The sequence below is a fragment of the Aureibaculum koreense genome (genome assembly GCF_034296135.1).
Classification (GTDB): domain Bacteria; phylum Bacteroidota; class Bacteroidia; order Flavobacteriales; family Flavobacteriaceae; genus Aureibaculum.
On the sequence record NZ_JAXKVV010000005.1, the window covers coordinates 1 to 57,671 of the forward strand.

The following is a 57,671-nucleotide window of genomic DNA, read 5'->3' on the forward strand; positions in this document are numbered from 1 at the left end:
CTACAAGATAAAATTACTGAGATGGTAAACCAACTAACTCCTGAACTTATAAAATCTATCACCAGTTATCAATTATACACTAAAACATTTTTTGAGTATTTTTAAATCAGAAATGGTATTACTGTAAATAAAAAAGAGGTCTTTTAAAGCCTCTTTAATTTGAATTTTTTTAAAAGTGTAAATTATTGTTTTGGAATTGCCATTTCGGTATATCCCTCAGGAATGGTCATATCAAATTTACTATCATCTACGCTTTCTTCTTTAATTTCGGTGGTTTCAATTGTAATATCCATTGCCATTCCCCCTTGATTCATAGATACAACCATATATAAAGGAAACCCTTTTAATTTACCTCCCAACATGGATGCGTATTGCTCTTGAGCTAAAATCTTATCGGTAACGAACATTTTCATTTTAAGTTCTTGTCCATTTTGTTTGGTAACTACGTCATAACCTTTGCACTCATATCCAACCACGGTTTTGGTTTCTCCATTAGCGGTTACAGAAACATTTTTCAATTCCTCATCAGACTTTTCAGTAGTTTGCTTTAAGAATTTTTTACCCAACATCGGGTTTTCCATTAACATGAGAAACTCTTTAGCATCTTGGTCAACTATAGAAATTTGAGTTCCTGTCATTTGATTACTTTGCTCAGTACGTGCTTTATTTCCTTTAAAATGAGTAGTTGCACTAATATCGCCTATCATAGCAAAAGATGCATTAACCTGCTCATTGTCAGAAGACATGGTGACTTTATTTGTCATTACACCCTCTTTAATTTCTTTTTGAGCAATAACACTCATACTCATAGTTACAAGTAAGACTAAGATTATTTTTTTCATGTTTTTCATTTTGTTTGTGTTTTTAAATCCGCCAATTGGCAGACAAGTTTTTTGTAAATATATAAAAAAGACTGTTCTTAAACATAAGCAGCCCTTATTAGTTGCAAACCCACCCGGCTACTACGTCACCTCCCCTTAAAAAAGAGGAGGATTTAGAGGTAGTTATAATTCTAATAAACCGTTGGTTTTGCTAACCGCTTCAGCACTAGACTTCATTTTTTCCTTTTCAGCATCCGATAGATCGATCTTTACAATTTCTTCGATACCATCTTTACCTAATAGTACGGGAACTCCTATACAAATGTCATTCAGGCCGTATTCGCCACTAAGCATAGTAGAACAAGGAAACATTTTTTTCTGATCGCAAGCTATGGCATGTACCAAACTAGATACCGCTGCTCCTGGAGCGTACCAGGCGGAAGTACCCAATAATTTTGTTAAGGTAGCACCACCAACTTTAGTATCTTCAGCAACTTGATTTAACCTCTCTTCAGATAAAAATTTACTAACAGGCACACTATTACGCGTAGCTAAGCTGGTTAAAGGAATCATACCCGTATCTGAGTGGCCGCCCAGCACCATACCGTCTATATCAGAAATAGGGGCTTCTAATGCTTCCGCCAGTCTGTATTTAAAACGAGCGGAATCCAATGCCCCGCCCATACCTATAATCCTGTTTTTTGGCAAGTTGGTTGTTTTATGAACTAAATACGTCATTGTATCCATAGGATTGGAAACCACAATAATAATGGTATTTGGAGAGTGCTCTATCAAACTTGCTGAAACCGTTTTTACGATTCCAGCATTAATACCTATTAGTTCCTCACGCGTCATTCCTGGTTTTCTAGGAATACCTGATGTGATTACACAAACGTGGCTTCCGGCGGTTTTTGAATAATTCCCTGTTGAACCCACAATTTTTGTGTCAAATCCGTTTAACGAAGCGGTTTGCATTAAATCCATGGCTTTACCTTCGGCATAACCTTCTTTAATGTCTAATACTACAACTTCTGATGCAAAGTTTTTAATGGCAATGTATTCAGCACAGCTTGCACCAACAGCTCCTGCACCTACAATAGTTACTTTCATGTGTTTGTTTTTATATGTCAATATTTGCGTAAACCGCGTTTTTTTCAATAAATTCTCTACGAGGTGGCACTTCATCTCCCATAAGCATTGAGAACACTCTGTCCGCTTCACCGCCATTGTCTATGGTTACTTTACGCATGGTTCTAAAAGCAGGGTCCATAGTTGTGTCCCATAATTGCTCGGCATTCATCTCACCTAGACCTTTATAGCGTTGTATGGTGCCGCCATCAAATTTTTTAAGCAATTCATCACGCTCTTTATCAGACCAGGCATATTCTTTTTTAGCACCTTTTTTAACCAAATATAATGGTGGTGCCGCAATAAATATATAACCTTCTTCAATCAACTCTCTCATGTATCTAAAAAAGAAAGTTAAAATTAATGTTGCAATGTGGCTACCATCTACATCGGCATCACACATAATAACTATTTTATGATAACGTAACTTTTCAAGATTTAGAGCCTTGCTGTCTTCTTCGGTACCAATAGTTACACCCAAAGCGGTGTACATATTTCTGATTTCCTCATTTTCAAAAACTTTGTGCTGCATGGCCTTTTCAACATTCAAAATTTTACCACGAAGCGGTAAAATGGCTTGAAAATTCCTATCTCTTCCCGCTTTAGCGGTACCGCCCGCAGAATCTCCCTCGACCAAGAACAATTCGCATTTTTCCGGATCTGTCCAAGCACAGTCCGATAGTTTGCCTGGCAATCCTCCACCGGACATTACCGTTTTGCGTTGCACCATTTCACGTGCTTTTTTTGCGGCATGACGTGCTTGAGCGGCTAAAATTACCTTTTGAACGATTGTTTTTGCATCATTGGGGTTTTCTTCCAAATAATCGGTCAACATCTCAGAAACGGCTTGGCTAACTGCTGAGGTAACGTCTCGGTTGCCTAATTTGGTTTTGGTTTGCCCCTCAAATTGTGGTTCGGCTACTTTTACCGAAATAATTGCTGTCAATCCTTCGCGAAAATCATCACCTGCAATTTCGAATTTTAATTTATCGAGCATACCGGTAGAGTCGGCGTATTTTTTCAGGGTATGTGTCAATCCTCTTCTAAAACCAGATAAATGTGTACCGCCCTCGTGTGTGTTGATATTATTTACGTACGAATGTAAATTTTCATTGTAGGAAGTATTGTAAACCATGGCTACTTCTACTGGAATACCTGATTTCTCACTTTCCATTGAAATAACATCAGAAGTTAATTGCTCTCTGTTTCCGTCAAGATATTTGATAAATTCGGGCAATCCTATCTCACTGTAAAATTCATCATGAATAAATTCGCCTTTCTCGTCCTTATTTCTTTTGTCCGTAATTGATAGTCTTATCTTTTTATTAAGGAAAGACAATTCTCTTAATCTGGTTGACAAAGTTTCGTAATTAAAATCTATGTCGGCTTGAAAAACGGTATCATCCGCTAAAAAAGTAACCACCGTTCCTCTTTCGGTTGTTTCGCCAACAGCTTTTACAGGATAAGATGCTTTACCGCGTTCATATTCCTGTTCGTATATTTTACCGTCGCGATAAACAGTAGCTTTTAAATGCGAAGAAAGTGCATTTACAACTGAAACACCAACACCGTGCAAACCACCGGAAACTTTATAAGAATCTTTGTCGAATTTACCGCCTGCACCAATCTTGGTCATTACCACTTGTAAAGCAGAAACACCTTCTTTTTTATGGATATCTACGGGGATACCACGACCATTGTCTTTTACAGTAACAGAATTGTCTTCATTGATAATGATACTTATAGCGTCACAATGCCCGGCCATAGCCTCATCTATAGAGTTATCGACTACCTCATAAACCAAGTGGTGCAAACCTCTAATACCAACATCCCCAATATACATTGAAGGACGTTTTCTAACGTGTTCCATCCCTTCCAAGGCTTGGATGCTATCCGCTGAGTAATTCTGTTTTTTAGCTTCTTCGCTCATATTTTTATGTCTCTTTTTTAAGTATTTTCAAAAACATACAAATATAAGAAAACACGCCCGGTTGAGCGTGTTTTCAATGTCGTTAAATAACGTAAGTTATTAACAAATTCTCTACAATAGAGAGGTATTTAAATTTAGAGTGTTTTATTGTTTTGCATAATGGATTCATTTAGAAAAAGAAACAGCTTAATGTGTAGTAATATATTAAGCTGTTTCAATTAAAAGCAATCAACCCAATTTGCTCTGTTTTTAGTTTAGTGTTTTTTGATACACCAAATGTAATAAGAGAATCTAAAGAGAATCTAAAGTTTTTGTTAGAAATATAAAAAAATTAAAAAGCACCAATTAAACTTTTTGGAATTATGGTCTTTAGATCGTCTTTCTTTAACAATTTACCTTTGGTATCAAATACGAATTTAACTTTGGCATTCTGATTGGCAATGGTTACATAAAATAAGTCTTTTTCGTTTTTCATTATGATGGTTTTTAATTTGCGTTAAATGTACTGTCGGATTCTAAAGATACTCTAAAGATAATGAGCGTGTTAGAAGTTTAACATTTAATTAAGAGACCCGCTGTAAAAGGTTAAATTATAACTTGATCATCATAAATTATTTTAAAATCAAAAAAAAAACGCTCAGAAACGAACGTGTTTTTTCTATTGACTCAAATAATACTTAAAGAAAAGAAACAGCTTAACTTGTAGATTTTGTTAAGCTGTTCCAGTTAAAAGCAATCAACCCAATTTGCTTTGTTTATTCTTTTACTAAAGTTCGTTTTCTTTTTGTTTGATAACTTTACCTTCAGCATCAAAAAGAACTTTTATGTTAGCATCTTCTTTAGATAAAACCACCCAATAAACTTCTTGTTCATCTTTTGTAGTTTTATAAGCCTTGTCAGCAGAATAATCAGCAAAGTCAGCAGCTAAAGCGGCAGTTACAGCTTCTGGTAATTCACTTACCTGAATTTCTACTTTTTCTTCTTGTTGAGCTACGGCTTCTACAACTGTTTCTTCAACTTCTTGTGCAAAAGTAGCAGTGCTTACTAAACTCATTACTGCGAACGCTACTAGGAAACTTAATTTTCTCATGATTTTGTGTTTTTAAATTAATTAATATTTAGTTTTGTTTGTTTTTGTTGGGTCAAATGTAGGGGCAGATTCTAAAGATATTCTTAAGATAAAGTGAAGTTTTTTACTTTAACATTTAATTGTGATTTGTCTTCTTGTCAATACAATTGAGAACAAAGATTTATTGGTCGGGAGTCTTACAGATATTAATTTTCTTCAGAATGTATCTCATTACCAAAACTTACACTAAGTGTGTGCAATTTATCTTCACAGTAATAATTGAGCTGCCATTGATTAACATCACAAATCTGTTTTATAATTGCCAAACCTAAACCTAGGGAATCTTTACGAGTACTTTGTTTTTTAAAACGGTTAAAAAGATCTTCAGGATTTCCTTTTAACGGTTCTCCAGTGTTACTAAAGATGAGTTGCTCTTCTGTGTATATAATAGAAATAATTCCATCATTTATATTATGTTTAATGGCATTGCTCAATAAGTTTGAAATTAGCGTATCTGCTAAAATGGTGTTGGTAGAAATTATATGATCTGATAAATTTTTGTTTACAGTAATGTTTTTATTGAGGATAAAATCTTCATAGTTTTCCAATTGTTTTTCGATCAAATTTAGAAATGACACTTCTTCCTTAGTACTATATTGCTGGTTTTCAACTTTTGCCAATAACAATAAGGTTTTGTTTAATTTAGATAGTCGTTTGCCAGCTTGGTAAATGGATTGCAATTGTTCCGATTGCTCCTTATTAATATTGTCCGATTGTAATAGCAATTCAATTTTTGATTGCATAATTGCCAATGGTGTCTGCATTTCGTGCGAAGCATTTTCTGAAAACTCTTTTAAACTACTAAAATCCGATTGTAGTTTTTGAGTAAGGTTTTGTATGGAATTATTAAGTTCTTTAAATTCATCTATATTTGAATTTTCCAACTCAATAGCCTCTTGATCTTGCACAGAGAAATTTTTAAGTCTATCTATGTTGGTATAAAAAGGATGCCATAATTTTTTGGAGATTTGCGTGTTTAAAATCCACAACCCAATTAACAAGAGTAAAATAATTATAAATGAAGACAACACTATTACCCAGATAAAATCTTGGTTTCTGACCAATGAATTTCTGGCAACAATTTTGTATCTGGCATCGTGCAGGGTTTCATAGGCGGTAAGTTGCCGGTATTTTTCAAATTCGTCAACACCCTCACCTTCAATGTTTCTAAGAATTAAAGTATCCTTAAATATTATGGTGTCATTAGGATATTTTTTTTGTTCTGCTTCATTGAGTTCTCTCGGTTCTTCAAATATAGTTAGCGGATAGCCATATTTTATTCTTTTGGAGATTACTTCTTTACTGTAACGCAGTTGTTCGTCCAACCTATTATTCATAACGGTTGTTAGTACAAAGATAAGCATACCAGCAGATACAATGAATATAACAATAGATAGCCAGAGGTAAGTTCTACTTGTTCTTTCTATTAGTTTCATGCGTTATTTTTATTTATCCCTTAAGTGAAGTGTGTGTTAAATTACTTTAACGTGTCTGTAAATTTATAACCTAGGCCGTACATGGTCTGTAAGTAATTATTACCACCTAATTTATTTATTTTTTTTCTTAAATTTCCCATGTGGGTATAAATAAAATCGTAGCTGTCCGCCATTTCAATATCATCTCCCCAAAGATGTTCCGCAATAGATTCTTTAGTAAGTACTTTATTCTTGTTGGTAATAAAATAGAGCAGCAAATTAAATTCTTTTTTAGTCAGTTCGACAGGTTTTCCGTGTACTGTTACCTCTTTTGAACTAGGATCTACCCTAATCTCATTGAATTCAATAAATTCATCACCGTCAAAATTTCTACGTCTAATTAACGAATTTATCCTTGAGTTTAATTCGGCCAAATGAAAGGGTTTGGTAATATAATCATCAGCACCGAGGTCTAGCCCTTTCAATTTATCATCTAATGAATCTTTGGCAGATACAATTAACACACCGGTTTTAGATGATTGTTCTTTCACTAGTTTTAATAGGTCAATACCACTTCCATCAGGCAATGTGATATCTAGGATTATAATATCATATTTAAAACTTACAATTTTATCTTCTGCGTCAAAAAAGGATGTAGCTTTTTCGCAGATAAAATCTTCGTTTTTAAGATAACTTGCCATTGAGTCTAATAATTCAACCTCGTCTTCTACAATTAATATTTTCATTTTATAAAATTTAGAGTTATCTACAAAAATGGAGTTATCTATTCAAATACCGACAAAATATTTTCCTATTTTTTTCTTAAAACTGCTTTATCCTGAAATTTTTCAATGGTAATTTTAGGATTGTTATAAATATAGATTTCTGCATCATCAATAGCATTAATAATTAATTCTTTTTTTGCATTTATTTGAACATCCGCGTTATCTGTCGCTTCTACAATTACTTCATTGCTTTCTAGGCTTCCACCCTTAAAATTACTTCTATTTTGTGCATTAACGTACAATTCAGAGCAACCTCCGGAAATTTCGGTGGTTGAGCTGCCTTCAATAATAGCTTCAACATGATTACAACTAAGATTTATTTTTGCTTTACCTGCTTTATCAGCATTTATAAAAACATCATCGGCACTTACGGTCAACTTTGCGTTTGCACTTTCGTTATTATTTAAAACGAGTTTCGAGGCCTGAAAATCTAAAGTCAATTTAGAATCATCTTCTGCATTGATGGTCAAATGGTCAAATTTAAGTGTTCCAGACGATGTAATTTCAGATTTATCTTTGGTAATAATCTCATTGATATATTGGTCAATGGTAACCAATACTCGTAATTCTTTTTTTCTGGTTATTCGTTTAGTAAGATCAATAATTAATGTACTGTCCCTTACTTCAGTAAATACTGCTACATGTAAGTTTTCATCAGCTTCAACGGTGACGGATTGTTCCATACCCTGTGTAACAATAACTTCAATTTTATCATGGGTTTCAATTTTGGAAAATCCCTCGATATATCTGTTTTCCGAAGTCACTATTTTGTTGCCTTTTAGCTTATCTTGGGCGGATAAGCTAAAAGACATAAACACCATCGTAACAATTACGATGATTAGGTTTAAATTTTTCATTTTACTAGTTTTGTTTGTATCAAAGATATATAAAAAACAAAAACCCTGCCGTAAGCAGGGTTTTTTATTGAAAATTTAATTTTTACTATTTCATATAAGCATCGTCATGCACTTTTGATACTGCCCTACCCGATGGGTCATTCATGTTTTTAAAACTCTCGTCCCATTCCAAAGCTATTTGTGTGCTACACGCTACAGATGCTTCTTGCGGTACGCATAAAGCTGCCGCATCACTTGGAAAATGTTCTGCAAAAATAGAACGGTAATAGAATTCCTCTTTACTTGTAGGTGTTTGGATTGGGAATTTATACTTCGCATTTGCCAGTTGTTCATCACTTACTTCGGCATTTACTATTTCTTTTAAAGTGTCTATCCAACTATAACCTACACCATCACTAAACTGTTCTTTTTGTCTCCAAGCTACGCTATGCGGTAACATATCTTCAAAAGCTTTTCTGACCACCCATTTTTCCATACGTTCACCATTGATCATTTTGTCTTGAGGGTTGATTCGCATGGCAACGTCCATAAATTCTTTATCTAAAAACGGTACACGACCTTCAATACCCCAAGCGGCTAAACTTTTATTGGCACGTAAGCAATCATACATATGTAATTTACTCAATTTACGTACAGTTTCTTCGTGAAATTCTTTAGCGTTGGGAGCTTTATGGAAGTATAAGTAACCACCAAAAAGTTCATCGGCACCTTCTCCGGACAATACCATTTTTATTCCCATAGATTTGATGACCCTTGCCATCAAATACATTGGCGTAGAAGCACGAATAGTTGTTATGTCGTATGTCTCTAGCTTATAAACCACATCACGAATAGCATCTAAACCTTCTTGAATTGTAAATTTTATTTCATGGTGTACAGTACCAATATGATCTGCTACTTTTTGAGCTGCGGCTAAATCAGGTGAACCTTCCAATCCCACAGAAAAGGAGTGTAATTGAGGCCACCAAGCCGCTTTGGTATCATCGGACTCTATTCGCTTTTCGGCATATTTTTTTGCTATTGCAGATGTTACTGAAGAATCTAATCCGCCAGAAAGTAATACTCCGTAAGGTACATCACTCATTAATTGACGGTGAACTGCTGCTTCCAACGCTTCTTTTATTTCGGCAATTGAAGTTTCATTATCTTTTACAGCGTCATATTCCGTCCAATCCCTTTTATACCATTGTACAAATTCACCATCTTTACTAGACATGTAATGCCCAGGAGGAAATAACTGAATTTTAGTACAAACACCTTCCAATGCTTTTAATTCTGAGGCAACATAAAATGTTCCGTTGGCATCCCAACCTATATATAACGGAATAATACCCATGTGGTCACGAGCAATAAAATATTCATCTTTCTCAACATCATAAATTGCAAATCCGAAAATTCCGTTCATTTCATCAATAAAATCAACACCTTTTTTCTGATATAAAGCTAAAATGATTTCACAGTCGGATTCTGTTTGGAAATTATAAGTACCCTCAAATTGTTTACGTAGTTCTCTATGATTATAAATTTCACCATTGGCGGCTAAGATCAATTTTTTATCTTCACTAAATAAAGGTTGTTTACCAGAAGCTGGATCAACAATAGCTAAACGCTCATGAGCTAAAATTGCCTTTTCATCGGCGTAAATTCCGCTCCAATCCGGTCCACGATGACGGATTTTTTGAGACATATCTAATACTTGGGGTCTTAAATCTTCAGATTTTTGCTTCAAATCAAAAGCGCATACAATTCCACACATAATTTTGGTTTTCTAATTTTAATAATGCAAAAATTCATTTTTTATTTCATTTCATAAACAAAAAACAATAATATGCTTACAAATTAACACAATTTATTTAATATTTGTAAAAATATGCAATACTTTAAAAGAAGTATTTACCTATATTGTTTAAATTTTTAATAATAAAGTGACAAAAATCACGTTGTTATCCCAACTAAACTAAATTATTGCATGGTAAAATTTTACATTTCAACTGTTATCTCCCTCTTTTTAATCCTTTTTTTTGTTTCTGAAACCAGAGCCCAAGGTTTTGTACCTGTAGATGATATTCCTCATGATATATCATATTTAAGAGAAAGCAAAATAATGCCACCGTTAGCAAAAGTGTTATACGGTCGTCCAAAGAAAGAAGATTCGGAAGTATTCGGTAATTTAGTGCCATACGATAAATTATGGCGAACTGGAGCTAACGAAGCAACCGAAGTTAAATTCTTTAAAGATGTACAATTTGGCGATTGCGAGGTAAAAGCAGGAACTTATGTGCTGGTTACTATTCCTCATAAGGAAGAGTGGCAAGTTATTTTAAGCTCTCAAACTGATGTTTGGGGTGCCTGCCAATACGATCCGTTTTTTAACGTAGCAGAAATTACAGTACCTGTAAAAAAAGGAGAAGAATTGGAAGCATTTACAATAGCATTTAAAGAGAAGAATGATACATCTCAGATGATTTTAGGTTGGGATACCGTTAGGGTGAACGTACCGCTAAAATTCGAAAAAGAACCAGTACTGGTATCGAATTAATAAAAGTTAATTCAGTTTTTCACCGTTTACATATGTATCTAGCACTTTTATATTAGGGACTTTTTCAACAGGAATTTCCATAATATTTTGGTCAAGGATAATGAAATCGGCCATTTTACCAACTTCAATACTGCCCTTTTCATTTTCTTCAAAATTAGAATAGGCAGCCCAGATAGTCATGCCTTTTAGCGTTTCTTCTTTTGACAACGCATTTTCCATTTGAAAACCATTTTTAGGATAATTGTTCAAATCTTTTCTGGCAACAGCAGCGTAAAAAGTCAACATAGGACTTACGTGCTCAACAGGGAAATCCGTTCCCAAAGCAACTTTTCCATATTGGTTTAATAAATCTTTGAAAGCATATGCCCCTTTCATGCGTTCTGCACCTACTCGGTCTTTTGCCCAATACATATCAGAAGTGGCATGGGTAGGCTGTATGGATGGAACAATATTTTTGAAAAAATCAAAATCGTCTGGCGAAACAATTTGTGCATGCTCTATTTTCCAACGTCTATCTGTTTTGTCTTTTAACACTTCTTCGTAAATTTCCAATAAATAATGATTGGCAGAATCGCCAATGGCATGCGTGTTCATCTGAAAATCCGAATCAGCTATACGTTCCGCAATTTCTTTTAAGTTTTCAGGTGTATTTACCAAAGCACCAAAATGTCCGGGTTTATCGCTATAAGGCTCTCGTAAGGCTGCACCTCTAGAACCCAACGCACCATCCCCATAGACTTTAAACGAACGCACGTTAAGGCGATCTGTTTTATAAGTACCTTTATTGAGATAGTAATCTAAATTTTTAGGATAAGCAGATGCCATGGCATAAACTTTAATTTTTAACTGGCCTGCTTGTTGCAAACTATCAATTAACTCGATTGCCTCTCTTGATAAACCAGCGTCATTTACTGTTGTTAATCCGTTGGCTAAACATATTTTTTCGGCATCTTTCAAGGCTTGTATGGATTCTTGTAAACTTGGGCCAGGAATTTTAGAACCTATTAAACCCATAGGATTGTCAACAAAAACACCAGTTAACTTTCCATCTTTTTTTATGATATCTCCACCTGAAAAAGGAGTATCAACGGTTACTCCTGCCAAATCTATAGCAGCCTGATTAGCCAATAAGGCATGTCCATCAATGCGTGTAATGGCAATAGGGGTTTCTGGAAATAATTCATCCAATTTATCCTTTGTAGGAAATTCTTTAACCTCCCAGTCATTTTGATCCCAACCGCGACCGGTTATATAACTTACATTTTTCTCTTTTTGAAAATCGACAATACGCTGTACTACTTCATCAAAACTTTTAGTGCCTTCTAATTTCACCTTTTGTTCAGATAACCCTAAACCGTAGAAATGACAATGGGCGTCTATTAATCCTGGTACTATTGTTTTTCCATCTACATCAATATTATTTGCTGCCTCATATTTTTTTATGATTTCGGCTGTTGTGCCTACCGCGATAAATTTTCCATTTTTAATGGCAATGGCTTCCGCTTTAGCAAAAGAATCGTTTACCGTGTAAATATTGGCGTTGAAGATAATTAAGTCGGCTTTTTCTTGTTCTGTACAAGAAATGAATATTAAAAGTGCAAAAAATAAAAGGATAATTTTTTTCATATTGAGTGTAGTTTTCTGATTGTTAAAAGTATAAAAAAAACACTAGAGCAAATGGGAGTTTAAAATTTTTCTCCTTTAACAGTTTAAACGTAACTTTGCCACTTGAAAAAAATAACCGAATGAGTTACCATTTTAATGAAATTGAGGCCAAATGGCAAAAGTATTGGGCGGATAACAAAACGTTTAAGGCCGCTAACCCAGGTGAAGAAGGTGCTGAAAAACCTAAATATTATGTGTTGGATATGTTTCCTTACCCTAGTGGTGCGGGTTTGCACGTTGGGCATCCGTTAGGTTATATTGCTTCAGATATTTATGCCCGTTATAAGCGTCACAAAGGATTTAATGTATTGCACCCTCAAGGTTATGATAGTTTCGGATTACCTGCGGAGCAATATGCTATTCAGACTGGTCAACATCCTGCAATTACAACTGCAGAGAATATAAAAACATATAGAAGACAGTTAGATCAAATAGGCTTTTCATTCGATTGGAGTAGGGAAGTGCGTACTTCCGATCCTAGTTATTATAAATGGACACAGTGGATTTTTATTCAACTATTTAACTCGTGGTATAATAAACATTCTGATAAGGCCGAAGATATTTCAACCCTTATAGCCACTTTTGAAAAAGAAGGTAATGTAACCGTTAATGCAGTTTCAGATGAGGATATTGAACAATTCTATGCTGAGCAATGGAAACGTTTTTCAAATGAGAAGCAACAAGAAATTCTCTTACAATATCGTCTAACCTACTTGTCGGATACTGAAGTAAATTGGTGCCCTGCCTTAGGGACTGTTTTGGCAAATGATGAAATTGTAAACGGAGTTTCAGAGCGTGGTGGACACCCAGTAATCCGAAAAAAAATGAAACAATGGAGTATGCGTATTTCCGCATACGCTCAGCGTTTATTAGATGGTCTAGATAAAATAGATTGGCCACAACCTCTTAAAGATTCACAAACCAATTGGATTGGGAGGAGTGAAGGGGCGATGGTGAGTTTTAAAGTTCTACCCACAAGCGACCTCCCCCTAGCCCCCTCCGAAGGAGGGGGAACCGAGCCTCGATATAGAACAAGTGATTCTGAAATTTATGGAGTTTTACTTGACAGAGCTAAAAAAATGCGTAAGAGTCCTACTCCTGCAGAGACAAAGCTTTGGGAAAAGTTAAAAAAGAAAGGACTTGGGGTCAAATTTAGAAGACAGCATCCAATTTTTAATTACATTGTGGATTTTGTGTGTATTGAAAAGAAATTAATCATTGAGGTTGATGGTGAAATTCATAAATATCAATTAGATAAAGATGCGGAAAGACAATTATTACTTGAACAAAAAAAGGGTTTTAAATTGTTACGTTTTACTAACGAAGAAGTTCTAAATAATATTGATAACGTACTTTTAAAAATTAAATTAGAGCTAAACTCCCCTCCTTCGGAGGGGCTGGGGGAGGTCATCTCTGTCTTCACCACCCGCCCCGACACCATTTTCGGCGTATCTTTTATGACCTTGGCTCCTGAACATGAATTGGTTACTAAAATTACAACTCCAGAACAAAAAGAAGAAGTCGAAGCGTATATCAAAGCCACTGCCAAACGCAGTGAATTGGATAGAATGGCGGATGTAAAAACCATTTCAGGAGCTTTTACTGGTGCTTATGCCGAGCATCCGTTTACCAAAGAACCGATTCCGATTTGGATTGGTGATTATGTATTGGCAGGCTATGGAACGGGAGCAGTAATGTCAGTACCTTGTGGCGATCAACGTGATTACGATTTTGCCAAACATTTTAATATTCCCATTCCTAATATTTTTGAAGGTGTAGATATTTCTGAAGGGGCTTTTGCCGAAAAAGAGAAGTCTGTAATTGCCAATTCTGATTTCTTAAACGGATTGCCCTATAAAAAGGCAATGAAAATGATTATTTATGAAATTGAAAAACGTGGACTTGGCTATAAAAAAGTCAATTACCGTATGCGTGATGCTGTTTTTAGTCGCCAACGCTATTGGGGTGAACCTTTTCCAGTGTATTATGTAAACGGATTGCCTCAAATGATTGATGAAGAATATTTACCAATTATCTTACCCGAAGTTGAAAAGTACTTACCCACCGAAGATGGCAAACCACCATTGGGCAATGCTGAGGTTTGGGCTTGGGATACAAAAAATAATAAAGTAGTATCTAATGATAAACTTGTCATTCCGACAAAGCGAGGAACGAGCGACGAGGAATCTCACGAGGATAACGGAATCTACCCATTAGAGTTGAACACCATGCCAGGTTGGGCAGGAAGTTCACAGTACTTTAACCGCTATATGGACCCAAATAATGATGCTGAAATCTTCTCGCAAGAAGCCATTAATTATTGGCAAGATGTCGATTTATACATTGGTGGTAGTGAGCATGCTACTGGACATTTACTATACAGCCGTTTTTGGCAAAAATTTATGTTTGACAAAGGGTTGGTACCTAAGGATGAATTTGCAAAAAAGCTGATCAATCAGGGAATGATTTTAGGGACGAGTGCTTATGTTTATAGAGTTGCAAATAATGATAAAATTCTTTTTATTTCAAATGGATATCGAGAAGCAGGTTCATCTGTTAATGAAGCTCATTTAAGTGTATTCTTCAATAATTTAAAGAAGATTGATAAAGCTGTTGGAAAAGAAAATTCAACAGTTGACATGCAAAAAATTCATGTAGATGTTTCATTAATAAATTCATCAGATGAGTTGGATATCGAAGCGTTTAAAAAATGGAGACCAGAGTATAATGATGCAGAATTCTTTTTAGAGTATGATAAATACATTGTTGGTCGCGAAGTCGAAAAAATGTCTAAATCCAAATACAATGTTGTAAACCCAGATGCTATTTGTAAACAATATGGAGCGGACAGTTTACGTCTGTACGAAATGTTTTTAGGCCCATTAGAACAAGCAAAACCTTGGAATACTGCGGGTATTACGGGCGTACACAGTTTTCTTAAAAAATTATGGAAATTGTACCATACAGGTGAAAACGGAACTTTTTACGTAACCAGTTCTCCCCCAGAGGGGGCTCCGGGGGAGGAATATAAAACATTGCACAAAACCATCAAAAAAGTAGAGGAAGATATTGAGAATTTCTCATTCAATACTTCCGTTTCTACTTTTATGATTGCCGTAAATGAGTTAACTGCTCAAAAATGTACGAGCAGAGATATTTTAGAACCGTTATTAATATTAATTTCACCGTATGCACCTCATATAGCAGAAGAATTATGGAGCAAATTGGGTCATAAAGAATCCATTTCAACAGCACCTTTCCCTAAGTTTGAAGAAAAGTATTTGGTGGAGAGTACCAAAACCTACCCAATATCGTTCAATGGTAAAATGCGTTTCACCATGGATTTAAGTTTAGATTTAACCAAAGATGAAATTGAAGCTGCGGTGATGGCTCATGAAAAAACACAATCACAATTAGCAGGTAGAACGCCTAAAAAAGTAATTATTGTGCCAGGTAAAATTGTAAATATTGTAGGATGATAGCATCTATTGAAATTTTAGGTTTAATCGCGGGTGGTTTAACGACAGCGGCATTTGTGCCGCAAGTTTATAAAACATGGAAAAGTAAATCTGCCGATAGTCTTTCATTAACAATGTTTATGGTTTTTTTTGTGGGCATTATTTTATGGTTAATTTACGGTATATACGTTAATAGTTTAGCCATGATAATTACCAACAGTATAACAGCAGGTTTGTCCTTGCTATTAATATATTTTAAATTGACATTCAAGTAGTTGTATATTGTACTTTTAATAGAAGGTTTTTGTTTAATGGTTAAATTTCTTTTATGTTTTTAATCTTAATTTCCTATGTTTTCATTCTATACATAATATTTGGAATGGGATTGATTTTCAATAAGTGGATAAATCTTGAAAATTACAATATCGTTTTTACGGTATTCATTGGAATGTTTGTTCAATTAATTATTTCGACATTTTACGCTGTATTTTTTCCATTAGACCAATATTTCTTTTTAATTAATTTAACACTTTCAACACTATTTATAACGTTTAATTTCCAAACGGTAAAGAAAAGTTTTCAACAAGTATTATATAACTTTACTCTATTTTCAAGGAATAGCAAGATATTGCTTTTAACTACGGTTGTTTTGTCTTTGTTGCACTCTTCCTCATTACCATTTCTTACGGATAACGAAACCTATTACATACAAACTATAAAATGGCTCAATAATTATGGTTTGGTTAATGGGGTTGCCAATTTGCATCCTTTTTTAGGGCAATTTTCCGGATGGCATATATTACAGGCCAGTTTTAATTTTAGCTTTTTAACTGACAATCTCAATGACATAAATGGTTTCTTGATAATTGTATCAAGTTATTTTATGATCGAGAAATGGGAAAAGTATAAATTGATCGGAAATAAAAATGATTTATTTATTTCACTTATTTTTATTGTATTAGTCGGTCTATTCTTTTTTATTGGTTCACCCTCTACTGATTTTCCTATTTTAATTATTGTGCCCATTATTGTTTATTTGTATCTTGATTTATACCAAAATAACAAAATAGAAAATATTATACTAATTACTATTTTGTGCTTATTAATAACCTCAATTAAAGTTACAATATCACCGATTTTATTGTTGTTAATAGTTGTTCTTGCAAAAGGCAATGACTCTAAATTTTGGAAAATTACAGCAGTCATGTCTTTAATTTCACTATCTGGTTTTGTGATAAAAAATATTATTATTACTGGTCATCCTTTATATCCTATAGCTCTTGGTAATGAATTGGTTAAAGTCAATTGGAAAATAAATAACAATATACAATACAATTGGGAAGAGTTTAACAAACTAAATTTTATTGATAAATTTTGGGCATGGATTAATTTACCAAAAATCAATGGTATATTAAATAAATTGATATTGTTTTTTATGTTCGTCTTTCCCTTTTTCATTCGTAAGAAAAAGGAAATGTACTTTCTTTATGCTTATTTTCTCGTACAATTTATAATATTCTACATTACATCTTCTCAATATAGATTTTTTATGCCTATTTTATTGGCAATGAGTTTGCTTATCGCTTCAAAGTTGCTCCATAAGAAATTTACTGCCATAAAACTATTGGTTATTACAAATCTTACAATACTATTTATTATTGGGATATTTGGTTTGAATACCGATAAATTTACAAATAGTGATATTATGAGCAAAAAATATGCCTTAATTCCTTCACAGATAATTTTGCCTAGAGCAATTACTCAATTTGAAAATTTAGAATATGCTGAATACCAACTTGAAAATTTAAACTATTTTTCACCCTCAAAAGATTCAATATTTTTTTGGCAGACATCTGATGGTCCAATACCTTGCATGAACAAAGATATGATTGACTACTTTTCGAAACATTACGATCATATTCCTCAAATGCGAACTAGCAATATTAAGGATGGTTTTTTGTCAGCCATACCTAAACATTAATAAGTATTATGAAATTTGAGGTTTGGGCCGAATTGACAGGTTGAGAGAAGTATGAAAATTCCCTCACTACCTTTTCTCAAGAAGCAATTAGTTAGAAAGAAGTATCATTACTATAATATTTTTTTGATTATATAAATATTTTACTACATTTGTCTCAACAAATAATTATGAACACAATTTTAAATAATACTTGGTGGTGGAATTCTCGAAACACAAATTCGTGAACTAAACCATTGTATATTTAAATTAAAAATAACAAGGCTTGTCATTCACGACAAGCTTTTTTTATTATACCAAATGAAATTCAAACTAAACACATCATCAAAAAAAATAATTGCTGATACTATTACACCCGTGAGTGTATATTTAAAAATTCGCGATCGTTTTCCAAATAGTATCTTATTAGAAAGTAGTGATTATCATGCCAATGATAATAGCTTTTCGTACATATGCTTTAACCCAATTGCAACTATAAAAGTAGAAAACGAAAGGATTTTTCAAACTTTTCCTGATGGAAGTAGTGAAGTATTGGATATTACGAGCGAAACCGATGTCCCCGCTGAAATTCATAAATTTTCTCAACGTTTCGATGTGGTAAAAGATGATAGTTTTAAATTCATCCATAACGGAATTTTCGGCTACACCAGTTATGATGCAGTACGATATTTCGAGGATGTAAAAATATCAAAAAAGGAGAATTCCATTGAAATTCCTGATATGTATTATGCGGTTTATCAAAATATTATTGCGATAAATCATTTTAAAAACCACGCTTATATTTTTGCACATGATTACGGCGAAAAAAGTAATATTGAGGATTTACACCAATTGGTAAAAGCACAGAATTTCACAACATATAAGTTTACAAAAGATGGTGATATTAATTCTAATTTAACAGATAATGAATATAAAGAACATGTAGAAATTGCTAAAAAGCATTGTGCTAGAGGCGATGTTTTTCAATTAGTGTTATCGAAAAAGTTTAAACAATCCTTTAAAGGAGATGAATTTAATGTGTATAGAACGTTGCGAAGTATTAATCCTTCTCCCTACCTTTTTTATTTTGATTATGGCGATTTTAAAATATTTGGCAGTTCGCCCGAAGCACAGTTAGTCGTTAAAGACGGATTGGCAGAAATACATCCAATTGCAGGGACTTTTAAACGGTCAGGTAATGATGAACAAGATGCAATTTTAGCTAAAAAATTATCGCAAGACGAAAAAGAAAATGCAGAACATGTGATGTTGGTAGATTTAGCAAGAAATGATTTAAGCAGACATGGTAGTCAGGTAAAAGTAGAAACGTATAGAGAAGTGCAATTTTTTTCTCATGTAATTCACTTGGTAAGTAAAGTTACGGGTAAAAAGCACGAAGAAACCTCTACAATGCAAGTTGTAGCTGATACTTTTCCCGCGGGTACATTGAGTGGTGCACCCAAGCATAGAGCGATGCAATTGATTGAGCAATATGAAAAAACGAGTAGGGCTTTTTATGGTGGAGCCATTGGCTTTATGGATTTTGATGGTAATTTTAATCACGCCATAATGATTCGCACTTTTTTGAGTAAAAATCACGAACTACATTGGCAAGCGGGAGCAGGATTGGTATCAAAGTCTAATCCAGAAAATGAATTGCAAGAGGTATATAATAAATTAGGAGCATTAACCCATGCCATTGAGTTGGCTGAACGGGTTTAATAGGAGTAATTGTCCCCTTGAGGGGACTAAAGGGGTGTTTATCACTCCTTCTTAAATAGAGTTAAATTAAACAAATACCCGCTTACGCGGGCACACGATGAAAAAAATATTAGTCATAGATAACTACGATAGTTTTACCTATAATCTGGTACATTACTTGGAAGATTTAGATTGTGATGTTACCGTAAAACGTAATGATCAGTTAACTTTAAATGAGGTTGAAGCCTATGATAAGATCGTACTTTCACCAGGGCCAGGAATACCAGATGAGGCAGGTTTGTTAAAAGAAATCATTAGACAATATGCACCTACTAAGAGTATTTTAGGGGTTTGTTTAGGTCAACAAGCCATTGGTGAAGTTTTTGGTGGAAAAATTATCAATTTAGATGAGGTATACCATGGTGTAGCTACCAACGTTGAACTTGCCGTTGATAACGAACCTATGTTCAATGGATTAGAAAAAAACTTTGAAGTGGGCCGCTATCATTCTTGGGTTGTTGATACTGATTTGCCTGATTGTTTGGAAGCTACTTCATTTGATGAAAATGGGCAAATAATGTCATTACGACATAAAAAGTACGATGTAAAAGGCGTGCAATTTCATCCAGAATCCGTATTAACACCAAATGGGAAAAGAATATTGGAAAATTGGTTAATTAACTAATTGTTGATCTGCGAGGTTTCCAAAACCTTGTAGGTCTTAAATTAAAGTCAATAATGAAAAATATACTTAACAGACTTATCAATCACGAAACCATCTCAAAAGAGGAGGCAAAAAATGTACTGGTCAATATTTCAAAAGGAGAGTACAATCCCAGTCAAATAGCATCTTTTTTAACGGTGTATATGATGCGGAGTATTACAGTTGAAGAATTGGAAGGTTTTCGTGATGCATTGTTAGACTTATGCCTGGCAGTTGATTTTTCTGATTATAACACGATTGATCTATGCGGTACTGGTGGTGATGGCAAAAACACGTTTAATATTTCAACCTTGTCTTCATTTGTTGCCGCAGGAGCAGGAATTCATGTAACAAAGCATGGTAATTATGGTGTTTCTTCAGTATCGGGTTCAAGCAACGTAATGGAATATTTGGGTATTAAATTCAGTAATAAAAAGGACTTTTTAAAAAGAAGTTTAGAAACAGCAGGAATTTGTGTCTTGCATGCTCCGTTGTTCCATCCAGCAATGAAAAATGTTGCACCGATTCGCAAAGCATTAGGCGTAAAAACTTTTTTTAATATGTTGGGGCCAATGGTAAATCCAGCCTTCCCTAAAAATCAATTGGTGGGCGTTTTTAATTTGGAATTGGCTAGAATGTACAGTTACCTATATCAAAACACAGATAAAAATTTCACCATTTTACATGCTTTGGATGGTTATGATGAAATATCTTTGACAGGAGATACAAAAGCAATTACAAATCATACGGAAACGATGTTGAGTCCTGATGATTTTGGGGTTATACAAATTACACAAGAAGAAATTTTCGGTGGAAATTCTGTGGAAGATTCAGCCAATATTTTTATGAATGTAATTAGTGGCAAAGGTACAGCGGCCCAAAATAATGTAGTTTGTGCTAATGCAGGAATGGCAATTGCAACTGTAAAAAACTTACAGCCAATAGAGGGATTTGAACTGGCAAAAGAATCTTTATTAAGTGGTAAAGGATTGGAAACATTAAAGAAATTGCAAGAAATAAGTCTGAAGAACTAAAATGACAATACTTGATAAAATAATAGCAGATAAATATATCGAGGTAATGCTTCGAAAAAAGGTATTACCGGTTTCACAATTGGAAAAATCTGTCCTGTTTGAACGTAAAACAGTCTCGTTAGCCAAAAGGTTAAAAGAAAGCAATACAGGTATAATTGCTGAACATAAAAGGCGGTCACCTTCAAAATCAATTATTAATACAAGTTTAAATGTTTTTGATGTTGCAAAAGGTTATGAAGATGCTGGTGTTTGCGGTATGTCGGTTTTGACTGATGGTAAATATTTTGGAGGGTCTTTAGATGATTTATTATCCGCCCGAGCAAGTTGTAATTTGCCACTGTTACGAAAGGAATTTATTATAGACGAATATCAATTATTAGTGGCAAAAGCCTATGGTGCTGATGTTGTTTTGTTGATTGCTGCGGTCTTATCTCGAAAGGAAATTAAGCGGTTTTCGGAATTTGCCAGAAGTTTAGGATTGGAAGTGTTGTTGGAAGTCCATAATGAAGAAGAGTTAAAAAAATCTATCATGCCGAGTTTAGACATGTTGGGCGTAAATAATAGAAATTTAAAAACTTTTGACGTAAGTTTAGAGAATAGCAAGCAATTAGCGGCTAAAATACCGGATGATTTTGTTAAGGTGTCTGAAAGTGGAATTAGTAGTGTAAACGCTATCAAAGAATTGCAACCATACGGTTACAAAGGTTTTTTAATTGGCGAAAATTTTATGAAAACCAATGATGCTGGTAAAAGTGCGAAAGAGTTTATTGAGAAATTGAATATTTAAAAGAAACATTGATCAATAAAGATTAGAATAACATTTGAAAAATTCCCGCTTTCGCGGGAATGACAATTTTATGAATCCAAATTCAAAAAATAAGCGTGTTCCCCCTCCTTCGGAGGGGGCTAGGGGGAGGCCGAAACTCAAAGTTTGCGGAATGAGATATCCCGAGAATATAATCAAGGTTGCTGCATTGCTACCCGATTATATGGGCTTTATATTTTATGATAAATCGCCACGAAATTTTGAAGGTACTATTCCTGAATTACCGGAATCAATTAAAAAAGTGGGTGTTTTTGTAAATACTAGTGTAGAAGAAGTTATTGATAAAGTGATTACACATAATTTGGAAGCGGTACAATTACACGGAGAAGAATCTCCTGAATATTGTAAGGAACTTAACTGTCAGTTCGAGCGGAGTCGAGAACTCATTTCACCTTCTAAAACAGAAATCATCAAAGTATTTTCTATAAAAGACAAATTTGACTTTAGTATTTTAGAACCTTACGAATCCGTTTGTGATTATTTTTTGTTTGACACTAAAGGCAAAAACCCAGGAGGTAACGGATACACTTTTAATTGGAGCGTTTTAGAGAAATACCCATTTAAAAAACCTTATTTCTTAAGTGGTGGAATTGGTTTGGATGAAATAGAAAAGTTAGAATCATTCCTAAAAAGCGATGCGTCCAACTATTGTGAAGTAATAGACGTAAATAGCAAATTTGAAATTGAAGCGGGATTAAAAAATACAGAGAAATTAAAGAAGTTTAAAAACAAATTAAAATGAAAAACGCAAAGCAAGCTCCTTCCCCTTTGGGGGGAAGGCTGGGAAGGGGGCTTTACAACATCAACGATAAAGGTTACTATGGAGAATTCGGTGGAGCATACATACCCGAAATGCTTTATCCAAATGTAGAGGAATTACGCCTAAACTATTTAAAGGTAATGGCTGAACCTGATTTTCAAAAAGAATTTCAACAATTGCTAAAAGATTATGTTGGTCGTCCGTCTCCTTTATATTATGCAAAACGTTTATCAGAAAAATACAACACAAAAATTTATTTAAAACGAGAGGATTTAAACCATACAGGAGCTCACAAAATCAACAATACCATTGGGCAGATTTTAATGGCTAAGCGATTGGGTAAAAATCGGATTATTGCAGAAACTGGAGCTGGCCAACATGGCGTGGCAACGGCTACGGTTTGTGCTTTAATGGGTTTGGAGTGTATTGTATATATGGGCGAAATTGATATTGCCCGTCAAGCTCCAAATGTTGCTAGAATGAAAATGTTAGGGGCGACAGTTATTCCAGCTTTATCCGGAAGTAGAACCTTAAAAGATGCCACCAACGAAGCCATTCGCGATTGGATTAATAATCCTGTTGATACACACTATATAATCGGTTCTGTGGTAGGTCCACATCCTTATCCTGATATGGTGGCTCGTTTTCAGGCTGTGGTTTCAGAAGAAATTCAATGGCAATTGCAAGAAAAAGAAGGTAGAACAAAACCTGATTATGTAATCGCCTGTGTTGGAGGAGGGAGCAATGCTGCCGGAGCGTATTATCATTTTTTAGAAGATATAGACGTAAAATTAATAGCAGTTGAAGCTGCAGGTTTGGGTGTTGATTCTGGTGAAAGTGCCGCTACTTCTGTGTTGGGAAAAGAAGGCATCATCCACGGAAGTAAAACCTTGTTAATGCAAACCAAAGATGGACAAATAACCGAACCCTATTCTATTTCTGCGGGATTGGACTATCCTGGGGTAGGGCCAATGCATGCTCATTTATACAAATCGGGTAGAGCAGAATTCATTTCCATTACGGATGATGAAGCCATGCAATCGGGATTAGAATTAAGCAAGTTAGAAGGTATTATTCCTGCTATTGAAAGCTCGCATGCCTTGGCTGTTTTTGAAAAGAAAAAGTTTAAGAAAGATGATGTGATTGTACTAAGTTTATCTGGTCGTGGAGATAAAGATTTAGAAACCTATATCAACTATTTTGAATTGTAAAGTGCATCCGACCTGCAAGGTTTTCAAAACCTTGTAGGTCTGTTAATTAGAACAGAATATGAACAGAATTAATAAAAAACTCAACCAAAACAAACGCTTACTATCCATCTATTTCACTGCGGGTCATCCTAATTTGGAAGATACTGTAACTATAATTCAAAACCTTGAAAAATCAGGTGTTGATATGATAGAAATCGGTTTGCCGTTTAGCGACCCATTAGCGGATGGCCCAACCATACAAGCCAGTTCTACCCAAGCCTTAAAAAACGGAATGACCAGCGAGATTTTGTTTAGACAGCTTAAAGACATTCGAAAAACAGTAAACATTCCACTAATTATTATGGGTTATTTTAACCCAATGCTGCAATTTGGAGTGGAAGAATTTTGTGCAAAATGTGCTGATATTGGCATTGACGGATTGATAGTTCCTGACCTGCCTGTGGATGTTTACAACGAACAGTACAAATTCATTTTTGAAAAGCACGGATTGATTAACGTATTTTTGATCACACCACAAACTAGTGATGAGCGTATCCGTTTTATAGATTCTATTTCAAACGGATTTATTTATATGGTCAGCAGTGCAAGCGTAACGGGTAGTCAATCAGGTTTTGGCAAAGAACAAACAGATTATTTTAAACGTATTGATAAAATGCAATTGAATAACCCACAAGTTATCGGTTTTGGTATCTCAGACAATAAATCGTTTTTACAGGCTACCAAATATGCAAAAGGAGCAATAATCGGTTCGGCTTTTATAAAGCATCTGACAGATTTTGGTGTAAACAGTGTTGATAAATTTGTTAGAAATATTTTAAATACTTAAACTCAACAATCTCAATCAATTAAGATTTTTTATATCTTTGCACATCCCTATTTAATTAAACAACTCTAAATTGATAATAAAAAATGGGTTTAAAACAATTATCAGGTATGCTACTTTTAATACCTGCGTTTCTTTTTGCAATAAATAGCTCTAGCAATTTAGAAGTTTACGAATCAATGTCTTATGTAAAGGCATCTGATACTATTCCGAAAAAAAATATAGAAGCGGAGGTAACCAAACTTGAAAAAAAGAGTGTAAAACTGTTTCCAAATCCCGTTAAGGATCAGCTTATTGTGGGTTCTTTAAATTCCAAAAAAGATGCCCTTAATAATGTTCAAATTTTCGACAAATTAGGTCAACTTATTTATCTAAATGCTTCATTAAGTGCTAAAGACAACCAAATTAAAATTAATACGGCCGACCTTAAACCTGGGGTTTACTATCTGAAAGTAAATAAAGGAAGTATTTCAAAGTTTATAAAGATTTAACCTTTTTCCGTATTTTTCTCATTTAGATTAACCAATAGTTGTCTTTTTAGGTACGATATTTGCTATCTTTATGCCAACTTTGCACTGAATGAAACTTAAAAAATTCTCTTTACGTACCCGTATATTTTTTGCAATGATCCTTTTAGTGGTCATAGCCTCCATCCTAATTGCTTTAACCGCAATTTATCAATATAACGAGCAAACCAAAGATTACCACGAAGAGCGATTGGAAAGAAAGGAAAGTGCCATTAAAACAAGTATTGACATCGAGTTGCAACGTAGGACTACTTTTCCTGTAGAAGAAGAATATTTACATTCAATATTTAAGGATAAAATTTATGATATTTCTGATATAAATCAGCTAGATATTATGATTTTTAATTTGGAAGGCGAACTACAAATTAGTTCTTCATCTGATTTTACGGAGGATAATACCGAGAAGAAAATATCTCAACGGGTTTTAAATAAATTGGCCGAAAGCCCCGACCACAGAGTAGTTGTCGAAGACCAAACGCCTAGTGGTATTAAATATAAGTCATCTTATACTTATTTTAACGATAGGAAATTTAAACCTATTGGCATATTACATATCCATTATTTGAAAGATAATTCGTTTCAACAAGAAGAGCTTAAGGAATTTTTATCTAGATTGGCATTTGTTTATTTATTTATGTTATTAATTGCCGTTGGTATTGCTTATTTTGTATCTAAATACATAACGCAATCTATTAAAACGGTTAGCGAAAAAATGGCCAGAACGGCTTTAGGAAAAAGTAATGAAAAGATTATTTTAGATAATGCCAGTTTAGAAATTTACAATTTGGTAAACGCCTATAACAATATGGTTGACGAACTTGAGGGTAGTGCAATAAAATTGGCTAAAAGCCAACGTGAACAGGCATGGCGAGAAATGGCAAAACAAGTAGCACATGAAATAAAGAATCCGCTTACGCCAATGCGATTGACCGTTCAAAGTTTTGAGCAACGTTTTGATGCCAACGACCCTAATATTCAATCGAAAATCAAAGAATTTAGCAATTCATTGATACAACAGATAGATACAATGAGTTCCATAGCCTCGGCATTTTCCAATTTTGCAGAAATGCCTAAGCAAAACAGTGAAAAATTGAATGTTGTGGAGGTTGTAAAATTGGCATTGGATATTTTTAATGAAGACAATATTCATTTTTTCCACGATGAGGATGAAATAATTGCCAAATTAGATAAAGGACAATTGATTAGGGTAATTACCAACTTGACTAAAAATGCTATTCAATCCGTTGATAACGAGGATGATGCTAAAATTGAAATAAAAGTGCTACAAGATATCAATAATGTAATTATTACCGTGGCTGATAATGGTATTGGCATTTCAGAAGAAGATAAAGATAAAATATTTGAACCCAAATTTACCACAAAATCAAGCGGTATGGGCTTAGGTTTGGCTATGGTAAAAAATATTGTGGAGGCTTATGACGGAAATATTACCTTTGTATCTGAATTAGGAAAAGGATCGGTTTTTACGGTTACAATTCCAAAAAAATAAATAAAATGGGTTACAGCAATATTCTAGTTGATCAAAACGATAAAATTACCACTGTCACGATTAATCGCCCTAACAAGTTAAATGCTCTGAACAAAGAGACTTTGGCAGAACTGCACGATGCCTTCGCAGATGCTGATTCAGATGAAAATACCCGTGTTATAATCTTAATAGGAAGCGGTGAAAAAGCTTTTGTTGCAGGTGCCGATATTTCTGAATTTGCAGATTTTAATGTCAAAGAAGGTTCAGATTTAGCTAAAGAAGGACAAAAATTGGTCTTTGATTTTATAGAAAATCTCTCAACCCCGGTTATTGCGGCTATCAATGGATTTGCCCTCGGTGGAGGGTTGGAACTGGCCATGGCATGTCATTTTAGAATTGCCTCAGATAATGCTAAAATGGGGCTACCTGAAGTGAGTCTAGGAGTAATTCCCGGCTATGGTGGTACGCAACGCTTACCGCAATTGGTAGGTAAGGGCAAAGCCATGGAAATGATTATGACGGCTAGAATGATTAATGCGGACGAAGCTCTAAAAGTTGGTTTGGTAAATTATGTGGTCGGTCAAGAAGAACTATTACCATTGGCTGAGAAATTGGCAACCAAAATCATACAAAATTCTCCATTGGCAATTGCCTCTGCCATTAAAGCTATAAATGCCGGATTTAAAGATGGTATAAACGGTTATGATAAAGAAATTAAGCAATTCGGCAAGTGCTTCGGTACTGAGGATTTTACAGAAGGCACAACTGCTTTTTTAGAAAAAAGAAAGGCAAATTTTTAAAAGAAACCAACTATATTACATTTGAAAACTTCCTTCAAAATAATATTAACCCTATTTACATTTTCTGTTTTTAATGTAAGTATTGGCCATACACAAGATATTAAAGATTATTCAAAAAAATTTGATGCTCTTGGTGACTCTGTGGCTAAATACAGAAAAAACAATTCCCGTTTGGCGGTTGAATTTGCTAAAAAGCAATTGATATTGGCAGAAAAATTCAACGATACTGTTAAAACTATAATAACGTTGCATGAAATTGGGCGAAATTTGCAGTTTATCGCTGAGTTTAAAGAATCAATAGAATATTTTGAAAAAGAACTAAGTTTATTAAAAAGCGTTGATATTAAAAACAATACGTTAATTAACGATGTTTCTAAATATACGGAAATAGAAGTTCTTGCCCAATTAGGCCAAAACTATGTGGCACTCGGTCAATTCAAAAAAGCTTTTAAAATCTATGACAAGTGTCTGGAAATAGCCCAAAAGGAAAATTTGGGTTTTTACAAAGCAGTGATGCCAACGATTATTGCAGATTTATATTATACAATTGGTAATTATAAAGAAGCCCTAACAAGACAGAAAGAATCATTTAACGCTCTAAATTATGTTGATGATATAACTGAAAACACTCGGGTTTACAATAGGGGAGCCATTATAATTTCTATGAGCAACACGTATTTGAAACTAAATGAAAAAGATTCCGCTCTATGGGTCTTGGATAAAGGTGAGAAAGAGAAACTGGATACTCTTGACCTTGCTATAAAAACAAGTTTTAAGACTCAACGCGGTCAGGTTTATTTAGAAAAAAAAGAATTTGATAAAGCTCTAGTACATTTAAAGGAGGCTGAAAACATTGCTTATAGGAACGATTCGATTTTAGCACCAGCAATAGTGGGTTTTACTTTGGCAGAAACTTACTATAATCTGAAAAAATACGATAGTGCAATAGCAATCTTAGAAAAAGGTATAGCGATAAAAAAACAAAAAACAAAAGAAATTTATCTTACCGAAGATTATAAATTGTTGGCCAAAATATATAAAGAAGCAGGTAATTTAGAAAAATCAAATGAAAACTATGAAAAATATATATTAAATCAAACTGCTTTAGAAAAAAGTAAAGACACTATTTCTTTATCATTTCATACTCAAGAACTATCAAATCTTGAAGAAGAAAAATCATCACAAAAGAAAAGGTTTTACTTATTCATGGGCGTTGGGTTAGCCCTGCTAATTATATTGTTAGGCTATATTATTTATCTCATCAAAGAGAAAAAGAAAAACACAGAAAAGTTTAATGCATTATTATCTAAATTTAATCAAGAACAAACCACTACGCTTGAAATTATAGATACTAAAGATAACGTGTTAGAAGAAAAAATTTCAGCTGAGGTAAACGAAGAAACAACCGAACAAATATTATCTGGCTTACAAACCTTAAAAGAACAAGAATACTTCTTAAGGCAAGACTGTAATTCTTACAATGTAGCTAAAAAGATAAAGACCAACACATCCTATCTTTCAAAAGTAATAAATTCGCATTTTGAGAAGAATTTTAATACGTATATAAATGATTTAAGGATTAATTATGCCTTATTACGTCTAAAAAACGATAATAGATTCCGTTCATTTTCTGTGCAATCCATTGCTGAAGAGCTGGGTTATAAAAGTGCGGATTCGTTTACAAAATACTTCAAACTACGTACCGGTTTAAATCCTTCTTTCTATATTAAACAATTGAATTCTCTTTCTTGAAATTTTGAGTTTAACCCCAAATTTATAAATTTAGGGTCGTTAGATTTTGAATTCCTCCAATTCTCTTTAAATTGTTTTAACTATCTTTAAAACAGTAGTTTACGTATTATTTTTTAACCCTATTTTTCTAAAACTAGGTTGGTCTTACTTGTTTTACATTTTTTTTAAAAGGTTATTTGTTACAGAAATCAAGAAAATATTAATTCCAAAAAAATGTAATAAAATGGCAAAAAAGAATACTTATTTAAAACCTGGCATTATTATACTCGCTCTAATTTTGATTGCTGTATTTGTCAATGGGTTTTTAGATGGTTATCAAGATTCCATTGAAAAGTCAGACCTTATTACCGAAGTTTTAGAAGAGAATTGCGATTGTGATGAAGTAAATCGAATAATTTACGCAAAAGGATTACAATTTGGTAAAGACGGAATTTCAACTGAAAAAGCAGAATACGAGTTGATAGATTGTAATTATCAATCCATTATGACAGAAGCAGTCCGGATCAATATAATTCTAAAAAAAGAGGTTAAGGGTTTTGATGCTATTGACTTATTGACATTGGAATTTAACAACCATCAAAATCGTGAAAAAATAACCATAAAAAATGGTATCATTCAATAATTAACCCTGCCTGTCAGCAGACAGGTTTTAATCTTAAAAAAATGCTAGTAGTAATAATAGAACTTATAATAAAAATAGTAGAAATAATAATCCTATAAAATAATCAACATGAAATCGAATTTTAAAAAACCAATAAATATCAAAAATTAAAATTATCTAATGAATTTTAATAGGAGTAGTAATTTATCTAGACCCCAAATAAATATAGACTAAATAGAGAATATTCCATATCTTTAACATTCAAAAATAAATCTCAAATCTTTAACATTCTAAAATCAAAAACTATAATTATGAGAACACAAAAATTACTTTTTTTAGTACTTGTCCTTCTTTCGTTGCAAGTATTCAGCCAACAAACTAAAGCACCCATAATTGACCGTGAAATCTTTTTCGGCAACCCGGAAATATCTAGTGGACAATTAAGCCCTGACGGACAATGGATTTCCTTTCTAAAAGAATATGATGGTATAATGAATATCTGGGTCAAAAAATTTGATGAACCTTTTGATAAAGCAAAACCGTTGACTGATAATGAAAGACCAATTGGTGGTTATTTTTGGACGTACGACAGTAAAAACATCCTTTTTGTAAAAGATAATAAAGGAGATGAAAATTATAATATTTATGGGGTTAAACCTACAGCTGAAGCAGATAAGGAAACAGGTGTGCCTGTTTCTAAGAACCTAAGCCCTATGAAAGATGTTAGGGTTCAGATATTTCAGGTAAGTAGAAAAAACCCTAACGAAATAATGGTGGGCATTAACGACCGTGATAAAGCTTGGCACGATTTATATAAATTAGACATAGCTACTGGTAAATTAGAGTTGTTGTATGAAAATACCAATAGAATTACTGGTTGGGATTTTGATTGGGATGAGAACCCACGACTAGCTTTCAGAACGAACGAAGATGGTTTTTCTGAAATCCATCGCATAGATGGGGATAATAAATTCACCAAGATATATGAAACCAATTTACAGGAACAAGCCTACGTAGCAGGCTGGAACAAAGACAATACCAAAATGTATTTGGTGTCCAATAAAGGTGACGTAAATTTTTCCACTTTATATACCATGGATCCACAAACAAAAAAAATCGAAAAAATTGAAAGTGATCCTAAAAACAAAGTTGATTTTGGAGGAATGTTTTTAGATAACAATACACGCGAAATCATATACACATCCTATACTTATGACAAAAGAGAGAGACTTTGGAAAAATAAGAAATGGGAAAAAATGTTTAAGTTCCTAGAAAACAAGTTTAAAGGTAAAGAAATTGGTTTTGCCAGTTTTACCAAAGATTATAAACAAATGCTGGTTTCAACAAGTAGTGATAATGCGGCTTCTGAAACCTATTATTTTAACTGGGACACTAAAGAATTGATTCATCAATACACCCCTAGGCCACGTTTAAAAGAAGTAGAGCAATATTTGGCTAAAATGGAACCTGTTTCTTACAAAAGTAGTGATGGGTTGGAAATTCCTGGTTATTTAACTGTTCCTTACGGTGCAGAAAAGAAAAATTTGCCAATGGTAGTTCTGGTTCATGGAGGACCAAAAGGACCAAGAGATTATTGGGGGTACAATCCTTATGCCCAAATTTTGGCAAATAGAGGTTATGCCGTTTTACAACCGAATTTTAGAGCCAGTGGAGGCTATGGTAAGTCCTTTTTAAATGCAGGAGATAGACAATGGGGTAAATTAATGCAAGATGATATTACTTGGGGCGTAAAACACTTTATAGCCCAAGGTGTTGCCGATAAAGACAGAGTGGCTATTATGGGTGGAAGTTATGGCGGTTATGCAACCCTAGCAGGTTTAGCTTTTACTCCAGATGTTTATGCCTGTGGTGTTGATATTGTTGGGCCTAGTAACTTGTTTACATTGTTAGAGTCTATACCGGCATACTGGGAATCTTTTAGAAAAAGTTTGTATGAAATGACCGGTGATCCAGAAACTGAAGAAGGTAAAAAACTGATTATGGAGGCAAGTCCGTTATTTCATGCTGATAAAATTACCAAGCCTTTGTTGATTATTCAAGGGGCAAACGATCCAAGGGTTAAACAAGCAGAAAGTGATCAGATTGTAGTTTCTATGAGAGATTCTGGTAAAGATATTGAATATATTTTGGCAGATGATGAAGGTCACGGATTTAGAAAACCAAATAACAATATGGCCATGTGGGTTGCTATCGAAAAGTTCTTGGCTAAGCATCTCGATGGTCGTTATCAAAAAGACATGTCTGATGAAGTAGCTAAACGCCTTGAAGAGATTACACAAGATGTTTCTAAAGTAGTCTATAAAAAAGCGAATAAAGTTAGCGTAGCAGAGGCATTACCTAAATTGAGTGATGACTTAAAAGAAGTTACTAATCAATATGATGTAAATGTTGAAGTGCAAGGTCAAAAAATACCTATGCAATCCACTAGAGAAGTTAAAAAAGAGGGAACACAATGGGTCATAAAAGATGCTTCAACATCTGCCATGGGCAATACCGAGGATATTCTTTATTTGGAAAATATGAGTCCCGTAAAAAGAATCATCAACCAAGGAGGACAAACCTTCGAAATTAATTACGCTAAAGATAAAGTTTCATTGACCATGATGGGCAAAACAAGTGAACTTCCTTTGGATGGAGCTTTTTTAACCAATGGAGCAGGATATGACCTGTTAGTTGCACGTTTACCATTGGCAGAAGGATATGAAACTTCTTTTTACAATTTAGACATGATGTCCCAAAAACTAAAGACGATGAAATTAAAAGTTGACGGTAAAGAGAACAATCAATGGAAAGTGAGTATATACAATGTAGAAAACGAAAAAGAATTAACTACCATGTTGATTGATATTGATAAAAAAATGGCCAGTCAAATTGAGCAGGTACTACCAGCTATGGGCAATGCCAAGATTAAAAGCACATTAAAATAAAATCAATAGTAATCATTATAAAGTGGGAATGACAATATGGAATTCCCACTTTATTTTTAAACAATTCTTAACTCAAATAATTTTTATCGATAAAACTTATAAATGAAAAACCACATCATAATATCACTTACGCTTTTATATTTATTAATTTCCAATGCAAATGCACAAGATAATAATAGTCTTTTATGGAAAATAGAAGGTGATAACATTCAAACCTCCTATATTTTTGGTACGATACACATGTTGCCACAAAAAGATTTTGTTATGTCACAAAAAGTAAAAGATGCTTTTGCAGAAACGGAAGAGCTATATCTAGAATTGGATATGGACAATCCGGAAATGATGCAAGAAATGATGAAGCAAATGATGATTGAGGAAACAGACCTTTTATCAAACCATGTGGATTCAACCGAGTACAAGCTTTTAGACAGTTATTTAAAAGAAAATGTGGGGATGGGCTTCGCACAATTTAATAGGTTTAAGCCTTTATATATGTCTTCTACAATTATGAGTTCATTAGTGGGCAAACAGGTTGCCAGTTATGAATTTACCTTTATGAGTATGGCTAAAGAAGCAAAAAAAGAATTAAAAGGACTAGAAACTGTAGAAGACCAAATGTCGGTTTTTGATAGTATTTCTTATGAAGATCAAATGGACGAGTTGGTTGAAATGTTAGAAGACCCTAACGATACCAAGGAGCTTTACTCTAAAATGGTTGAAAAATACAAATCAGAAAACATTAATGATCTGTTTGATTATATGGATGATTTTTTTGATAACGACCAAAAAATGATTGACAAATTACTTTATGACAGAAACGAGAATTGGGTAAAAAAGATCCCTGAAATCTCTAAAGATAAAAAGATTCTTTACGCAGTAGGTGCTGGACATTTGGGCGGTGAAAAAGGTGTGATTCAACTGCTAAAAAACCAAGGTTTTAAGGTAACACCCGTTTTAGACTAGGTGTTTTACTATATTCCTAAAAGTCGGTAAATTTTAATTTACCGACTTTTTTATGCGTTAAATAGTTGTTAAATAGCATAATGAACACACTAAAGCAGTTTAATATTTAGTTATAAATTATATAATTTATACATCATGTGTAACAAGGCTTACTGTACTATAATTCCCCCACATATTCTTGAGGAACTCGCCAAACGTGGGAATACAAGTTGCAAAAAAACATTAAATGATACACACCGTATTTTACAAAAACGCAATACGGTTTTAAACAACCTATTAATTCAAGAGGAGGATGAAGAAAATGGCGGTAGGTATATTTATGATAGTCAAAATCAATACAAACAACGTGTTGAGCTGGTTCGTAAAGAAAATGACCCTGAAGTCGATGATGTTATTGTAAATGAAGTTTATGACATGTCAGGCTTTGTAAGAGATTATTTTAAAACTACTTTCGACTTAAATTCAATTGATAATAAAGGAATGGATGTTATTTCCAATATCCGCTATGGAAAAGAGTACAACAATGCCTTTTGGGATGGTGATGAAATGACCTACGGAGAGGGAGACGGTATCCAGTTTAAAGATTTTACAAAAGCCATTGATGTAATTGCCCATGAACTGATGCACGGTGTAACACAATTTTTGGCAAATTTGGAATATCAATCGCAATCAGGGGCGTTAAATGAACATTTTTCGGATGTTTTTGGCACTATCATAAAACAAAAATTTTTGAAGCAAGATTGCAGTTCTGCAGATTGGCTAATTGGCGATTTAATAGTTACCGATAAATTTCCAGGAAAAGCCATTAGATCTATGAAGGCACCTGGAACAGCGAACGATTTTGATACACAACCAGATCATATGGATAACTATTATGCTGGAAGTGCAGATAATCAAGGTGTACATATCAATTCGGGCATTCCAAACAAAGCATTTTATTTAACTGCCATTGAAATCGGCATTGATAATTGTTCCATAATTTGGTTTGAAACGTTGAAGACCCTATGGCGTACAGCAAATTTCAATGATATGTTAGATAATTTATTGGTCACTACAAACACGTTGGTCGATCAAGACAAAATTAATTCAAATGCTGTTGAAGTTGTAACTAATAGTTTTACAGAAGTAGGTCTTACACAAATAGCTAAAGATGTTTTATAATATTCAAATAAGTGGTGGGTTTGCAAATATTCCAACGGAATATGAGGGCAAATTAGATATTGATTTTCAACGAAAAGAAGACCTAAAAAGAGTATTGAATAATCCTAATTTAATTAGTGAAAATAAAAACCTTACCGATGCTTTTGTTTATGATGTGAAATTAAACATTGATGGCGAAATTTACGCGGCAACATTTAATGAAAGTAACATCCCTCAAGAAGTTTTGAATTTGGTGGACGACATTAAGAAAAAGTAAAAACTTACTTTTCTCCATTCCATTCTTTATAAAACTGATCTAGATATTTTTCCATAAAAATATGGCGTTTTTGGGCAAGTTTCTGCCCTGTTTTGGTATTCATTTTATCTTTTAGAAGTAATAATTTTTCATAAAAATGATTAATGGTTGGGGCCTTTGACTTTTTATATTGTTCTTTCGTCATGTTCAAATTAGGCTTAATTTCAGGATTGTAAATTTCCCTATTTTTAAATCCTCCATAATTAAAACAACGAGCAATTCCAATAGCTCCTATAGCATCTAACCTATCCGCATCTTGAATAATTTCAAGTTCTATTGAGGTAAATTTATTTTGGTTTTGTGAAAGTGATGTTTTAAATGAAATATTTTCGATAATCTTTACTACGTGTTCAATTACAGCACTATCAACATTCTGTTTGAGCAAAAATTCACTAGCTATTTTTGGACCAATGGTTTCATCGCCTCCCGAAGCGTCAGGATGGAATTTAGCATCGGCAATATCATGCAGTAAAGCACCAAGTGCAACAACAAAAAAGTTTGCTTTTTCAGTCTCAGCAATTAGTTTTGCATTATTAAATACCCTCTCGATATGAAACCAATCATGTCCGCCTTCTGCACCTTTCAATGTTTCTTTTACAAAGTCAATTGTATTGGAAATGATTTGATTTTCATCCATATTGTATATTAGAATATACTTTTGCTACTATTTTATCGCAGTTTTCTGCTCCAAAATTAAATAATTCAGATTTTGGAACTAGATCATATAAGTTTTCCCGCATTTTTAATTTTGCTCTATGCAACCTGACTTTAACATTTGATTCCGATAATTTTAGGCAATCGGCAATTTTCGAAATCGACATCTCTTCTACTTCGCGTAAAATATAAACCGCCTTGTGTTTTGAATCTAATTGATCAATGGCTTTTTCCAACAATAGCTTAACCTCCTCAATTATAATGTTATTTTCAGGATTATTTCGTTGATGGTTAAAGAGTTGAATTACTTGTTTATCAATATCTTCATTGCCACCTTCTTTTAAGGAAACATGTTTGTTTTTTGCTTTTAGTTTGGTTAATGCTTCATTAATACCTATTCTAATTAACCATGTTGAAAAGGAGGAATTTTTTTTGAATTTGTGCAAATTCTCGTAAGCCTTTAAATAAGTGTTTTGCATAGCATCCTGTACATCTTCATGTTTTTTCAAATAAGATCTAATTATTCTGTATAACTTTAAATTATTTCTCTTGAGCAATAACTGATATAACGGTTTTTCTCCAGTTAATATCCTATTAATGATGGTTTCTTCCGTTAAGTTGTCAAAATCTTCTGCTTTAATAAGTTCCATAATTAATATTTTAAAATTTTAACAGTATTTTAAAAAAAACATATAAATTTTGTAACCTTTATTGATAAAAATTATCTAAAGTTATAAGTAGCCTACTAATTTAGTATTGTAAATAAGCTAAAAATAGCAAATATTATTAATTTAAACTCAAAAAATTATGAAAACCTTTTTTAAAATGCTAATGCTTACAACAGTTACACTCTTTATTTACGGTTGTTCCAATAGTAGTGAAGATGATATTATGGAACCTGGAGATAAAAAAATTACATACGAAGCAAATGTCAAATCTATAATAAGCACCAATTGCACTAGTTGCCATGGAAATCCTCCTACTAATGGAGCTCCTTTTTCATTAACTACGTATGACGAGGTAAAGGGTAGGGCAAATTCAATTCTTTCGGCTATGTCAGCAGGGAGGATGCCAAAATCAGGGAAATTACCTCAAGCAACTATAAATGTTATAGACCAATGGATTAAAGATGGGTTGTTGGAAAAATAAAATAACATTATTGGCAATTTGCTGTACTTTCTTTTCAGTAAATATTTTATTGGCACAAGAGAAGTATATAGATAAAAAAGGTCAAATAACTTTTGAAGCTTCTGAAAAGGCTTTTGAAGAAGTTAAGGCGACTAATAAATCTACCACGGTAATTTTAGATGTGGGAACGGGTAAAATAGCTTCCGTTGCTCTTGTTAAAGAGTTTAGGTTTAAAAATGCCCTAATGGAGGAACATTTCAATGAAAATTATGTTGATTCCGATAATTATCCCAAGGCTAAATTTTCGGGTGAAATAATTGATTTTAATAATGAAGGATTATCCGAAAATAAATTAGAATTGAAGTTAAATGGCACGTTAGAGTTTCATGGTGAAAAGAAAGAAATTAGTTCTGTGGTTTATGTTTCCGAAAATAATGGGATAATCTTCTTAAGTGGAAAATTCACTGTAACCCCTCAAGATTTTGCCATTGAAATACCAAAAATAGTACGTAATAAAATTGCCAAAGAAGTTCATGTTAGTTTTGACTTTCAACTAAAAAAGAAATGAAGCGTAAAACAGTATTCATCATTTCAATGTTAATTATTGTAATTGGAGCTTTTACTTACAATTATATTTATAAGGAACATAGAAATATTGGTAATGAGAAGGCGGTACTTTTTGGTACTGCTTTAAAAGTGTATTCTGACTTCAATCAGAATTCTATAGAGTTTAATGAGAATTACCTTGATAAAACAGTTGAAATAGAAGGTGAAATAACCGAAACAGAGGCTGCAAGTGTTGTTTTAAACCATAAAGTATATGTGCTTTTTACGGACTCGTTAAACCACCAAATAAGTACAAACAAAAAAATAATCATTAAAGGTAGATATGTAGGTTTTGATGATTTGTTAGAAGTGCTAAAAATTGATCAAGCTACTGTTGTAGATAATAGGAATTAAATTTTTTAACTTATGAAAAAAATCTTACTAGCCATTCTTTTATTACCCTTAATAACTTTTTCTCAGGAAGATTTGCTCAATGAAATAGACACGGTTTCAACTGATAGTCAATTTGAAAAAGCAGCATTTAAAGGGTTAAAAATTGTAAATTTTGAATCGACAAAGTTGGCCTATAAAAAACAACTTTATTTTGTGGTTTCACACAGGTTTGGTTCTGTAAAAAGAGGAATTGAAGATTTTTTCGGATTGGATCAAGCGTTGACAAGATTAAACTTTATCTATGGAATAACTGACGATATTAATATTGGAGTTTCAAGAAGTTCATATCAAAGAACTTATGAAGGGTCGCTAAAATACAGGTTGGTCGGGCAAAAAAATAACGGGTTTCCTGTTACTATTGTTGGTTATAATAGTATTACCGCAAATACAAGTTTAAGCAAAGAAATTTTTCCCAAATTAGAAGCTAAGCACAGATTGGCTTACGTTTCTCAATTATTGATTTCGAGAAAATTTAACAACAATTTCTCTTTACAACTTATACCTACATTTTTTCATGAAAATCTAGTGAAAATTGATGGTCAGAATAATTCGCAATATGTTTTGGGCATTGGTGGTAGGCATAAACTATCAAAAAGATGGTCTGTTAACATAGACTATGGATGGCATTTAAATAGAATTGAAAACTCACCGTTTAAAAATCCACTTTCCATTGGTTTTGACTTGGAAACGGGAGGCCATGTATTTCAATTGCACTTTACAAACGCCCAGCCTATGAATGCCAATGGATTTTTAGGAGAGGGAATAGGCGATTGGGGCGAGGGAGATGTCTTTTTTGGATTTAACTTATCAAGGGTATTTTAACTCCTAAGAATTTACCTGATTATACCCAATTATGAAGTGGGACTTTCTACCCACTTGAATTGATAAGAATTTTCTGGAATTTTAATTCGCTCGGCCAAGCGTAACATTCTGGAAGGGAGACTAACTAAATAATCCCTTGCTTTTTCGGCTTCATCGGAAAGGTGGGTGATTTTATCAATTTCCCAACGTTTTATTAACTTATCGAGAATGTCAACATAATCTAAAGATGTATAGACTCCAATTCGTTGTGCGGTATTAGAAAATTCTTCAAAAGCAGTACCAATTTTTTCGCCAGACTCCCTTAAAAAATGAGCTGGCATTACAATTTTTTGCTTCATCATATATTCAAAAGCCAACATCATTTGGCTAGGGTCAACCGTAAAAATACGTTCTACAAAATCGGAATAAGCATTATGGTGACGCATTTCATCACCCGATATAATTCGGCACATTTTTGCCAATTGTTTATTCCCTTTTGCTTTTGCCAATTTTGCCACACGATTATGTGAAACATAGGTTGCCAATTCTTGAAAGCTGGTGTAAACAAAGTTCTTATATGGATCTCTGTCCGTACCAATATCAAAACCATCTGTAATTAAATGTTGAGTGGTTTTCTCAATTTCTTTCATGTTTACCCTACCAGAAAGATAAAGGTATTTGTTGAGTACATCACCATGTCGGTTTTCTTCACCCGTCCATTGACGCACCCATTTACCCCAAGAATTTCTACCAACCTGATCCACGCCTTCTACATCCATCAACCAAGATTCATAAGTAGGCAATGCCTCTTCCGTAATCATATCACCCACCAAAACTACCCAAAAATCGTAAGGTAATTCTTTGGCCAATTCACGAATTTCGGTAACCTCATCAAAAAATTTATCACTTTCGGAGTCGGGTAAAAAATCAGAAGGTTGCCAAATTTCATCTATGGGAATAAGGTATTTTTGGATTAGATCATCAACATCTTTTTCCAAAAACTGCATTACTTCTAATCTTTTATTTTTTAAGGACATATATTCGCTTTAAGGATAAATACCATTTTTGATAACAGTTTCAACTTTGTTAATTAAAGTCTCTTTATCCGTAAAGGTAGCAATTTTTAATGGTTTATGCACAGTAAAAGTCATGTGTGTACCAATACCCATTGGAAATTTTCCGTAACGTACTGTTTTCCAAGAATTGTTGATGGAAATTGGTACTACTATTGCTTCTGGTATTTCTTTAAATAGCGTTAGCAACCCTCTTTTCTGAAAATCTTTGGGCACACCATTTTTACTTCTAGTGCCTTCTGGAAAAATGACAGCAGCCCAATTGTTTTCTTTAATATTTTGCGAAAAATCCTTAATGGCAGTAATCGATTGCCTAGGGTTTTTTCTGTCTATCAGAACCGATCCGCCGTGACGTAGATTGTAAGAAACGCTAGGAATACCTTTTCCCAATTCAACCTTACTGATAAATTTAGGATGATATTTTCGCATATACCACATAATGGGCGAAATATCGTACATGCTTTGGTGATTGGCAACTATTATTACAGGTTGATTTGCTTTTATTTGATGAGGATTGGTAAATGTAAAATGTGTACCTAAAACGTTTAAACATCGCATTAAAAAAAACTGTAAAACATCAACACTTTTCTTTAAGGTTTTATAACCAAATACATTTTTGCTTATCCACAAAATAGGATGAAATACAACAAGCGTTAATCCAAAACACAGATAATATAAAACCGATAAGGGATAGGCTAATAGTTTTCGCATTTTTGTAAATAAAAAGCCCTCTTCTTTTATGGGAAGAGGGTTAGTCTGTAAAGTTTAACAAAACTCTTGATATGCTCCTGCTAAATTTTCTGCAATCATTTCGGCAGATCTGCCTTCGATATGGTGACGTTCTAACATATGCACCAATTCGCCATCTTTAAACAAAGCAATTGCTGGAGAAGAAGGAGGAAAAGGAATCATGTGTTCCCTAGCTTTATTCACCGCTTCAACATCATTACCCGCAAATACTGTGGTTAAATGATCTGGTTTTTTATCGCTTTGCGTTGATAAAATTGCACCTGGTCTGGCGGTTCCGGCGGCACAACCACAAACGGAATTTACCATAATCAAGGTAGTTCCTTTTTCATTTAATATAGCGTCAACTTGGTCTGCTGATTTTAATTCTTGAAAACCTGCATCTACTAGTTGCTGACGCATTGGTTTTACTATTTCTTCTGGATACATAATCTTTTCTTTTAAAATTTGAATTGCAAAGATAATCATTATTAAGAATAGTTCTAAGATAAATGTATCTTTGAAGCCATATTGTAGATTATTTTTTATGGCGAGTTTTTCAAAATGGATCGGTGCAACGCTAGGATGGTCTTTAGGTGGACCCATTGGTGGAATACTAGGTTTTATAGTAGGCAGTTTGGTAGATGGTTTTACCGAAGTAGATATCAATTCCATGGGAAAAAATCCTAGACAATCTACAAGAACTGAAGCGGGTGATTTTGAAATTAGTCTATTGGTTTTAGCTGCTGTGGTTATAAAGGCAGATGGAAAGTCTAGCCAAAAAGAATTGGATTATGTTCGTGACAACTTTATAAGAATGTACGGTAAGCAACGTGCAAACAATGCTTTTAAGTTATTTAATGAAATAAGAAAAAAAGGCACAATTCCTACTCGTCAAGTATGCATACAAATCCGTCAGCATATGACCCATGCTTCACGCTTGCAATTATTACATTTTCTGTTCGGTATTGCCAAGTCAGACGGATCTGTTAGTCAGGCTGAAATCGATGCCATTAAACGTATTTCGGTTTATTTGTACATCAGTAACCGCGATTTTGAATCTATAAAGGCAATGTTTTATGGTGCGTCTTCGAGTTCTTCCTCAGCCTCGTACAGTAGCAGTACCGCATACAAAATTTTAGAAATAACTAAATCTGCCACCAATGATGAAGTTAAAAAAGCATACCGCAAAATGGTTAAAAAACATCATCCTGATAAGTTGAGACATTTAGGCGAAGCCCATCAAAAAGGGGCTGAGGAAAAATTTAGGCAAATACAAAAAGCTTACGAACAAATACAGGCAGAGAGGGGGATGTAGGGTAGCTTATTATAAATATGCACTTAATGGCTGAGGTCCCGCCAACACATCTTTTACAATAATATTTTCTCCGTTGTCTTTTTGTTCAAAACGCCATTTTACCATTACTATTTCTAAATTTTCAATTTCCAAACCAATAATGGAATTAGGGTGTACGCAACTACCATCATTAAAATAAGGAAGCAGTCCTGGATCTGGGAAACGGGGTCTGTGTGTATGCCCGGCAATTACCATTTGATTGTCGTTTTTCAACATCCAATCCTTTAATTTTTTTTCAATTCTGTTGAGTGTAGTATTGTTTTTTGCCGGACTTGTAGGGTCTTTTATGGTAAACCATTTTTGCAGGGGCATCCATAAATATCGAACAAAAAACCGGCTGACTTTCCAAAACCTGTAATTAAACCAATCGGCTTGATGTCCGTGAATTAGAAATATTTTTTTATCGGTATTTTCAATTTCCAATAACATACTTTCGTGATATTCTAAATTGAAAAGCCGCTCTTTTTGTTTAATATTTTTAGGAGGAAAAACTTTATACAACATTTTTTCTACCGTTAACGGATCTCCAAAAATCATATCATGATTACCCCAAAGCATATATAGTCTATCATCATCATAAAATAATTTCAACAATTCGAAAGTGCTTTTATGTGCTTTGTAAATAGGCTCAAAAGAATAATTTTCCCAAAGTTCTATGCCATCACCCAATTCAATATAAATATAATTTTTTTTATAGTATTCCTTAATGGCATGCTGATAAATAAGCATATTGTGTAGGAAATCATCCGCATAACTGTTATCTCCTTTATGAACATCGCTAAAAAGTATAATTTTAGAATCTTTATTTATAGTTAAAGATTTCGCATTCTTATAAGCGTTATCAAGAATAGAGTGCATCATATAACCATAAATATATGCGAAATTACTTTATTTTAACTATCCAAATATCCTTTTTCCCTTTATTAGAAGAGATATCTTTATCATTGCTTTCAGTCTCGCCTACAACAACCATTTTTTGATCAGAAGTTCCAACGATTCCATAAGCAAAATCTAAACCCGAGCCTCCTAAGGATTTTTCCCAAAGCAAATTGCCATCTTCATCAATCTTTATAATCCAAAAATCATTTTCACCATTATTTTTAATAACGTCTCCATCGTTGCTTTTAGAATTTCCTGCAATCAGATATGAACTAAATATATTTTGTGATTTTGCAATAGCAAAGGAAGCATCAAATGAAGATCCTCCATAAGATTTTTCCCAAAGTAAATCTCCACTATCATTAATTTTAATAACCCAATAATCTGAATTTCCGTTGCTTGACGAGATATTACCATCATTTGAAATTGCGGAACCAACGATTATATAATTTCCATCAACGGTTGCAACAGCTGCATAAGCATCATCAATACCTGAACCTCCATATGTTTTTTGCCAAAGCATTTTGCCTTCTGTATCAATTTTGACAACCCAAAAATCGTAACTACCATTGCTATTGCTAATATCGGAATCATTACTTTCGGTTGAGCCTACCAATAGAAAATTTCCATCATGAGCTTTTAACACTTTATAGATACGATCATTGTTAGTTCCACCAAAATATCTACGCCATTCTAAATTTCCATTTGTATCTAATTTTTGAGCCCAAAATTCTCCGACGCCATGTTTTGTGTTAACCGTTTCGTTGCCCAATCCATTTGATCCGTCAACATCTAAATATCCACCAATAAAATACCCGCCATCATCGGTTTGAAATAAAGAATGGCTATGATCATGTCCTGCAAAACCATAAGATTTTTCCCATTGAATCGTTCCTTTTGAATCTAATTTCACCAACCAATGGTCATGTTGTCCTTGATTATTGGAAGCATCACCGTCGGCACTTTTACTTGGCCCTGTAATGGCATATCCGCCATCTAAAGTTTGAATAATTGCTCTGCCAATGTCGTCACCACTACCACCATAGGTCCTGTTCCATTCAACGTTACCATTTATATCTAGTTTTAGTACCCAAAAATCGTTTTCTTCATTTTCTTTATCAATTATATCTCCATTAACACTATTGGTATGGCCGATAACAGCATATCCACCATCGTTGGTTTCAATTATACCTCTGGCAACATCATCTCCTGAACCACCAAAGGTTTTTTGCCATTCAATTTCGCCAGATAAAGTAGATATTGGCAATTCAGAATTTGTGGTGCAACTAAGCAATAAAGAACTTAGAAAAGCAAAAGATAAGATAGTCCGATATATTTTGAAAATAATCATTTAAATGGGTTACTTTTTTTTGATAATAAATAATCCGCTGTCAATATCGCTAACTATTATTTTACCGCTTTCCAAATATGGAAACACATTCCATGCCCCATTGAATGCAGCATTGTTATGTGCAGGATAGGTGTCAAAATAACCAACTTCGTTAAGTACACCGTTTGAGATATCGGAAATATCAATAAATCTAACTCCCGCAGTATAATTGGCCAAATAAAAAACATTGTTTTTTGTGTAACCATTATGGTCTATTGCTGCAGTTGGACCAATATAAGTGGTTTTTAATTTAGGGTTATCTAAGTCGGTAAAATCAAATACTAAGGTTCTGGTATTAAATCCGAAATTTCGTTCATCTAATTCATCGCCTAAAATAAAGTATTGGTGATTTTCCGTAAACCAACCTTGATGAGTATAACCAACATTAGCATAGGAAATTTTTGAAATATTTTTCGGATTTGATTTGTCAGTGATATCGACAATAACTACTTCATTTTCATTACTACCAACTAAAATTTCTTTACCTATATGCTCTGTATCACTACCATTATAGGTTACCACTTGAGCATCGTGACTGTAATTATCCATTGCATATCGACCTTCATCAATTGGGGCGGTGGGATTTTGAATATTAATAAATAAGGGCCCTCCTAAATATGGTCCAGATCTGCTTGTACCCACTGGGTACGCATACCCTGTAGCCTCGTTAATTACCATATTATGAGCATTTCCGAAACCCGTATAATGGTTATCAGCTAGAAAAGTTTCGGGAGGATTAATAACGTTTCTCAATTTTAATAAATCGAATACTTGCATACCATGGCCTTGTGCTTCGCTAACAATAAAAGCATGGTTATTATAGACTTTTATGTCTCGCCAAGAACTATTTACAGTGGCGGTGGGTAATTTGCCCAAGTATATGGCTTCACTTGCATTGGTAATATCAACAAACGCGGTGCCATTTTCAAGTCCAATAATTGCATATTCCTTTTTTGTTTCAGGGTCTTGCCAACCCCAAGAATCGTTCGCAGATTCTGCATCAAAATAACTCAACGGAATATGTTGAAGTAAGTCATAATCGTTACAAGGATAGGTATTAGCCATTCCACCAACACATGGAACGGTATTAAAAGTAAAGGTGGTATCACAAATATCTCCTATTCCATCTCCGTCTGCATCATTTTGATCTGAATTTGCAGAAACTAAACAATTATCATTAGCATCTAGAATTCCATCCATATCGGAATCAGCTTCTGATAAGTCTTCCATGGACTCATCGGATGTACTACAACTAATGATTAAAAATGCAAATATTGTGATTCTTAAAAATACAATTATCTTTTTCTTTGAAACCATAAATATTATGTAACTGATTCTATCTATATCAAAAACCGTGCTGTGTTATTTGAAACAACTGAAGTAGCTTAAGTTTAGAACAAATGTAGTTAAATATTCAATATTAATTTGATGCTCAACTATTTTGAAAATCATGTCTGATTCGTCATTTTAGCAACTTGTTTTTTCTCGTTAAATAAAATCAACTTATTTTTACCAATTATATAGAATTTTATGCAACGAATATTATACACTTTAGGCATATGCTTATTATTGTTTTCGTGTACTAGCGTTAAAACATATAATGAACAGATTGCAGTAAATCATTCTGCACGGAATCTAAAAAAGGATGTTGATGTTGCCTATAAAAAACTAAAAAAACTGCATCCAAGATTATATCAATACATATCAAAAAAAGAGCTGGATTATAAATTTGACAGTCTAAAAAAAACAATTGTTAAGCCTTTATCCAGTCAACAATTTTATGAAAAATTAGCACCTGTTATAGCTGAGGTTAGGCAGGGGCATATTACGGTTAGTCCTCCGCATAAGCGTTTTAACAGTAAGCAAAGAAAATTATTGAACAAAAATAAATTTGAGTTTTACGAATTGGATTTCGAGTATTTAAACAATAATTTATGGATCGTAAATACCAGAGGGGGAGACTCCACCATCATTGGCAGTAAAGCGGTTAAAATTAATGATGAGGATGTTTCTAAGCTCTTTAACAAGTATAAAAGGCTATTTTCTTCTGATGGCTATAATACTACTTTTCAAGACAGAATGGTGGCCTCCAGATTTTCTGGTTACTATTATTTGGACAAAGGTTTTGTTGATAGTCTTTCAATTGTGCTAAAAAAGGAAGATTCATTATTTACTAAAGTCCTTAGAAGAATTCCTAAAGATTCAATTCCAGGAAAAATTAAAATAGATTCAGTTCAAAAAACCCCAAAAAAACTTACAGAGGAACAAAAGAAAGAGCTAAAACTAAAAGAAAAGGAAAAGAGGGAAAAGGATTATATATATGGCTTTGAAAAAGCAAAAAACAGGTACACTAGAAACTTGAATTTTATAGATAAAGATAGTAGCGTTGCCATCATGAAAATAAGAGGATTCGGCAATGGGAATTACAAAAAATTCTATCAAGAAAGTTTTGCCAAAATAGATGCTGCCAAAACGGAATATTTAATACTGGATTTAAGGGATAATACAGGAGGTAGGCTTGAAGAAATTGATAAATTGTATTCCTATTTAACCGATAAGGAATATCAGTTGATTAAAAAAGCAGAAGTGTTAACACGTCAACCTTTTTTAACCTCTATGTTGTCAAAGAACAACTCTGTATTTATTAAAATTAGTGCTACGTTGTTATCACCTTTTATGGCCGTGTATAATTTATTTAAATCTGGAAAAAAAGACGGGAAAAAATATTACTCATTTTCCAGTTCTAAAGTTAAAAAACCTAATCCGTTAAATTTTAAGGGAGAAATTTATGTGCTGATTAACGGAGCATCGTTTTCTGCTTCGTCTATTTTATCCACAAATTTACATGCTAATAAAAGAGCCACTTTTGTTGGAGAAGAAACGGGCGGTGCTTATAACGGAACGGTTGCCGGGCTATTTAAATTTATAGAATTGCCAAATTCAAAAGTTAAAATGAATATTGGCTTGGCACAAATTGAAGCACCCTACCGTCTAGATCCAGATGGTTATGGTATAAAGCCCGATGTGGAAATTATTCCAACAATAGAAGATCGATTGAATAATGTAGACCCTGAATTGGAGTGGGTATTGGAAGATATAAATAGTAAGAAAAACGATTAACTATATTGGGAATGCGAATTTATAAAATTCTTACCCCTAAGTTTCGGGGTCTAAACGACAAATAAATACTATGTTAGAAGATAAAAACGAACAAAGAACATCATTAGCTGAATTGGGAGAATTTGGTTTGATAAAACACTTAACGGATGCTATAAAATTAAAACATAAATCATCCATAAGAGGTGTTGGTGATGATGCTGCGGTGTTGGAATTTAAAGATAAGCAGGTTTTATTAACTACTGATTTATTGATAGAAGGTGTACATTTTGACTTGTCATACATGCCATTAAAGCACTTGGGCTATAAGGCCGTGATGGTGAATTTATCTGATGTGTATGCCATGAACGGAAAGGCTACCCAAATTACAATTTCCTTAGCGGTTTCCAACCGTTTTCCGTTGGAGGCTATTGAAGAATTATATTCTGGTATCCATTTAGCATGTAAGCTCTATAACGTAGATTTGGTGGGTGGAGATACTAGCTCTTCTACCAAAGGGCTATTGATTAGTGTAACTGCTCTTGGTGAAGCAAATAAAGAAGACATAGTCTACAGAAATGGTGCAAAGCCAAATGACCTAATTGTAGTTACTGGCGATTTAGGAGCGGCCTACTTAGGACTGCAAGTGTTGGAACGTGAAAAACAAGTTTTTCAAGCCAATCCGAATGCTCAACCAGAATTGGACAATTACACCTATTTGGTGGAACGTCAGTTAAAACCAGAAGCCAGAAAAGACATTCCGAATTTATTAAGAGAACTTGATGTAAAACCAACATCAATGATTGATATTAGCGATGGTCTATCGTCTGAAATTATTCATATTTGCACACAAAGTGAGGTAGGGTGTAATTTATTTGAAGATAAGATTCCGTTAGATCCACAGGTTATCTCTACTTGTGAAGAATTTAAGTTGGACAGTACAACAGTAGCTTTAAGCGGAGGAGAAGATTATGAATTGCTTTTTACAGTTGATACGGCTGATTATCCTAAAATAAAAGCCAATCCGAATTTAACGGTTATTGGGCATATTACCGAAAAAAACGAAGGGATGCATTTAATTACTAGAGCCAATCAAAAAGTGGAGTTAACCGCACAGGGTTGGAATGCGATGAAAAAAGATTGAATATTTAAAATTGTAACAACCCAGAAAGGGTTTGAATCCCTTTCTGGTTTAACTTGGGTCAACGAGGTTAATTGGTAATAAAATTATCTTTTTTTGATATTACTTTTGTTGAATTATACGCAACTCTTTTTTTAATTTGGTATCTACGATATACTAAACTTAAATTAAAAAAATGAAAATTATAAAAATCCTTGCAGTACTTTTTTTAGGATGTTCAATAGCTCTATCTTCTTGTTCGGATGACGATAACCTAGAAATTACAACGATGAACGTAAATCATTTTAAACAGTCTGGAGAATCTCTTTACCCATCTCAATTTTTATTGGTTCAAGAAGGAGGTGCCGTTAATGGTTTTGATTGGAATTTGTTTTACGGTGAAATTGAGGGGTTCAACTACGAGTTGGGGTATTTGTATAGTTTAAAAATAAAAAAGGAAACACTGGAAAACCCGCCTGCGGATGGAAGTTCAATACGTTATAAATTAATAGAAGAAGTGAGTAAAGTAAGAGCCCCTTCTGATGAACCTTTCGAAATTCTTTTATCAAGACCTAATGGTAATAATATTCAGGCCTTTGTTGGAAAGAACAGTGATTCAACTTTTCAACTGTTAGATGGTACAAAAATTGAATGTGGTAATTTGTGTGGTGAACTGGCTGAAAAGTTAACCAATAAAGAACCGATTACAGGTGTTTTTTATCATTTAAAAAATGACGAAATAGAATTAATTGGTCTAAAATAATTGAGATTATTGCATCAAATTATCAATGAATTCTAACAATTCGGCTCCATGTAAATTTTTAGCGATAATTCTTCCTTTGCTATCAATTACATAATTCATTGGCAAAGCGGTTACCGCAAAATTATAAGCCGCAGGAGTCTTAAGCCCTTCTAAAGAGGATACGTTAGCCCAATTGCGGTTGTCTTTTTCTATAGCCTTGAGCCATTGCTGTTTATTGGTATCTAATGAAACGCCGTAAATTTCAAAGCCATCATCTTTATATTTTTTATATAATCTATTTAAAATTTCGCTTTCCCTACGGCACGGACCGCACCAACTTGCCCAAAAATCGATTAATGTATATTTTTTGTTTATAGAAAAAAGACTCACCGTCTTATTATCAGCAGTATTCATAATAATATCTGGTACTTTTCCGCCAATTGATGTTTGTTGTAAGCGAGTTACTTTTTCCCTTAATTTTTCTGTAATTGTTAAGTTAGGGTGGCTGTTTTCAAAACTATCTACCAAACTGTCAAAAAAGGGAATATTATCCTCACCTTTCCATCGTAAAGAAGTAGGGTAAATTGCGATACTTGTCCCCATTTTTTCCTTGATAAAAGTGTTCAACTCATCTAAGTGTAAATCATAATTTTTGATTTCTAACTGACCTAAAGAGTCAATTTTTTTAGGACTAGGATTTTCAGTTTTATTTTCATCCGAAATTTGTTTTCTTATAGATTTAACCAAACGATCTAAAGATTTTTCTCTTAAATTCTCGTATGCTATTAATAAATCGGTGTCTTTAGAACCTGTTATACTGGTTTCGGTATCATCAACTTTAATATTTATATTTTGCTCCTTATCTATAGCTAAGGGTATTTTTTTATTATCATTTATCACTAAAGTGTAATAGTGAGGTTCATTATTAAAATCAGCAGAAAAACTTCCATTTTCATCTAAATAAATAGTATCAATTAGGGTTGAAATTTTCCTTTCAATATCGTTTTCTTGAAATAAGATGATATAATCGGTTTTAGTATTTATAACATTACCTTGTAGCGTAAAGGTGGCTTCCTTTTTTTGCGAACAGGCACCAAAAACAAGGATAACCAGTAAAAATAGAATGTTTTTCATGAATTTAGTTTGTGCAATTATGAGTCGGTTTTTATTAAACATCATTACGTAAATATAAAATGTGTTCGTTGAAATTTTTCTTCAATCAGACCCCCTCCCCTTTTCGGGGAGGGCTGGGGAGGGGCTTCTTTACAAAATCTTGTAACGTTTTAATAAGCTCTTTTTTATTTTCGATATGGCTCATGTGTCCATCTGGGAATTCCACTACTTTAATATCACTATTTTTAGTTTGATCTCTTAAAGATTGAGCATCTAAAACAGGGTCATTTTTACCTAATATCAACATTTTTTTGAACGTGGCCTTTCTAAATAATGCTTTCCGGTTTTTTCGGATTTTCATTCCTTCCAATGAAGCTACAATTCCTTGAACAGATAATTTTAGTCCATCATTAATTAAACATTCAATTTCTTTTTTAAAAATAGTTCTGTTTTCTTCTGAAAATAAATTAGTTATGGACATCCTAATAAACATTTTATGGTTTTGTTTAACGGCAACAACTGCTCTGTCTCTATTTATCTTTTTTTCTTTGGTATCAGAAACCGGTGTCGAATTCATCAAACAAATTCCTTTAATTGAATCCTTAAATAATTCCGCGAAAGCGAGGCTAACATAACCACCCATACTATGTCCAATTAGGATGTATTTACGTAATTTTAAGTGATTAAGCACCGCTTTTACCATTTCTGCTTGGGCTGACATGGTGTGTACATATCCTAAATTTCCAGTTTTTCCATGTCCTAATAAATCTATTGAAACTATACGATTTCGTTTTGAAAGCACTTCTGTAATGTCATCCCACATGGTTAAATCTTCCAAAAACCCATGGAGTAAAACAACTGCTCCTCCTTTGCCAGAAGTACGGTATCTTATCTGTGTATTTTTGTGAGTTACAAACCCCGAAAGGGTTTCAGACCCTTTCGGGGTTGTATTTAAGTTTTCAACCATTTTTCTATAGCAATTGTATCAACTTTTTGTTGATGTGCTTCAATAAAATTATCTCTACCATCAAATAAATTTAAAATATCACTTTTTGTATAGTAGTATTTTCATTATCGATAAGAGAAATATAAGAACTCCATTTATATTTTTCAATATGATTTGTAATACCATGGTGTACAGGATTGTTATGAATATAAAGTATAAGGTTTATTAAATACTTTTCATCTTCAATTTTTTTCCTCCTAAACGGTTTTTCAAATAAAGAGCCATGCCTATTATTTTGTCTATTAATAGCTTGGGCATAGGCATTAAAAAAGTTTGAAAATTGCTGAGATGGTCTTTTTCTTACCTTTTTAATATCAGAATTATACAATTCCAAAAGTTCATTTTCCGATTTTATTTTCACTAAAAAATGAAAATGATTTTGCATCAAACACCAAGCAAAAGTTTCTACTATAGGGGTAATATGTTTTTCGTATAACTTTAAAAAATAGATGTAATTATTTTTAGAATAGTACAAATCTTCACCATTAATCCCTCTATTATAAATATGGTAATAATTATCTGGTTTTATAATTTCCAATTGTCTCATTTAGTTGATTTCTAACCCCGAAAGGGTTTCAAACCCTTTCGGGGTTCATTGAGGTGTAACAAAAATAGATATATTTGTCTATAAACAATCTATTTGTGACTAAAACTAAGAAAATATTAATTACCGGATTTGCCCTATTTTCATTGTTTTTCGGTGCAGGAAATTTATTATTACCTCCTTTGTTAGGGTATAATGCGGGCTCAGATTGGTTTTGGGTTTCACTTGGGTTTATGATAACCGCAGTGATCATACCTATACTTGGTATTTTAGCTCATGCTAAATTGCAAGGTACAATGTATGACTTTGGTAAAAAAGTCTCACCAACATTCAGCATAATTTATTGCATAATTGTCTATATCATCTCGATTACAATTCCTTCTCCAAGAACCGCTGCTGCGACCCATGAAATTGCAATTTATCCTCTTTTTGAGACGAGTCCGCTGTTAACAAGTAGCATATATTTTGGTTTGGTGTTGGTTTTTGTGTTAAATCGTTCTAAGATTTTAAGTCTTATCGGTAAATTTTTAACGCCGTTAATTGTATTGATACTCGTTTTAGTAATTGGAATTGGTTTATTTTCTAGTGAAATATTAATGAACCCCTCTAATTTTGAAACACCTATTGTGGATGGATTGTTAGAAGGCTATCAGACGTTTGATGCTATTGGTGCCGTTGTAGTAGGAGCCGTAATTATTATATCTTTAAATATTCATAACAAGGATTCCTTTTTAGTGAAAAGGGAAATTATAAAAAAAGCGGGATTTATAGCAGGACTAGGTTTGTTTGTTATTTATGCTGGCTTGATTTCATTAGGTGCAGTTTATGGCTCTGAAATTTTTATAGACGACGCTTTAAGCAATGATATGCAAAGAGCTAATTTGTTAATGGGAATAAGCCTACGAACTTTAGGAGGTATCGGTAAAACCTTTTTAAGCGTATTGATAGCACTGGCATGTTTTACAACAGCGGTGGGAATTGTTACAGGAACAGCAGATTACTTCAAGGGGCTTTTTAATAACTCACAAAAAATATATGTTGTTACTGCTGTATTAGGATGTGTTTTGGGAATTTTAGTGGGTAAATTGGATTTTCATTCAATAATTATGATAGCCTTGCCTATATTAATGTTTATATACCCAATAACAATTGTACTGATTTTACTAAATGTAGTGCCAGATAAATATGCTTCAAAAGAGGTTTTTAGAATGGTGGTTTTGATTACTTTTTTGTTTAGTATTCCAGATTTTTTACAATTTTTAGTTCCTGCGGATAGTTTGGTAGGCATAAAAAATGTAATCCCACTTTCTAAATATAGCTTAGGCTGGGTATTGCCCGCTTTTGTAACTTTTTTAATTGTGAATCTTCTCTCTGAGAATAACTTAAAAACTCAAGATTAAACCGATTGCTCGTAAGCTTCTTTTAGCCAATTTATCAACTGCCCGTCAACTTCTCCAGTAGAATGTATTTGTACTCTGTGTGTACACATAGTACCAAAAGGACCAGAATTTTCAAGCCTATCGGTAGTAGGTTTGTCCTTTATTTTTAAACCTAAGTCAATACGCGTTTTGGTGGCTGGCTTTATAAGTGCAAACTGTCTTTTTCTTATAATACTTACACTGGTTTTTTTTGGTGCAATGGTAACATCATTACCAAAATTACTTACTACGGTAATTAATTTTTCATATATGGGCAGTAAACCTTCCTTGCCTTTAAATTGGTTTTCAACCAAATCATCAGGAGCGTCATTGTTATCTTTTGAAAGGGTTACAATAGTATTGGCAAAACCGTGTGTTACTTGATGTTCACTTTTTAGATATTTAACGGCTTCGCTGTGTTTAGTAAATTCTTTTGTTTGTAAAATCCTTTTCCATTGCTCTAATGACTTACCTGTTTTTTCAGGCATATTATCAATCATAGTTTGTAGTGCTTTGTCCATAAGTTTAAATTTTTAAATTAATCATCAATAGCTTGGCCAATTAATATTTTGAATTTCCAAGCTGTTTCATCAGTGGAGGTATTTTGTGTTTGTTTCATCAATATCCCAATAATATTTTCTTTTGGGTTGGCAAAATATTGGGTATTAAAATAACCGCCCCATTCAAAAGTTCCTTTGCTACCCTTACCGCCCATATCTTGCCCTTTTTTGTCTAAAACACCGAAGGCCAATCCGTAATAGCTGCCTGAATCTCCCCACAAATCTCCAATTTGATTACCCATTATAAATTGAATTGTAGTACGACTTAATAAACGTTTGCCATTTAACTCACCATTGTTCAAATACATCTGCAAAAAAGCGGCATAGTCTTTTGCTGTACTAGACAGTCCTGCACCACCAGAAAAGAACCGTTTCGCCCCTTTTTTAGGATAATCAGGGTCATAAAATGTGGTAGGATAACTTATCCATTTGTCATTTTCCTTTTTTTGTATGGTCACCAATCTATCGTGTTTAGATTCGGGTAAATAAAACCAAGTATCTTCCATTCCCAACGGGTCAAATATTCTTGTTTTTAGAAATTTATCAAAAGGCATTTGGGATACAATTTCTATAAAATAGCCTAACACATCCAAGCCTTCGCTATAGGTGAATTTTTCACCTGGATTGTGATGTAAAGGCAACTTTGCCAACTTTTTTACACTTTCTTCAATACTTATATTTTCCGTTGTGAATAAATCGGTGATTCCTGCTTTCTTATAAATTTTTTTAAATCGTTCGTCGCCGTCAATAACACCATAACCAATCCCTGAGGTATGTGTTAACAAATGCCGTATGGTGATGGGTTTTGAAGCGGGACTCGTATCATACGTTCCATCTTCGTATAAGGTATCCAATACGTGAGCATTTTCAAATTCAGGGATAAATTTTGAAATAGGGTCATCTAATTGGAATTTTCCTTCTTCCCACAACATCATTACCGCTGTTGAGGTTATGGCTTTGGTTTGGGAAGCAATTCTAAAAATAGCATCTTTTTTTAATGCTTTTCCTGTGGTGTTATCTGCCATTCCAAATGCTTTGTGATAGACAATTTTTCCATTTCTGGCAATTAATGCCACTGCACCAGGCACTTGTTGGTCTTCAATGGCCGCTTTGAGCATAGCATCAATTCGTGCTAATCTTTCGGCTGACATACCTACACTACTAGGTGTTGCTTCCGCAAGTGGCGGTGAGTTTTTTATAGAAGTGGTCTGGCTAAAAGTTACCAGTGTGCAACATGCTAGCAGGAAAGTAAAAATTGATTTTTTCATTGTGTATTTGGTTAGGGTTACTAAGTTACTATAAATTATAATATAATTTCAGACCCTTCTGTCTTCCGACTGAAAAAGTCGGAATCCACCTTGCCTTGCCAAGGGAAGGAGCAAAAAAGAAAAAGATTTTTATGCTTAGATTAGTTTATAACTGCAATCAAAATTCCCAAAGTAGAAATTGTCAAACATAATGGCGAAAAAAATTTAGTATCTAATTTGGCAAAATCAGTAGATTTAACACGTTTAAAGAAACCTATATATTTAAAATCTCCTATGGCACGTAATAGAAAAATAGCAGGAATAATCCATGTGCCATACGTAAGTATCCAAGAAGGTATGTTTACTGTAATTAAATTGGTTTTTATCAAATAGAAAAATCCAAAAGCAGTTAATACAAGTGCGACAATGCCACTATCTATTTTTTTGGGATTCAAAACACGTTCTCCAGTTGTTTTGGTCGGTAAGGACGCATTAAAACCAAAACTACCACCAAAAAACCCAATTGAAATGAATTAAGGCAAGTATAAAAAAGATACTACTTAAAAGTATAGATAAGATCATAAATACACAGAAATGGTTAATACCAACATAGTCACTATTACTAAAACTATAAATAATGGCATTATAAATTTTAACCATCTGTCAAAACCGATTTTTACAATGGCCAATGAGGGTAAAATAAGGCCTGTAGGGTTTATAAAATAGAACAACCCCATACCGTATTGGTAAGTATTCACAATAATTTCCCTACCAATACCCACCGTATCCGCAAGTGGAGACATTACAGGCATGGTCAATACCGCCATACCCGAAGAGGAGGGAATAAAAAATGACAAACCTCCATAAATATAAAGCATTGCATTTACGAAGATTCCTTTGTTCATACCGTCCTTTACCGTACTGGCATGGTATAATAGCGTATCGCTAATCAATCCGTCATCCATAAGTACAGAAACGCCTCTGGCAATACCAATAATAAAGGCTACACCCAATAAATCGCCAGCTCCTTTAGAAAAGGCTTCTACGAAATGCGATTCCTTTATTTTACCAATAAATCCGATGATAACGGCACCAACTAAAAAAGTAGCGGTCATTTCTATAAACCACCACTCTAATTTGGAAACCCCTATAATCATAATGATAAAACTTAGACTAAATACCAATAAAATTAAACGTAATCTGGGGGTTAATTGTAGGTTTTTATGTGCTGAATTGGAATGAAATAAGGCTTCTAGTTGTTCTTTCTGATCGTAAATAACAGATTTTGTAGGGTCATTTTTTACACGCTTAGCATACCGCAGTATATACCATAAGCTAATAATAAGTACGATACACAACATCATAAACCGTCCGTTGAGTCCGGTAGTCCAATTAATACCAGCGGCATCTGAGGCAATAATGGTTGAAAACGGATTTACTGTAGAACACATGGTGCCAATACTAGACCCTAAAAAAATACAGGCCAAACCAACCATAGCATCATATTTTGCGGCAATAAAAACGGGAATTAAAATAGGAAAAAAGGCAATGGTTTCTTCTGCTAACCCAAAAGTAGTGCCGCCTAATGCTACGAGACAAGTAACCATAATAATGAGAATAAATTCCCGGCCTTTTAAGGCTTTTGCCAACCAAGCAATACCAGCATCAAAAGCTCCGGTAAGGTTCATAATACCAATAAGACCACCAATAATTAAGACCAGAAAAATAATATCAGCCGCCGCAATAATACCTTTTATGGGCGATTGCACAAAAGCAGCAAAACCCTGTGGTCTGGCTTCTAATTGTTGGTAGGTATTAGGGATGCCAATAGGTTTATAAATAGCACCACTAGTAAATTTCTCTAAAGGAATTTTAATCTGTAAGCTGTCTAAAGTATGTTGTGTGGCAGGCAATGCGGTGGTAGTTTCTAAACTGGTTTTTATAAAAGTTTTGTCTGTAGTAGTATAGGTTAAACTATCAAATTTACCAGCAGGGACCACCCAAGTTAATAAGGCAACAAAACCTGCAATTATTAATAATATGGTTTGTGCCGTGGGGAATTTTAATTTTTTCATGCTACTAATCTAGGTGATTTTTTTATTTTCAATACCTCGCCTCTATTGGGGTTTTGTATTTTTCTACTAATAAAATAAATTAAAAGTGAAATTATTATCACGCCAATTATTAATGTAGCGGTTGAGCCTAAAACTTTTGCAATTGATGTTATGATAAATGATTTACCGCCTGAAACTCTTACTTCATTTCCACTCTCAATTTCTAATGCAGACATATAGGTTAAACCAATTATTAAACTTAAAATGACAAATGAAATTAAATGGGGAAGTATTTGTTTAAAAAGTGAAAAATTCTTGAGTTCGGTTCCTTTAAGATTATTTTTTAAATAAGATTTTATTTCACTGTATATCATTTTGTCAATCGGTAAATTTATTTCTGGAACACTATCGTCCTTATATCTAAACTCTATTGAAAAATTGGAATCAATAAAAACAATTTCTTTTAAATCTTCATAGCGAATACTT

Annotated in this window: 55 protein-coding genes (1 of these 55 running past the window's edge); 29 read left to right on the forward strand and 26 right to left on the reverse strand. The window is 33.6% G+C overall.

What is annotated here, in order from left to right; all coding sequences use genetic code 11:
• Window positions 1–182 precede the first annotated feature (182 nt).
• From UMM65_RS06040 to asnB, 9 genes are all read right to left on the reverse strand, one after another.
• Window positions 183–842, reverse strand: a complete 660-nt coding sequence (locus tag UMM65_RS06040; protein WP_321975592.1) for a hypothetical protein — start codon at window positions 840–842, stop codon at window positions 183–185.
• A 162-nt stretch (window positions 843–1,004) separates the two neighbouring features.
• Window positions 1,005–1,931 (reverse strand): malate dehydrogenase, encoded by a 927-nt coding sequence (locus tag UMM65_RS06045; RefSeq protein WP_321975593.1) that lies wholly within the window; start codon window positions 1,929–1,931, stop codon window positions 1,005–1,007.
• A gap of 10 nt (window positions 1,932–1,941) precedes the next feature.
• Complete coding sequence (gene gyrB, locus UMM65_RS06050) at window positions 1,942–3,879, reverse strand: DNA topoisomerase (ATP-hydrolyzing) subunit B (RefSeq protein WP_321975594.1); 1,938 nt, start codon at window positions 3,877–3,879, stop codon at window positions 1,942–1,944.
• Between the two features lie 331 nt (window positions 3,880–4,210).
• The gene (locus UMM65_RS06055) at window positions 4,211–4,354 is read right to left on the reverse strand and encodes a hypothetical protein (RefSeq protein WP_321975595.1); all 144 of its coding nucleotides are present in this window, start codon (window positions 4,352–4,354) and stop codon (window positions 4,211–4,213) included.
• Between the two features lie 291 nt (window positions 4,355–4,645).
• On the reverse strand, window positions 4,646–4,969 hold the full coding sequence (locus UMM65_RS06060; RefSeq protein ID WP_321975596.1) for a hypothetical protein: 324 nt from the start codon (window positions 4,967–4,969) through the stop codon (window positions 4,646–4,648).
• Window positions 4,970–5,154: 185 nt separating this feature from the next.
• Window positions 5,155–6,444 carry a sensor histidine kinase gene (locus UMM65_RS06065; protein WP_321975597.1) on the reverse strand — a complete coding sequence of 430 codons (1,290 nt, stop codon included), beginning with the start codon at window positions 6,442–6,444 and terminating at the stop codon, window positions 5,155–5,157.
• A gap of 41 nt (window positions 6,445–6,485) precedes the next feature.
• Window positions 6,486–7,169, reverse strand: coding sequence for a response regulator transcription factor (locus tag UMM65_RS06070; RefSeq protein WP_321975598.1), 684 nt, complete (start codon window positions 7,167–7,169; stop codon window positions 6,486–6,488).
• 65 nt (window positions 7,170–7,234) lie between these two features.
• Window positions 7,235–8,065 (reverse strand): GIN domain-containing protein, encoded by an 831-nt coding sequence (locus tag UMM65_RS06075; protein WP_321975599.1) that lies wholly within the window; start codon window positions 8,063–8,065, stop codon window positions 7,235–7,237.
• Window positions 8,066–8,150: 85 nt separating this feature from the next.
• Window positions 8,151–9,821, reverse strand: coding sequence for an asparagine synthase B (asnB, locus tag UMM65_RS06080; protein ID WP_321975600.1), 1,671 nt, complete (start codon window positions 9,819–9,821; stop codon window positions 8,151–8,153).
• A 213-nt stretch (window positions 9,822–10,034) separates the two neighbouring features.
• Between asnB and UMM65_RS06085 the strand changes: the two genes are divergently transcribed.
• On the forward strand, window positions 10,035–10,604 hold the full coding sequence (locus tag UMM65_RS06085) for a DUF2911 domain-containing protein (protein ID WP_321975601.1): 570 nt from the start codon (window positions 10,035–10,037) through the stop codon (window positions 10,602–10,604).
• Between the two features lie 6 nt (window positions 10,605–10,610).
• On the opposite strand, the gene UMM65_RS06090 is transcribed toward UMM65_RS06085, so the two are convergent.
• Window positions 10,611–12,230, reverse strand: a complete 1,620-nt coding sequence (locus UMM65_RS06090; protein WP_321975602.1) for an amidohydrolase — start codon at window positions 12,228–12,230, stop codon at window positions 10,611–10,613.
• Between the two features lie 119 nt (window positions 12,231–12,349).
• Here UMM65_RS06090 and UMM65_RS06095 point away from each other — a divergent pair, with 119 nt between their 5' ends.
• From UMM65_RS06095 to UMM65_RS06185, 19 genes are all read left to right on the forward strand, one after another.
• Window positions 12,350–15,748 carry a leucine--tRNA ligase gene (locus UMM65_RS06095; protein ID WP_321975603.1) on the forward strand — a complete coding sequence of 1,133 codons (3,399 nt, stop codon included), beginning with the start codon at window positions 12,350–12,352 and terminating at the stop codon, window positions 15,746–15,748.
• Window positions 15,745–16,002, forward strand: coding sequence for a SemiSWEET family sugar transporter (locus UMM65_RS06100; RefSeq protein ID WP_321975604.1), 258 nt, complete (start codon window positions 15,745–15,747; stop codon window positions 16,000–16,002). The genes UMM65_RS06095 and UMM65_RS06100 overlap by 4 nt, the downstream gene beginning before the upstream one ends.
• A gap of 53 nt (window positions 16,003–16,055) precedes the next feature.
• Complete coding sequence (locus UMM65_RS06105) at window positions 16,056–17,708, forward strand: LIC_10190 family membrane protein (RefSeq protein WP_321975605.1); 1,653 nt, start codon at window positions 16,056–16,058, stop codon at window positions 17,706–17,708.
• Between the two features lie 297 nt (window positions 17,709–18,005).
• The gene (locus tag UMM65_RS06110; protein WP_321975606.1) at window positions 18,006–19,406 is read left to right on the forward strand and encodes an anthranilate synthase component I family protein; all 1,401 of its coding nucleotides are present in this window, start codon (window positions 18,006–18,008) and stop codon (window positions 19,404–19,406) included.
• A gap of 97 nt (window positions 19,407–19,503) precedes the next feature.
• Window positions 19,504–20,070 (forward strand): anthranilate synthase component II, encoded by a 567-nt coding sequence (locus UMM65_RS06115; RefSeq protein WP_321975607.1) that lies wholly within the window; start codon window positions 19,504–19,506, stop codon window positions 20,068–20,070.
• A gap of 53 nt (window positions 20,071–20,123) precedes the next feature.
• Window positions 20,124–21,122, forward strand: coding sequence for an anthranilate phosphoribosyltransferase (trpD, locus tag UMM65_RS06120; RefSeq protein ID WP_321975608.1), 999 nt, complete (start codon window positions 20,124–20,126; stop codon window positions 21,120–21,122).
• Between the two features lies 1 nt (window position 21,123).
• A complete protein-coding gene (trpC, locus tag UMM65_RS06125) occupies window positions 21,124–21,909 on the forward strand; it encodes an indole-3-glycerol phosphate synthase TrpC (RefSeq protein ID WP_321975609.1) in 786 nt (261 codons plus the stop codon).
• 151 nt (window positions 21,910–22,060) lie between these two features.
• Window positions 22,061–22,690 carry a phosphoribosylanthranilate isomerase gene (locus tag UMM65_RS06130; RefSeq protein WP_321975610.1) on the forward strand — a complete coding sequence of 210 codons (630 nt, stop codon included), beginning with the start codon at window positions 22,061–22,063 and terminating at the stop codon, window positions 22,688–22,690.
• Entirely contained in the window at window positions 22,687–23,919 is a 1,233-nt protein-coding gene (gene trpB, locus UMM65_RS06135; protein ID WP_321975611.1) for a tryptophan synthase subunit beta, read from the forward strand. Before UMM65_RS06130 ends, trpB begins: the two co-directional genes overlap by 4 nt.
• Window positions 23,920–23,977: 58 nt before the next feature.
• Window positions 23,978–24,745 (forward strand): tryptophan synthase subunit alpha, encoded by a 768-nt coding sequence (gene trpA, locus UMM65_RS06140; RefSeq protein WP_321975612.1) that lies wholly within the window; start codon window positions 23,978–23,980, stop codon window positions 24,743–24,745.
• An 83-nt stretch (window positions 24,746–24,828) separates the two neighbouring features.
• Window positions 24,829–25,233 carry a T9SS type A sorting domain-containing protein gene (locus tag UMM65_RS06145; RefSeq protein ID WP_321975613.1) on the forward strand — a complete coding sequence of 135 codons (405 nt, stop codon included), beginning with the start codon at window positions 24,829–24,831 and terminating at the stop codon, window positions 25,231–25,233.
• Window positions 25,234–25,321: 88 nt separating this feature from the next.
• Window positions 25,322–26,779 (forward strand): sensor histidine kinase, encoded by a 1,458-nt coding sequence (locus UMM65_RS06150; protein WP_321975614.1) that lies wholly within the window; start codon window positions 25,322–25,324, stop codon window positions 26,777–26,779.
• Between the two features lie 5 nt (window positions 26,780–26,784).
• Window positions 26,785–27,558: an enoyl-CoA hydratase/isomerase family protein gene (locus tag UMM65_RS06155; protein WP_321975615.1), complete on the forward strand. Its 774-nt coding sequence runs from the start codon at window positions 26,785–26,787 to the stop codon at window positions 27,556–27,558.
• Between the two features lie 21 nt (window positions 27,559–27,579).
• The gene (locus UMM65_RS06160) at window positions 27,580–29,310 is read left to right on the forward strand and encodes an AraC family transcriptional regulator (RefSeq protein WP_321975616.1); all 1,731 of its coding nucleotides are present in this window, start codon (window positions 27,580–27,582) and stop codon (window positions 29,308–29,310) included.
• A gap of 223 nt (window positions 29,311–29,533) precedes the next feature.
• Entirely contained in the window at window positions 29,534–29,932 is a 399-nt protein-coding gene (locus UMM65_RS06165; RefSeq protein ID WP_321975617.1) for a hypothetical protein, read from the forward strand.
• Between the two features lie 290 nt (window positions 29,933–30,222).
• A complete protein-coding gene (locus UMM65_RS06170; protein WP_321975618.1) occupies window positions 30,223–32,859 on the forward strand; it encodes a S9 family peptidase in 2,637 nt (878 codons plus the stop codon).
• A 102-nt stretch (window positions 32,860–32,961) separates the two neighbouring features.
• A complete protein-coding gene (locus UMM65_RS06175; protein ID WP_321975619.1) occupies window positions 32,962–33,822 on the forward strand; it encodes a TraB/GumN family protein in 861 nt (286 codons plus the stop codon).
• Between the two features lie 135 nt (window positions 33,823–33,957).
• Window positions 33,958–34,983 (forward strand): M4 family metallopeptidase, encoded by a 1,026-nt coding sequence (locus tag UMM65_RS06180; RefSeq protein ID WP_321975620.1) that lies wholly within the window; start codon window positions 33,958–33,960, stop codon window positions 34,981–34,983.
• Complete coding sequence (locus UMM65_RS06185; protein ID WP_321975621.1) at window positions 34,973–35,239, forward strand: hypothetical protein; 267 nt, start codon at window positions 34,973–34,975, stop codon at window positions 35,237–35,239. Before UMM65_RS06180 ends, UMM65_RS06185 begins: the two co-directional genes overlap by 11 nt.
• Window positions 35,240–35,243: 4 nt before the next feature.
• On the opposite strand, the gene UMM65_RS06190 is transcribed toward UMM65_RS06185, so the two are convergent.
• Window positions 35,244–35,915 (reverse strand): HD domain-containing protein, encoded by a 672-nt coding sequence (locus UMM65_RS06190; RefSeq protein WP_321975622.1) that lies wholly within the window; start codon window positions 35,913–35,915, stop codon window positions 35,244–35,246.
• The gene (locus tag UMM65_RS06195) at window positions 35,908–36,582 is read right to left on the reverse strand and encodes an RNA polymerase sigma factor (RefSeq protein WP_321975623.1); all 675 of its coding nucleotides are present in this window, start codon (window positions 36,580–36,582) and stop codon (window positions 35,908–35,910) included. Before UMM65_RS06195 ends, UMM65_RS06190 begins: the two co-directional genes overlap by 8 nt.
• A gap of 157 nt (window positions 36,583–36,739) precedes the next feature.
• Here UMM65_RS06195 and UMM65_RS06200 point away from each other — a divergent pair, with 157 nt between their 5' ends.
• Genes UMM65_RS06200 through UMM65_RS06215 form a run of 4 tightly spaced genes read left to right on the forward strand, consistent with a single transcriptional unit; the run spans window position 36,740 to window position 38,881 of the window.
• Window positions 36,740–37,081: a hypothetical protein gene (locus UMM65_RS06200; protein WP_321975624.1), complete on the forward strand. Its 342-nt coding sequence runs from the start codon at window positions 36,740–36,742 to the stop codon at window positions 37,079–37,081.
• Window positions 37,062–37,628 carry a YceI family protein gene (locus UMM65_RS06205; RefSeq protein WP_321975625.1) on the forward strand — a complete coding sequence of 189 codons (567 nt, stop codon included), beginning with the start codon at window positions 37,062–37,064 and terminating at the stop codon, window positions 37,626–37,628. The genes UMM65_RS06200 and UMM65_RS06205 overlap by 20 nt, the downstream gene beginning before the upstream one ends.
• Window positions 37,625–38,020: an OB-fold protein gene (locus UMM65_RS06210; protein ID WP_321975626.1), complete on the forward strand. Its 396-nt coding sequence runs from the start codon at window positions 37,625–37,627 to the stop codon at window positions 38,018–38,020. Before UMM65_RS06205 ends, UMM65_RS06210 begins: the two co-directional genes overlap by 4 nt.
• A gap of 12 nt (window positions 38,021–38,032) precedes the next feature.
• A complete protein-coding gene (locus UMM65_RS06215) occupies window positions 38,033–38,881 on the forward strand; it encodes a DUF5777 family beta-barrel protein (RefSeq protein WP_321975627.1) in 849 nt (282 codons plus the stop codon).
• A 29-nt stretch (window positions 38,882–38,910) separates the two neighbouring features.
• Here UMM65_RS06215 and UMM65_RS06220 read toward each other — a convergent pair whose 3' ends face one another.
• The 3 genes from UMM65_RS06220 to UMM65_RS06230 are packed head-to-tail and all read right to left on the reverse strand — an operon-like array spanning window position 38,911 to window position 41,109.
• The gene (locus UMM65_RS06220; RefSeq protein ID WP_321975628.1) at window positions 38,911–39,897 is read right to left on the reverse strand and encodes an acyl-ACP desaturase; all 987 of its coding nucleotides are present in this window, start codon (window positions 39,895–39,897) and stop codon (window positions 38,911–38,913) included.
• Between the two features lie 9 nt (window positions 39,898–39,906).
• The gene (locus UMM65_RS06225) at window positions 39,907–40,644 is read right to left on the reverse strand and encodes a lysophospholipid acyltransferase family protein (protein WP_321975629.1); all 738 of its coding nucleotides are present in this window, start codon (window positions 40,642–40,644) and stop codon (window positions 39,907–39,909) included.
• 54 nt (window positions 40,645–40,698) lie between these two features.
• Entirely contained in the window at window positions 40,699–41,109 is a 411-nt protein-coding gene (locus UMM65_RS06230) for a BrxA/BrxB family bacilliredoxin (protein WP_321975799.1), read from the reverse strand.
• Window positions 41,110–41,206: 97 nt separating this feature from the next.
• Here UMM65_RS06230 and UMM65_RS06235 point away from each other — a divergent pair, with 97 nt between their 5' ends.
• Window positions 41,207–41,977, forward strand: a complete 771-nt coding sequence (locus tag UMM65_RS06235) for a molecular chaperone DjiA (protein ID WP_321975630.1) — start codon at window positions 41,207–41,209, stop codon at window positions 41,975–41,977.
• A 9-nt stretch (window positions 41,978–41,986) separates the two neighbouring features.
• On the opposite strand, the gene UMM65_RS06240 is transcribed toward UMM65_RS06235, so the two are convergent.
• Genes UMM65_RS06240 through UMM65_RS06250 form a run of 3 tightly spaced genes read right to left on the reverse strand, consistent with a single transcriptional unit; the run spans window position 41,987 to window position 45,602 of the window.
• Entirely contained in the window at window positions 41,987–42,877 is an 891-nt protein-coding gene (locus UMM65_RS06240; RefSeq protein WP_321975631.1) for a metallophosphoesterase, read from the reverse strand.
• A gap of 22 nt (window positions 42,878–42,899) precedes the next feature.
• Window positions 42,900–44,246: a hypothetical protein gene (locus UMM65_RS06245; protein WP_321975632.1), complete on the reverse strand. Its 1,347-nt coding sequence runs from the start codon at window positions 44,244–44,246 to the stop codon at window positions 42,900–42,902.
• Between the two features lie 9 nt (window positions 44,247–44,255).
• Complete coding sequence (locus UMM65_RS06250) at window positions 44,256–45,602, reverse strand: choice-of-anchor B family protein (RefSeq protein WP_321975633.1); 1,347 nt, start codon at window positions 45,600–45,602, stop codon at window positions 44,256–44,258.
• A 213-nt stretch (window positions 45,603–45,815) separates the two neighbouring features.
• On the opposite strand from UMM65_RS06250, the gene UMM65_RS06255 reads away from it, so the two are divergent.
• From UMM65_RS06255 to UMM65_RS06265, 3 genes are all read left to right on the forward strand, one after another.
• Complete coding sequence (locus tag UMM65_RS06255; protein ID WP_321975634.1) at window positions 45,816–47,405, forward strand: S41 family peptidase; 1,590 nt, start codon at window positions 45,816–45,818, stop codon at window positions 47,403–47,405.
• A 70-nt stretch (window positions 47,406–47,475) separates the two neighbouring features.
• Complete coding sequence (thiL, locus tag UMM65_RS06260) at window positions 47,476–48,525, forward strand: thiamine-phosphate kinase (protein ID WP_321975635.1); 1,050 nt, start codon at window positions 47,476–47,478, stop codon at window positions 48,523–48,525.
• A gap of 172 nt (window positions 48,526–48,697) precedes the next feature.
• Window positions 48,698–49,264, forward strand: a complete 567-nt coding sequence (locus tag UMM65_RS06265) for a DUF4377 domain-containing protein (protein WP_321975636.1) — start codon at window positions 48,698–48,700, stop codon at window positions 49,262–49,264.
• A 6-nt stretch (window positions 49,265–49,270) separates the two neighbouring features.
• Here UMM65_RS06265 and UMM65_RS06270 read toward each other — a convergent pair whose 3' ends face one another.
• From UMM65_RS06270 to UMM65_RS06280, 3 genes are all read right to left on the reverse strand, one after another.
• Window positions 49,271–50,377 carry a TlpA disulfide reductase family protein gene (locus UMM65_RS06270; protein WP_321975637.1) on the reverse strand — a complete coding sequence of 369 codons (1,107 nt, stop codon included), beginning with the start codon at window positions 50,375–50,377 and terminating at the stop codon, window positions 49,271–49,273.
• An 85-nt stretch (window positions 50,378–50,462) separates the two neighbouring features.
• The gene (locus UMM65_RS06275) at window positions 50,463–51,323 is read right to left on the reverse strand and encodes an alpha/beta fold hydrolase (protein WP_321975638.1); all 861 of its coding nucleotides are present in this window, start codon (window positions 51,321–51,323) and stop codon (window positions 50,463–50,465) included.
• 70 nt (window positions 51,324–51,393) lie between these two features.
• A complete protein-coding gene (locus UMM65_RS06280; RefSeq protein ID WP_321975639.1) occupies window positions 51,394–51,909 on the reverse strand; it encodes a hypothetical protein in 516 nt (171 codons plus the stop codon).
• 95 nt (window positions 51,910–52,004) lie between these two features.
• Here UMM65_RS06280 and brnQ point away from each other — a divergent pair, with 95 nt between their 5' ends.
• Window positions 52,005–53,306 (forward strand): branched-chain amino acid transport system II carrier protein, encoded by a 1,302-nt coding sequence (gene brnQ / locus UMM65_RS06285; protein ID WP_321975640.1) that lies wholly within the window; start codon window positions 52,005–52,007, stop codon window positions 53,304–53,306.
• Here the strand turns inward: brnQ and UMM65_RS06290 are convergent.
• From UMM65_RS06290 to UMM65_RS06310, 5 genes are all read right to left on the reverse strand, one after another.
• Window positions 53,303–53,845, reverse strand: a complete 543-nt coding sequence (locus UMM65_RS06290) for a DUF4287 domain-containing protein (protein WP_321975641.1) — start codon at window positions 53,843–53,845, stop codon at window positions 53,303–53,305. The two genes, brnQ and UMM65_RS06290, sit on opposite strands and share 4 nt — an antisense overlap.
• Before the next feature lie 17 nt (window positions 53,846–53,862).
• Window positions 53,863–55,152, reverse strand: coding sequence for a serine hydrolase domain-containing protein (locus UMM65_RS06295; protein WP_321975642.1), 1,290 nt, complete (start codon window positions 55,150–55,152; stop codon window positions 53,863–53,865).
• 140 nt (window positions 55,153–55,292) lie between these two features.
• A complete protein-coding gene (locus tag UMM65_RS06300) occupies window positions 55,293–55,586 on the reverse strand; it encodes a DUF3995 domain-containing protein (RefSeq protein ID WP_321975643.1) in 294 nt (97 codons plus the stop codon).
• Window positions 55,587–55,709: 123 nt separating this feature from the next.
• The gene (locus UMM65_RS06305; RefSeq protein WP_321975644.1) at window positions 55,710–57,206 is read right to left on the reverse strand and encodes a YfcC family protein; all 1,497 of its coding nucleotides are present in this window, start codon (window positions 57,204–57,206) and stop codon (window positions 55,710–55,712) included.
• A protein-coding gene (locus tag UMM65_RS06310; protein WP_321975645.1) for a hypothetical protein crosses the window boundary here: on the reverse strand, window positions 57,203–57,671 show its 3' portion. 140 nt of this gene lie beyond the right edge of the window; the window shows 469 of its 609 coding nt (coding positions 141–609); its start codon lies off the right edge, out of view; the stop codon is at window positions 57,203–57,205. Before UMM65_RS06310 ends, UMM65_RS06305 begins: the two co-directional genes overlap by 4 nt.

Coding starts and splice junctions, on each gene's coding strand:
- UMM65_RS06090 (WP_321975602.1), bottom strand. CDS start 12,230: ATGAAAAAAATTATCCTTTTATTTTTTGCACTTTTAATATTCATTTCT.
- UMM65_RS06305 (WP_321975644.1), bottom strand. CDS start 57,206: ATGAAAAAATTAAAATTCCCCACGGCACAAACCATATTATTAATAATT.
- UMM65_RS06215 (WP_321975627.1), top strand. CDS start 38,033: ATGAAAAAAATCTTACTAGCCATTCTTTTATTACCCTTAATAACTTTT.
- UMM65_RS06200 (WP_321975624.1), top strand. CDS start 36,740: ATGAAAACCTTTTTTAAAATGCTAATGCTTACAACAGTTACACTCTTT.
- UMM65_RS06040 (WP_321975592.1), bottom strand. CDS start 842: ATGAAAAAAATAATCTTAGTCTTACTTGTAACTATGAGTATGAGTGTT.
- trpA (WP_321975612.1), top strand. CDS start 23,978: ATGAACAGAATTAATAAAAAACTCAACCAAAACAAACGCTTACTATCC.
- UMM65_RS06195 (WP_321975623.1), bottom strand. CDS start 36,582: ATGGAACTTATTAAAGCAGAAGATTTTGACAACTTAACGGAAGAAACC.
- UMM65_RS06240 (WP_321975631.1), bottom strand. CDS start 42,877: ATGATGCACTCTATTCTTGATAACGCTTATAAGAATGCGAAATCTTTA.
- UMM65_RS06170 (WP_321975618.1), top strand. CDS start 30,223: ATGAGAACACAAAAATTACTTTTTTTAGTACTTGTCCTTCTTTCGTTG.
- UMM65_RS06145 (WP_321975613.1), top strand. CDS start 24,829: ATGGGTTTAAAACAATTATCAGGTATGCTACTTTTAATACCTGCGTTT.
- UMM65_RS06280 (WP_321975639.1), bottom strand. CDS start 51,909: ATGAGACAATTGGAAATTATAAAACCAGATAATTATTACCATATTTAT.
- UMM65_RS06175 (WP_321975619.1), top strand. CDS start 32,962: ATGAAAAACCACATCATAATATCACTTACGCTTTTATATTTATTAATT.
- UMM65_RS06270 (WP_321975637.1), bottom strand. CDS start 50,377: ATGAAAAACATTCTATTTTTACTGGTTATCCTTGTTTTTGGTGCCTGT.
- UMM65_RS06060 (WP_321975596.1), bottom strand. CDS start 4,969: ATGAGAAAATTAAGTTTCCTAGTAGCGTTCGCAGTAATGAGTTTAGTA.
- UMM65_RS06180 (WP_321975620.1), top strand. CDS start 33,958: ATGTGTAACAAGGCTTACTGTACTATAATTCCCCCACATATTCTTGAG.
- UMM65_RS06130 (WP_321975610.1), top strand. CDS start 22,061: ATGAGATATCCCGAGAATATAATCAAGGTTGCTGCATTGCTACCCGAT.
- UMM65_RS06220 (WP_321975628.1), bottom strand. CDS start 39,897: ATGTCCTTAAAAAATAAAAGATTAGAAGTAATGCAGTTTTTGGAAAAA.
- UMM65_RS06250 (WP_321975633.1), bottom strand. CDS start 45,602: ATGGTTTCAAAGAAAAAGATAATTGTATTTTTAAGAATCACAATATTT.
- UMM65_RS06235 (WP_321975630.1), top strand. CDS start 41,207: ATGGCGAGTTTTTCAAAATGGATCGGTGCAACGCTAGGATGGTCTTTA.
- UMM65_RS06155 (WP_321975615.1), top strand. CDS start 26,785: ATGGGTTACAGCAATATTCTAGTTGATCAAAACGATAAAATTACCACT.
- UMM65_RS06055 (WP_321975595.1), bottom strand. CDS start 4,354: ATGAAAAACGAAAAAGACTTATTTTATGTAACCATTGCCAATCAGAAT.
- UMM65_RS06290 (WP_321975641.1), bottom strand. CDS start 53,845: ATGGACAAAGCACTACAAACTATGATTGATAATATGCCTGAAAAAACA.
- UMM65_RS06245 (WP_321975632.1), bottom strand. CDS start 44,246: ATGATTATTTTCAAAATATATCGGACTATCTTATCTTTTGCTTTTCTA.
- UMM65_RS06210 (WP_321975626.1), top strand. CDS start 37,625: ATGAAGCGTAAAACAGTATTCATCATTTCAATGTTAATTATTGTAATT.
- UMM65_RS06295 (WP_321975642.1), bottom strand. CDS start 55,152: ATGAAAAAATCAATTTTTACTTTCCTGCTAGCATGTTGCACACTGGTA.
- UMM65_RS06085 (WP_321975601.1), top strand. CDS start 10,035: ATGGTAAAATTTTACATTTCAACTGTTATCTCCCTCTTTTTAATCCTT.
- UMM65_RS06045 (WP_321975593.1), bottom strand. CDS start 1,931: ATGAAAGTAACTATTGTAGGTGCAGGAGCTGTTGGTGCAAGCTGTGCT.
- trpD (WP_321975608.1), top strand. CDS start 20,124: ATGAAAAATATACTTAACAGACTTATCAATCACGAAACCATCTCAAAA.
- UMM65_RS06065 (WP_321975597.1), bottom strand. CDS start 6,444: ATGAAACTAATAGAAAGAACAAGTAGAACTTACCTCTGGCTATCTATT.
- UMM65_RS06070 (WP_321975598.1), bottom strand. CDS start 7,169: ATGAAAATATTAATTGTAGAAGACGAGGTTGAATTATTAGACTCAATG.
- UMM65_RS06095 (WP_321975603.1), top strand. CDS start 12,350: ATGAGTTACCATTTTAATGAAATTGAGGCCAAATGGCAAAAGTATTGG.
- trpB (WP_321975611.1), top strand. CDS start 22,687: ATGAAAAACGCAAAGCAAGCTCCTTCCCCTTTGGGGGGAAGGCTGGGA.
- asnB (WP_321975600.1), bottom strand. CDS start 9,821: ATGTGTGGAATTGTATGCGCTTTTGATTTGAAGCAAAAATCTGAAGAT.
- trpC (WP_321975609.1), top strand. CDS start 21,124: ATGACAATACTTGATAAAATAATAGCAGATAAATATATCGAGGTAATG.
- UMM65_RS06075 (WP_321975599.1), bottom strand. CDS start 8,065: ATGAAAAATTTAAACCTAATCATCGTAATTGTTACGATGGTGTTTATG.
- thiL (WP_321975635.1), top strand. CDS start 47,476: ATGTTAGAAGATAAAAACGAACAAAGAACATCATTAGCTGAATTGGGA.
- UMM65_RS06265 (WP_321975636.1), top strand. CDS start 48,698: ATGAAAATTATAAAAATCCTTGCAGTACTTTTTTTAGGATGTTCAATA.
- UMM65_RS06275 (WP_321975638.1), bottom strand. CDS start 51,323: ATGGTTGAAAACTTAAATACAACCCCGAAAGGGTCTGAAACCCTTTCG.
- UMM65_RS06190 (WP_321975622.1), bottom strand. CDS start 35,915: ATGGATGAAAATCAAATCATTTCCAATACAATTGACTTTGTAAAAGAA.
- UMM65_RS06165 (WP_321975617.1), top strand. CDS start 29,534: ATGGCAAAAAAGAATACTTATTTAAAACCTGGCATTATTATACTCGCT.
- UMM65_RS06105 (WP_321975605.1), top strand. CDS start 16,056: ATGTTTTTAATCTTAATTTCCTATGTTTTCATTCTATACATAATATTT.
- UMM65_RS06225 (WP_321975629.1), bottom strand. CDS start 40,644: ATGCGAAAACTATTAGCCTATCCCTTATCGGTTTTATATTATCTGTGT.
- UMM65_RS06205 (WP_321975625.1), top strand. CDS start 37,062: ATGGGTTGTTGGAAAAATAAAATAACATTATTGGCAATTTGCTGTACT.
- UMM65_RS06185 (WP_321975621.1), top strand. CDS start 34,973: ATGTTTTATAATATTCAAATAAGTGGTGGGTTTGCAAATATTCCAACG.
- gyrB (WP_321975594.1), bottom strand. CDS start 3,879: ATGAGCGAAGAAGCTAAAAAACAGAATTACTCAGCGGATAGCATCCAA.
- UMM65_RS06255 (WP_321975634.1), top strand. CDS start 45,816: ATGCAACGAATATTATACACTTTAGGCATATGCTTATTATTGTTTTCG.
- UMM65_RS06150 (WP_321975614.1), top strand. CDS start 25,322: ATGAAACTTAAAAAATTCTCTTTACGTACCCGTATATTTTTTGCAATG.
- UMM65_RS06230 (WP_321975799.1), bottom strand. CDS start 41,109: ATGTATCCAGAAGAAATAGTAAAACCAATGCGTCAGCAACTAGTAGAT.
- UMM65_RS06115 (WP_321975607.1), top strand. CDS start 19,504: ATGAAAAAAATATTAGTCATAGATAACTACGATAGTTTTACCTATAAT.
- UMM65_RS06110 (WP_321975606.1), top strand. CDS start 18,006: ATGAAATTCAAACTAAACACATCATCAAAAAAAATAATTGCTGATACT.
- UMM65_RS06100 (WP_321975604.1), top strand. CDS start 15,745: ATGATAGCATCTATTGAAATTTTAGGTTTAATCGCGGGTGGTTTAACG.